Origin of the sequence: Paracoccus sp. (in: a-proteobacteria) (genome assembly GCF_039808215.1) — a bacterium.
Lineage (GTDB): Bacteria > Pseudomonadota > Alphaproteobacteria > Rhodobacterales > Rhodobacteraceae > Paracoccus.
Genome location: NZ_JBDHSP010000013.1, coordinates 1 through 56,614 on the forward strand (window position 1 = coordinate 1; position 56,614 = coordinate 56,614).

Annotated in this window: 52 protein-coding genes and 2 tRNA genes (1 of these 54 cut by a window edge); 22 read left to right on the forward strand and 32 right to left on the reverse strand. The window is 68.5% G+C overall.

Translation table 11 applies throughout. The features are described from left to right. Positions 1–236: 236 nt before the first annotated feature. The 11 genes from uvrC to WMK75_RS06770 form a co-directional block, all read right to left on the reverse strand. Complete coding sequence (gene uvrC, locus WMK75_RS06720; RefSeq protein ID WP_347266899.1) at positions 237–2,108, reverse strand: excinuclease ABC subunit UvrC; 1,872 nt, start codon at positions 2,106–2,108, stop codon at positions 237–239. Between the two features lie 301 nt (positions 2,109–2,409). Then, positions 2,410–3,180 carry an SDR family oxidoreductase gene (locus WMK75_RS06725; RefSeq protein ID WP_347266900.1) on the reverse strand — a complete coding sequence of 257 codons (771 nt, stop codon included), beginning with the start codon at positions 3,178–3,180 and terminating at the stop codon, positions 2,410–2,412. 103 nt (positions 3,181–3,283) lie between these two features. Continuing rightward, entirely contained in the window at positions 3,284–4,090 is an 807-nt protein-coding gene (locus tag WMK75_RS06730; protein WP_347266901.1) for a S49 family peptidase, read from the reverse strand. A 34-nt stretch (positions 4,091–4,124) separates the two neighbouring features. Continuing rightward, the gene (locus WMK75_RS06735) at positions 4,125–5,000 is read right to left on the reverse strand and encodes a ribokinase (protein ID WP_347266902.1); all 876 of its coding nucleotides are present in this window, start codon (positions 4,998–5,000) and stop codon (positions 4,125–4,127) included. A gap of 120 nt (positions 5,001–5,120) precedes the next feature. Continuing rightward, complete coding sequence (locus WMK75_RS06740; RefSeq protein ID WP_347266903.1) at positions 5,121–6,350, reverse strand: cytochrome c1; 1,230 nt, start codon at positions 6,348–6,350, stop codon at positions 5,121–5,123. A 12-nt stretch (positions 6,351–6,362) separates the two neighbouring features. Next, positions 6,363–7,685 (reverse strand): cytochrome b, encoded by a 1,323-nt coding sequence (gene petB / locus WMK75_RS06745; RefSeq protein ID WP_347266904.1) that lies wholly within the window; start codon positions 7,683–7,685, stop codon positions 6,363–6,365. 10 nt (positions 7,686–7,695) lie between these two features. After that, the gene (gene petA / locus WMK75_RS06750) at positions 7,696–8,268 is read right to left on the reverse strand and encodes a ubiquinol-cytochrome c reductase iron-sulfur subunit (protein ID WP_347266905.1); all 573 of its coding nucleotides are present in this window, start codon (positions 8,266–8,268) and stop codon (positions 7,696–7,698) included. A 290-nt stretch (positions 8,269–8,558) separates the two neighbouring features. Continuing rightward, on the reverse strand, positions 8,559–9,338 hold the full coding sequence (radC, locus tag WMK75_RS06755) for a DNA repair protein RadC (protein WP_347266906.1): 780 nt from the start codon (positions 9,336–9,338) through the stop codon (positions 8,559–8,561). Positions 9,339–9,384: 46 nt separating this feature from the next. Then, positions 9,385–10,542: a molecular chaperone DnaJ gene (dnaJ, locus tag WMK75_RS06760; protein WP_347266907.1), complete on the reverse strand. Its 1,158-nt coding sequence runs from the start codon at positions 10,540–10,542 to the stop codon at positions 9,385–9,387. 81 nt (positions 10,543–10,623) lie between these two features. Then, positions 10,624–12,543 carry a molecular chaperone DnaK gene (gene dnaK, locus WMK75_RS06765; protein ID WP_347266908.1) on the reverse strand — a complete coding sequence of 640 codons (1,920 nt, stop codon included), beginning with the start codon at positions 12,541–12,543 and terminating at the stop codon, positions 10,624–10,626. A gap of 198 nt (positions 12,544–12,741) precedes the next feature. Further along, complete coding sequence (locus WMK75_RS06770) at positions 12,742–13,563, reverse strand: ABC transporter (protein WP_347266909.1); 822 nt, start codon at positions 13,561–13,563, stop codon at positions 12,742–12,744. 130 nt (positions 13,564–13,693) lie between these two features. On the opposite strand from WMK75_RS06770, the gene cysQ reads away from it, so the two are divergent. The 9 genes from cysQ to WMK75_RS06815 all read left to right on the forward strand — a co-directional run bounded on the left by cysQ (position 13,694) and on the right by WMK75_RS06815 (position 23,903). Continuing rightward, positions 13,694–14,491: a 3'(2'),5'-bisphosphate nucleotidase CysQ gene (gene cysQ, locus WMK75_RS06775; protein ID WP_347266910.1), complete on the forward strand. Its 798-nt coding sequence runs from the start codon at positions 13,694–13,696 to the stop codon at positions 14,489–14,491. 3 nt (positions 14,492–14,494) lie between these two features. Then, positions 14,495–15,295: a manno-octulosonate cytidylyltransferase gene (locus WMK75_RS06780; RefSeq protein ID WP_347266911.1), complete on the forward strand. Its 801-nt coding sequence runs from the start codon at positions 14,495–14,497 to the stop codon at positions 15,293–15,295. Further along, complete coding sequence (locus WMK75_RS06785; protein ID WP_347266912.1) at positions 15,295–16,509, forward strand: glycosyltransferase; 1,215 nt, start codon at positions 15,295–15,297, stop codon at positions 16,507–16,509. The genes WMK75_RS06780 and WMK75_RS06785 overlap by 1 nt, the downstream gene beginning before the upstream one ends. Positions 16,510–16,656: 147 nt before the next feature. Then, the gene (locus WMK75_RS06790; protein WP_347266913.1) at positions 16,657–17,547 is read left to right on the forward strand and encodes a UTP--glucose-1-phosphate uridylyltransferase; all 891 of its coding nucleotides are present in this window, start codon (positions 16,657–16,659) and stop codon (positions 17,545–17,547) included. A 3-nt stretch (positions 17,548–17,550) separates the two neighbouring features. Next, positions 17,551–18,549 (forward strand): UDP-glucose 4-epimerase GalE, encoded by a 999-nt coding sequence (gene galE / locus WMK75_RS06795; RefSeq protein ID WP_347266914.1) that lies wholly within the window; start codon positions 17,551–17,553, stop codon positions 18,547–18,549. Next, entirely contained in the window at positions 18,539–19,792 is a 1,254-nt protein-coding gene (locus tag WMK75_RS06800; RefSeq protein ID WP_347266915.1) for a glycosyltransferase family 1 protein, read from the forward strand. The genes galE and WMK75_RS06800 overlap by 11 nt, the downstream gene beginning before the upstream one ends. 9 nt (positions 19,793–19,801) lie before the next feature. Continuing rightward, positions 19,802–20,827, forward strand: a complete 1,026-nt coding sequence (locus WMK75_RS06805) for a glycosyltransferase family 2 protein (RefSeq protein ID WP_347266916.1) — start codon at positions 19,802–19,804, stop codon at positions 20,825–20,827. Then, a complete protein-coding gene (locus WMK75_RS06810; RefSeq protein WP_347266917.1) occupies positions 20,824–22,512 on the forward strand; it encodes a beta-1,6-N-acetylglucosaminyltransferase in 1,689 nt (562 codons plus the stop codon). The genes WMK75_RS06805 and WMK75_RS06810 overlap by 4 nt, the downstream gene beginning before the upstream one ends. Next, entirely contained in the window at positions 22,509–23,903 is a 1,395-nt protein-coding gene (locus tag WMK75_RS06815) for a hypothetical protein (RefSeq protein WP_347266918.1), read from the forward strand. The genes WMK75_RS06810 and WMK75_RS06815 overlap by 4 nt, the downstream gene beginning before the upstream one ends. Here the strand turns inward: WMK75_RS06815 and WMK75_RS06820 are convergent. The 5 genes from WMK75_RS06820 to WMK75_RS06840 form a co-directional block, all read right to left on the reverse strand. After that, a complete protein-coding gene (locus WMK75_RS06820) occupies positions 23,900–24,838 on the reverse strand; it encodes a DMT family transporter (RefSeq protein WP_347266919.1) in 939 nt (312 codons plus the stop codon). The two genes, WMK75_RS06815 and WMK75_RS06820, sit on opposite strands and share 4 nt — an antisense overlap. Next, on the reverse strand, positions 24,835–25,866 hold the full coding sequence (gene queG, locus WMK75_RS06825; protein ID WP_347266963.1) for a tRNA epoxyqueuosine(34) reductase QueG: 1,032 nt from the start codon (positions 25,864–25,866) through the stop codon (positions 24,835–24,837). Before queG ends, WMK75_RS06820 begins: the two co-directional genes overlap by 4 nt. Positions 25,867–25,874: 8 nt before the next feature. Beyond that, entirely contained in the window at positions 25,875–26,564 is a 690-nt protein-coding gene (locus WMK75_RS06830; RefSeq protein WP_347266920.1) for a glutathione S-transferase family protein, read from the reverse strand. Positions 26,565–26,638: 74 nt separating this feature from the next. Further along, positions 26,639–27,385, reverse strand: a complete 747-nt coding sequence (mtgA, locus tag WMK75_RS06835; protein WP_347266921.1) for a monofunctional biosynthetic peptidoglycan transglycosylase — start codon at positions 27,383–27,385, stop codon at positions 26,639–26,641. Between the two features lie 65 nt (positions 27,386–27,450). Next, positions 27,451–28,002: a DUF1269 domain-containing protein gene (locus WMK75_RS06840; protein ID WP_347266922.1), complete on the reverse strand. Its 552-nt coding sequence runs from the start codon at positions 28,000–28,002 to the stop codon at positions 27,451–27,453. A gap of 189 nt (positions 28,003–28,191) precedes the next feature. On the opposite strand from WMK75_RS06840, the gene WMK75_RS06845 reads away from it, so the two are divergent. After that, positions 28,192–28,267, forward strand: a tRNA-Ile gene (locus WMK75_RS06845). Positions 28,268–28,358: 91 nt separating this feature from the next. Here WMK75_RS06845 and pheT read toward each other — a convergent pair. Both pheT and WMK75_RS06855 read right to left on the reverse strand, forming a co-directional pair. Then, a complete protein-coding gene (gene pheT, locus WMK75_RS06850; RefSeq protein ID WP_347266923.1) occupies positions 28,359–30,746 on the reverse strand; it encodes a phenylalanine--tRNA ligase subunit beta in 2,388 nt (795 codons plus the stop codon). 127 nt (positions 30,747–30,873) lie between these two features. Next, a tRNA-Lys gene (locus WMK75_RS06855) sits at positions 30,874–30,949 on the reverse strand. A 97-nt stretch (positions 30,950–31,046) separates the two neighbouring features. Between WMK75_RS06855 and dapF the strand changes: the two genes are divergently transcribed. From dapF to WMK75_RS06890, 7 genes are all read left to right on the forward strand, one after another. Beyond that, the gene (gene dapF / locus WMK75_RS06860) at positions 31,047–31,862 is read left to right on the forward strand and encodes a diaminopimelate epimerase (RefSeq protein WP_347266924.1); all 816 of its coding nucleotides are present in this window, start codon (positions 31,047–31,049) and stop codon (positions 31,860–31,862) included. After that, on the forward strand, positions 31,859–33,121 hold the full coding sequence (mtaB, locus tag WMK75_RS06865) for a tRNA (N(6)-L-threonylcarbamoyladenosine(37)-C(2))-methylthiotransferase MtaB (RefSeq protein ID WP_347266925.1): 1,263 nt from the start codon (positions 31,859–31,861) through the stop codon (positions 33,119–33,121). Before dapF ends, mtaB begins: the two co-directional genes overlap by 4 nt. Before the next feature lie 119 nt (positions 33,122–33,240). After that, positions 33,241–33,477 (forward strand): exodeoxyribonuclease VII small subunit, encoded by a 237-nt coding sequence (locus tag WMK75_RS06870; RefSeq protein WP_347266926.1) that lies wholly within the window; start codon positions 33,241–33,243, stop codon positions 33,475–33,477. Next, the gene (locus tag WMK75_RS06875) at positions 33,477–34,340 is read left to right on the forward strand and encodes a polyprenyl synthetase family protein (RefSeq protein WP_347266927.1); all 864 of its coding nucleotides are present in this window, start codon (positions 33,477–33,479) and stop codon (positions 34,338–34,340) included. Before WMK75_RS06870 ends, WMK75_RS06875 begins: the two co-directional genes overlap by 1 nt. A gap of 29 nt (positions 34,341–34,369) precedes the next feature. Further along, positions 34,370–36,298, forward strand: coding sequence for a 1-deoxy-D-xylulose-5-phosphate synthase (gene dxs, locus WMK75_RS06880; protein ID WP_347266928.1), 1,929 nt, complete (start codon positions 34,370–34,372; stop codon positions 36,296–36,298). A gap of 305 nt (positions 36,299–36,603) precedes the next feature. Beyond that, positions 36,604–37,218 carry a restriction endonuclease gene (locus tag WMK75_RS06885; RefSeq protein WP_347266929.1) on the forward strand — a complete coding sequence of 205 codons (615 nt, stop codon included), beginning with the start codon at positions 36,604–36,606 and terminating at the stop codon, positions 37,216–37,218. 27 nt (positions 37,219–37,245) lie between these two features. Then, complete coding sequence (locus tag WMK75_RS06890; RefSeq protein ID WP_347266930.1) at positions 37,246–37,866, forward strand: SH3 domain-containing protein; 621 nt, start codon at positions 37,246–37,248, stop codon at positions 37,864–37,866. Here WMK75_RS06890 and WMK75_RS06895 read toward each other — a convergent pair. Beyond that, positions 37,863–38,723 carry an SDR family oxidoreductase gene (locus WMK75_RS06895; protein WP_347266931.1) on the reverse strand — a complete coding sequence of 287 codons (861 nt, stop codon included), beginning with the start codon at positions 38,721–38,723 and terminating at the stop codon, positions 37,863–37,865. The two genes, WMK75_RS06890 and WMK75_RS06895, sit on opposite strands and share 4 nt — an antisense overlap. Next, a complete protein-coding gene (locus tag WMK75_RS06900; RefSeq protein WP_347266932.1) occupies positions 38,720–39,706 on the reverse strand; it encodes an LLM class flavin-dependent oxidoreductase in 987 nt (328 codons plus the stop codon). Before WMK75_RS06900 ends, WMK75_RS06895 begins: the two co-directional genes overlap by 4 nt. A 101-nt stretch (positions 39,707–39,807) precedes the next feature. On the opposite strand from WMK75_RS06900, the gene WMK75_RS06905 reads away from it, so the two are divergent. From WMK75_RS06905 to WMK75_RS06915, 3 genes are all read left to right on the forward strand, one after another. Then, positions 39,808–41,289 carry an AMP nucleosidase gene (locus WMK75_RS06905; protein WP_347266933.1) on the forward strand — a complete coding sequence of 494 codons (1,482 nt, stop codon included), beginning with the start codon at positions 39,808–39,810 and terminating at the stop codon, positions 41,287–41,289. Between the two features lie 150 nt (positions 41,290–41,439). Continuing rightward, a complete protein-coding gene (locus WMK75_RS06910; protein WP_347266934.1) occupies positions 41,440–41,739 on the forward strand; it encodes an HU family DNA-binding protein in 300 nt (99 codons plus the stop codon). A gap of 154 nt (positions 41,740–41,893) precedes the next feature. After that, entirely contained in the window at positions 41,894–42,805 is a 912-nt protein-coding gene (locus tag WMK75_RS06915) for a DMT family transporter (protein ID WP_347266935.1), read from the forward strand. A 64-nt stretch (positions 42,806–42,869) separates the two neighbouring features. On the opposite strand, the gene WMK75_RS06920 is transcribed toward WMK75_RS06915, so the two are convergent. From WMK75_RS06920 to WMK75_RS06970, 11 genes are all read right to left on the reverse strand, one after another. Beyond that, the gene (locus WMK75_RS06920; protein ID WP_347266936.1) at positions 42,870–43,595 is read right to left on the reverse strand and encodes an outer membrane beta-barrel protein; all 726 of its coding nucleotides are present in this window, start codon (positions 43,593–43,595) and stop codon (positions 42,870–42,872) included. Positions 43,596–43,801: 206 nt separating this feature from the next. Next, positions 43,802–46,240, reverse strand: coding sequence for a DNA topoisomerase (ATP-hydrolyzing) subunit B (gene gyrB / locus WMK75_RS06925; protein WP_347266937.1), 2,439 nt, complete (start codon positions 46,238–46,240; stop codon positions 43,802–43,804). A gap of 99 nt (positions 46,241–46,339) precedes the next feature. Next, a complete protein-coding gene (locus tag WMK75_RS06930) occupies positions 46,340–46,675 on the reverse strand; it encodes a DUF1491 family protein (protein WP_347266938.1) in 336 nt (111 codons plus the stop codon). Next, positions 46,668–47,579: a GTPase Era gene (gene era, locus WMK75_RS06935; protein WP_347266939.1), complete on the reverse strand. Its 912-nt coding sequence runs from the start codon at positions 47,577–47,579 to the stop codon at positions 46,668–46,670. The genes WMK75_RS06930 and era overlap by 8 nt, the downstream gene beginning before the upstream one ends. Then, complete coding sequence (gene rnc / locus WMK75_RS06940) at positions 47,576–48,277, reverse strand: ribonuclease III (protein ID WP_347266940.1); 702 nt, start codon at positions 48,275–48,277, stop codon at positions 47,576–47,578. The genes era and rnc overlap by 4 nt, the downstream gene beginning before the upstream one ends. 43 nt (positions 48,278–48,320) lie before the next feature. Continuing rightward, on the reverse strand, positions 48,321–49,112 hold the full coding sequence (lepB, locus tag WMK75_RS06945; protein WP_347266941.1) for a signal peptidase I: 792 nt from the start codon (positions 49,110–49,112) through the stop codon (positions 48,321–48,323). Between the two features lie 14 nt (positions 49,113–49,126). After that, entirely contained in the window at positions 49,127–49,582 is a 456-nt protein-coding gene (gene acpS / locus WMK75_RS06950) for a holo-ACP synthase (RefSeq protein ID WP_347266942.1), read from the reverse strand. Positions 49,583–49,628: 46 nt separating this feature from the next. Then, on the reverse strand, positions 49,629–50,363 hold the full coding sequence (locus tag WMK75_RS06955) for a pyridoxine 5'-phosphate synthase (RefSeq protein ID WP_347266943.1): 735 nt from the start codon (positions 50,361–50,363) through the stop codon (positions 49,629–49,631). A gap of 30 nt (positions 50,364–50,393) precedes the next feature. Further along, positions 50,394–51,215, reverse strand: coding sequence for a 4-(cytidine 5'-diphospho)-2-C-methyl-D-erythritol kinase (locus WMK75_RS06960; protein ID WP_347266944.1), 822 nt, complete (start codon positions 51,213–51,215; stop codon positions 50,394–50,396). A gap of 1 nt (position 51,216) precedes the next feature. Further along, a complete protein-coding gene (locus WMK75_RS06965) occupies positions 51,217–53,112 on the reverse strand; it encodes a tetratricopeptide repeat protein (RefSeq protein WP_347266945.1) in 1,896 nt (631 codons plus the stop codon). Positions 53,113–53,207: 95 nt separating this feature from the next. Beyond that, the gene (locus tag WMK75_RS06970) at positions 53,208–54,854 is read right to left on the reverse strand and encodes an electron transfer flavoprotein-ubiquinone oxidoreductase (protein ID WP_347266946.1); all 1,647 of its coding nucleotides are present in this window, start codon (positions 54,852–54,854) and stop codon (positions 53,208–53,210) included. A gap of 245 nt (positions 54,855–55,099) precedes the next feature. On the opposite strand from WMK75_RS06970, the gene greA reads away from it, so the two are divergent. Together greA and WMK75_RS06980 are read left to right on the forward strand one after the other, a co-directional pair. After that, positions 55,100–55,570, forward strand: coding sequence for a transcription elongation factor GreA (gene greA / locus WMK75_RS06975; RefSeq protein WP_347266947.1), 471 nt, complete (start codon positions 55,100–55,102; stop codon positions 55,568–55,570). 15 nt (positions 55,571–55,585) lie between these two features. Beyond that, positions 55,586–56,515: a hypothetical protein gene (locus WMK75_RS06980; RefSeq protein ID WP_347266948.1), complete on the forward strand. Its 930-nt coding sequence runs from the start codon at positions 55,586–55,588 to the stop codon at positions 56,513–56,515. Between the two features lie 4 nt (positions 56,516–56,519). Here the strand turns inward: WMK75_RS06980 and WMK75_RS06985 are convergent, their stop codons facing one another. Further along, a protein-coding gene (locus tag WMK75_RS06985; protein WP_347266949.1) for a GNAT family N-acetyltransferase crosses the window boundary here: on the reverse strand, positions 56,520–56,614 show its end. It continues 487 nt past the right edge of the window; 95 of the gene's 582 nt are visible here — the last part of the coding sequence; its start codon lies beyond the right edge, outside the window; its stop codon occupies positions 56,520–56,522.

Consider the following 56,614-nt stretch of genomic DNA (forward strand, 5'->3'; position numbering starts at 1 on the left):
TCAGGCCCTGATCCGCTCCCAGCATGGGGGTCAAAATTGGGCGCCGATCCGGGGTCAGTATTGCGTGCCGATTGACACCGCGGGGCATTATCTCAAGCCACTGATGCCGGCATTCTTGATCAGGATGTCCATGATCCGTCCCGCAAGCGGGATCAGCCAAGCGGATACGACCTGCCTTGTCAAACAGCCGGCTGCGCGAAACCGGTCCGCATGACCGCAAAGGGAACAAGATACCCTCACCCTTTCTGGAAATGATCCACGATCTTCTGGGCCAGGGCCTCGTTGATCCCCTCGACCGCGGTCAGATCGGCCAGACCCGCGCGTGAGACCGCCTTGGCGGAGCCGAAATGCGCCAGCAGCGCACGTTTACGGGCGGCGCCGACGCCGGGGATCTCGTCGAGCGGGTTGGCGAAGGCCGCCTTGGTGCGGCGCGCACGGTGGCTGCCGATGGCCCAGCGATGCGCCTCGTCGCGCAGGCGCTGGATGAAATACAGCACCGGGTCGTTCATGCGCAGGGCAAAGGGGCGGGCGCCGTGGCGGTGGAACTCCTCCTTGCCCTGGTCGCGGTCTTCGCCCTTGGCGACGCCGATCATCGCGATGTCCTCGACCCCCATTTCCGCCATGACCTCATGCACGGCCGAGACCTGGCCGGCGCCGCCGTCGATCAGCAGAAGGTCGGGCCAGGCTTCGGTCTGGCGGTCGGGGTCCTCTTTCAGCAGGCGCGCAAAGCGGCGGGTCAGCACCTCGCGCATCATGGCGAAATCGTCGCCGGGGGCGATCTCGGTGCCCTTGATGTTGAACTTGCGATACTGGCTCTTGATCCAGCCCTCGGAACCGGCGACGACCATGCCACCGACGGCACTGCTGCCCTGGATGTGGCTGTTGTCATAGACCTCGATGCGTTGCGGGGGTCCGGCCAGGTCAAAGGCCTCGGCCAGACCTTCCAGAAGGCGGATCTGGGCGGCGCTTTCCGACATGCGGCGCGCCAGGCTTTCGCGGGCGTTCCGCAGGGCGTTTTCCACCAGCTCGGCCTTTTCGCCACGTTGCGGCACGCCCAGCGTCACCTTGCGCCCCGCCTTGGCCGAGAGCGCCTCGGTCATCAGATCGGGGTCCTCGATGCCATGCGACAGCAGCAGCATGCGCGGCGGGATCTTGCCGTCGTAGAATTGCACCAGAAACGCCTGCATCACCTCATCGGCCGATTCGACGCCGTTGAGCTTCGGATAGAAATCGCGATTGCCCCAGCTTTGATTGGCGCGGATGAAAAAGACCTGCACGCAGGCGAGGCCGTTTTCCAGATGCAGCGCGATGACATCGGCCTCGGGGATGCGGCGCGGGTTGATCGCCTGCACCTGCTGCACGGCGGTCAGCGCCTTGATGCGGTCGCGCAGCGCCCCGGCGCGTTCATATTCCAGCGCCTCGCTGGCCGCAGCCATCTCGCGCGCCAGTTCGGCCTGGATGCGGCTGCTGCGCCCGCGCAGGAACTGCGCCGCCGCATCCACCGAAGCCGCGTAATCCTGCTGCGAGATATGGCCGACACAAGGCGCCGAGCAGCGCTTGATCTGATACAGCAGGCAAGGCCGGCTGCGCGAGGCAAAGAAGGAATCGCTGCAGTTGCGCAGCAGGAATACCTTCTGCAACTGACTGAGGGTGCGGTTCACCGCGCCGGCGCTGGCAAAGGGGCCGAAATAGTCGCCCTTGCGCGACTTGGCGCCGCGATGCTTCATGATCTGCGGGAACGGATGGTCGCGCGGGATCAGGATGTTCGGAAACGACTTGTCGTCGCGCAAGAGCACGTTGTAGCGCGGCTTCAGTTGCTTGATCAGGTTCTGTTCCAAGAGCAGCGCCTCGGTCTCGGTGCGCGTGGTCAGGAACATCATGCTGGCGGTTTCGCGGATCATCCGCGCGATCCGCGCCGAATGGCCGCTGCCGCGGGCATAGTTCGACACCCGCGCCCTGAGGTTGCGCGCCTTGCCGACGTAAAGCACCGCGCCCTGCTGATCGAGCATGCGATAGACCCCCGGCGAGCCGTCGAGCGTCTTCAGATAGTCCTGGATCAGCGCCTGGCCGGTCTTGGTGCGGGGATCGGGGGGTTGGGAATCGCTCATATGGCCAGCCAATTGATTCTTGCCGCCGGCTGCAAGTTCCCGGCCGGGAGTTCAAGCAGAATCCTGTCCACGGAATCTGTGGATAAATCTGTGAATCTCCTTGGGAGCATGCTGCGATCACCTAGGCTTTGCAGGGGATTCAATGAATTGCACAAAATTTGGGCAATAATGCAGATCATTGAATTACAACGATAATTTTTCCAGTCACGGCAATCCCCTGAATCCCTTGCCAGAATCGTGAAGCCCATGTGACACCCGGCGGAAAGGTGGACAAGTTGTCGCGTCTCGGGCGAGTTTCGGCCTATTCCACACCCTGCACATCGGGGGTGCGCCAGCCCAGATGCTGGCCGCCGTCCACGCAGATCAACTGCCCGGTGACCGAGGGCGCGGCCAGAAGATAGCCGATGGCGGCACAGATGTCCTCGGGTCCGGCCCCGCGTTGCAGGATGGTCGCGGCGCGCTGCTGCGCGAAATGCCGGTCGGTCTGGCGGCCGCCGCGCAGGGTCGGGCCGGGGCCGACGGCATTGATGCGGATATCCGGCGCCAGCGCCTGCGCCATGGTGCGCGTCAGCCACCAGAGCCCGGCCTTGGCCAGCGCATAGGTCATGAATTCGGGCGTGGGCTTCAGCACACGCTGGTCCAGCATGTTCACCACCAGCGCCTGCGCCAGCGGCTCGCCGTCGCACAGGGGCGCGCGCGGCGCCTGGCGGGCGAAGGCCTGGGTCAGCACGAAGGGCGCGCGCAGGTTCGAGCCCATGTGCCGGTCCCAGCTTTCGCGCGTGGCGCTGGCGATGTCGTCATGTTCAAAGATCGAGGCATTGTTGACCAGCACCGTCAGCGGCCCCAGCGCGGCCTGGGCGCGCGGCACCAGCGCCTCGGTCTGGTCAAGATCCAGCAGGTCGGCGCCCAGCGTCACCGCGCGCACACCCAGCGCCCGCGCCGCAAGGGCGGTGGCCTCGGCGGCCTCGGCCGAGGCGTGGTAATGGATCGCCAGGTCATGGCCGCGCCGCGCCAGGTCCAGCGCGATGGCGCGGCCCAGGCGGCGCGCGGCCCCGGTCACCAGCGCGGTCATCTCGGCCCGATCCCCAGGACGCGCGCCAGCAGCCGGCGCACCCCCGGCCCGGCGGCCAGCGCCAGGGCGATGATGATCAGCAGGCAGACGAGCACGATCTTGATCATGCGCCGGTCCCGAAGCGCGAGAAGGCGGCGCGTTCCTCGAGCGCATGCAGCAGATCATCGGCGGACAGGCCGAAGCGGCGCAGCAGCGGCACGCGCTGGCCATAGGTCAGGAAGCGCACCTTGCGGCCATGGATCTCGCGCATTTTCGGCACCAGATGCGCGATGCCGTCGGCCAGCCCCAGCTCCACCGCCTCGCGCCCGGTCCAGATCTCGCCGGTGAAAAGGTCGCGGTCGCTGGTCAGCAGATGGCCGCGACGGGTGCGGATCTGCTGCTTGAAGGCCTCGTGGATCGGCACCAGCAGGCGTTCCAGCCGTGCCACATCCTCGGGCGTCTCGGGGCGGAACGGGTCCAGCATGGATTTCGAGGCACCCGCCGTATGCACGCGCCGTTCGATGCCGTGGCGCTGGATCAGCTCGGTGAATCCAAAGCCCGCAGCGATGACCCCCACCGAGCCCATGACCGAGCTTTCGTCGGCCCAGATGTGATCGGCGCTTGCGGCCAGCCAGTAGCCGCCCGAGGCCGCGACATCCTCGACGAAGGCATGCACCGGCACGCGATGCTCTTCGGACAGGCGGCGGATGCGGGCGCCGATCAGGCTGGACTGCACCGGCGAGCCGCCGGGCGAGTTCACCACCAGCGCCACCGCGGCGGGCTTGCGGCGGCGGAAGGCGCGTTCCAGCAACGGTGCCAGCGCCGCGTCGGACAGGCCGGGGGTGCCGCGACTGGCGGCGCCGATGGTGCCCTGCAGGCGCAGGACGGCGACAAGGGGCGGGCGGTTCAGGAACGGGATCTGCATGTCCATCCAGATAGGCGTGCGGTGGCGCCGCGGCAAGCGCCTAGCCGTGGCGGTTCAGGAAGACGGCGACCTCGGCCCGGTCGGGCATGGCGTCGCCTGCGCCGGGGCGGGTGACCTGCAGCGCCGCGGCGGCGGCGGCGTGGCGCAGGGCCTGGGCGATGTCCTCGCCGCGCGCCAGCCCGGCGGCAAACCAGCCGGCAAAGCAGTCGCCGGCGCCGGTGGTGTCCAGCGCAGACACGCGAAAGGCGGGCTGGTGCCAGACCTGGCCGCGCGTCAGGTCACGGTATTCCGCCCCTTCGGCGCCGCGGGTGATCAGCAGCCCCTCGACCGGCAGATCCTCGCCGAAGGCGGCGAAGGTGTCGCGCGCCTCGATGGCGTTGACCGCCAGGATCGAGACATGCGCCAGCACCTCGCGCAGGGCGGCGATCTGGAACGGCGCGGCGGAATAGATCACGCGGGCCCCGGCGGCGCGGGCGCGGGCGGCGGCGGCGGCCTGCAGGCTGGTCTCGTTTTGCAGCAGCAGGATGTCCTGCGGCCCGATCGCCTGCAGCGCCGCCAGCAGGCTTTCGGCGGGCAGGGCATGATTGGCGCCACCATGCAGGACGATCGAATTCTCGCCCGTGGCATCGACCAGGATGATGGCATGGCCGGTGGCGCTGCCGGGCAGGCGGGCAATGGCATCGGTCAGCACCCCGGCGGCCCCAAGCCGCGCGATCACCCAGTCGTCGCCCGCGCCCATGGCGCCCAGATGGTGCACCTCGGCCCCGGCGCGGGCTGCGGCCACGGACTGGTTGGCGCCCTTGCCGCCAAGCCCCAGGGCAAGGTCGCGCGCATGCAGCGTCTCGCCGGCGCGCGGCAGGCTGTCCAGCCGATAGACATGGTCGATATTGATCGAGCCGAAGTTGAAGATCGCCATGCAGCCTCCGCCAGCTTCCCGCCCATCTGAGCGGCGATGCTGCCGCTTGTCCATATGCCAGCGGCCCGGAAACGCAAAACGCGCCCCGGAGGGCGCGTTTTCTGGCGTTTCCGCCCGGGTTCACTCGGGCTTGCGCGGATGCTTCACCGACCACCACAGCTTCTTGTTGGTCAGATACAGCAGCACCGTCAGCGCGATCAGGAAGATGACCGAGACAAAGCCGATCTGCTTGCGGTCCATCATCTTTGGCTCGGCGGTCCACATCAGGAAGGCGGCCACGTCCTGCGCCATCTGGTCGACGGTGGCCACGGTGCCATCCTCGTAGGTCACCTGGTCGTCGCTCAGCGGCGCGGCCATCTGGATCCAGTTCCCGGCAAAGGCGGCGTTGTGGTAAAGCGTGGTGCCCGCCTCCTCCTTGTCCTCGCCGTCATAGCCGGTCAGCACGGCATGGATGTATTCCGGGCCGCCGACGCCGTTGAACAGCTGCGAGATGCCGGTGCCGTAGGGGCCGTGGAAGGCGGCGCGCGCCTTGGCCATCAGCGACAGGTCCGGCCCCATGCCCTCGCCCAGGATGGTCGGGAAATGGTCGGTCGGGATGCGCGGGCGGTCCTCGCCGGTGTCGGCGTCGGTGATGTCGAGATTGGCAGCATAGGCGCGGACCTGGTCCTCGGGCAGCTGCGGGCCGCCCGGGTCGCCCAGGGTGCGCAGCGGCACATAGCGCAAGCCGTGGCAGGCCGAGCAGACCTCGGTATAGACCTGCAGGCCGCGCTGCAGCTGCAGCTGGTCGAAGGTGCCGAAGGGCCCCTCGAAGCTGAAGGCCACATCCTCGATGTGATGCTCGACGGCGGGCTCGGCTGCTGCCGGTGCGGCAGCGGCCTCCTCGGCGGCGGGTTCGGCCTCCGGTTCGGCAGCGGCCTCCTCGGCGGCGGGTTCGGCCTCCGGTTCGGCGGCGGCCTCCTCGGCGGCGGGTTCGGCCTCCGGTTCGGCGGCGGCCTCCTCGGCGGCGGGTTCGGCCTCCGGCTCGGCAGCGGCCTCCTCGGCGGCAGGCTCGGCCTCCGGCTCGGCAGCGGCTTCCGCGGCGGCGGGCGCCTCGGTTGCTGCCGGCTCGACTGCGGCTTTCTCGGCGGCCTCGGCCGGTGCCGCCTCGACGGCAGGGGCCTCGGGTTCGGTGGTCGCAGGCTCGGCGGTCGCGGCGGGTGCCTCGGCCGCAGGTGCGGGCGCTGCCGGCTGGGTCGAGGTCGCGGGCGCCGCGCTGCCAGGCGCGGTGCTTGCCTCCTGGGCCATTGCTCCGCCTGCCAGGGCGACGGTCAGGGCCGCAACAGCCGTGAGCGAAACGATTCTCAGGGTCATTGTTGCCTCTCCTTACTCGGCAGGATGGGTTTTGGGCCCGTAATGGGCATTGAAGTCATCCTCGATGGTCTGCGGCATCGGCTCGGGCTTTTCGATCACGCCCAGCAGCGGCAGGATGATGAGGAAATAGGTGAACCAGTAGGCCGAGCCGGCCAGCGCGATATAGGGATAGATGCCCTCGGCCGGCATGGCGCCCACCCACATCAGCACCACGAAGTCCAGCGCCAGGAACCAGAACCACCACTTGAACTGCGGCCGATACTGGCCCGAACGCACGCGCGAGGTGTCAAGCCACGGCACCAGCGCCATGACCAGGATGGCGCCGAACATCGCCAGCACGCCGAAGAACTTGGCGTCGACGATGCCGAAGGTCAGCCAGTTCACCGCGATCACCGCCCAGACATCGGCGGTAAAGGCGCGCAGGATGGCGTAGAAGGGCAGGAAATACCATTCCGGCACGATATGGGCCGGGGTCACCAGCGGGTTCGCCTCGGTGTAGTTGTCCGGGTGGCCCAGGTAGTTCGGCATGAAGCCGACCACGGCAAAGAAGATCACCAGGATCAGCGACAGCGCGAACAGGTCCTTGATCACGAAATAGGGCCAGAAGGGCAGGGTGTCCTTCTGCGCCTCTTCCTTGCTGGTGCGGCGCACCTCGACCCCGGTCGGGTTGTTGTTGCCGGTGGTGTGGAAGGCCCAGATATGCACCGCGACCAGCGCCGCGATCACGAAGGGCAGCAGGTAGTGCAGCGAGAAGAAGCGGTTCAGCGTCGGGTTGTCCACCGCCGGCCCGCCCAGGAGCCAGGTCTGGATCGATTCGCCGATGCCCGGGATGGCGCCGAACAGGCCGGTGATCACCGTGGCGCCCCAGAAGGACATCTGGCCCCAGGGCAGCACATAGCCCATGAAGGCGGTGCCCATCATGCACAGGTAGATCAGCATGCCGATGATCCAGGTCACCTCGCGCGGGGCCTTGTAGGAGCCGTAATAGAGGCCGCGGAAGATGTGGATATAGACGGCAAAGAAGAACAGCGAGGCGCCGTTGGCGTGCAGGTAACGCAACATGTGGCCGCCGTTCACGTTGCGCATGATGTGCTCGACCGAGGCGAAGGCCATGTCGACATGCGGCGTGTAATGCATGACCAGCACGACGCCGGTGGCGATCTGCAGCACCAGGCAGAAGGCCAGCACGATGCCCCAGATCCACCACCAGTTCAGGTTCTTGGGCGTGGGGATCATCAGCGTGTCATAGACCAGGCTGACGATGGGCAGGCGGCGGTGCAGCCAGCGCTCGAAATCCGTCTTGGGCTCGTAATGGTCGTGGGGGATACCAGCCATGAGTGCCTCCTCAGCCCAGCTTGATGGTCGAGTCGTCGACGAATGCCGCGACCGGGATTAGCAGGTTCTGCGGTGCCGGACCCTTGCGGATGCGGCCCGCGGTATCATAGTGCGACCCGTGGCAGGGGCAGAACCAGCCGCCGAAATCGCCCGCGCCGTCGCCGATCGGCACGCAGCCCAGATGCGTGCAGACGCCGATCATCACCAGCCATTCGCCGGCCTCGTCGAGGGTGCGGTTCTCGTCCGTGGCGGCCTCGCCGGGCTTGTTCGCGTTCTCGGCATTCTGGTCGATCAGATCGCCCAGCGGCACCTCGCGGCCCTTCTGGATCTCTTCCTCGGTGCGGCGGCGGATGAACACCGGCTTGCCCAGCCATTTCACCGTCAGCTGCGTGCCGGTCTCGACGCCGCTGACATCGACCTGGATCGAGGCGAGCGCCTGCACGTCGGCCGAAGGGTTCATTTGGTTGACAAGGGTCCAGGCTGCGGCCCCGGCCGCGACGGTGCCGGCACCGGCCGTCGCGAAATAGAGGAAGTCCCTCCGGGTGGCGCCGTGATCGCCTGCGTGTTCGTCTGCGTGGGACACGGGTCTGATCTCCATTTATGCCCCGGGAATCGGGGCGATACGACGGAACGGGCCGTGCAATGCACCACCCTCGCGTCCGCGGTTCTAGCGATCAATCCTGCGTCAGTCCAGCGGCGCCGTTGCGCGGGTGCGGTCCATGGTGCCGCATGTGTGATTTTGGTGCCTCCGGCCCTGTGTCCTCCGCGCGCCGGCCCGGGCATGCCGCGGCTTTCGACCCCGGCGCCTTCGTGGCCTCAGGGGCCCGGAGCAGTGCCGCAAACCGGTGCCGCGAGCGTAGGTCGGGGGCGCGTCTAAAGCAGTCCCTGGCTGCGAAAGCTCAGCTCGCGGGACTTGCCGATGATCAGGTGGTCATGCAGCACGATGCCCATCACCTCGGCCGCGGTCTGGATGCGGGCGGTCATGGCGATGTCCTCGGCCGAGGGGGTCGGGTCGCCGGAAGGGTGGTTGTGCACGAGGATCAGGGCGCTGGCGTTCAGCTCAAGCGCGCGGCGCATGATCTCGCGCGGATAGACCGGAACGTGGTCGACGGTGCCCTCGGCCTGGGCCTCGTCGGCGACCAGCACGTTCTTGCGGTCCAGATAGAGGGCGCGGAACTGCTCGATCTCGCGATGCGCCATGGCGGTGTGGCAATAATCCAGCAGCGCGTCCCAGCTGCCGAGCACCGGGCGATGGATGACGCGCGACCGCGCCAGCCGCTGCGCCGCGGCCTCGACGATCTTCAGCTCCTGCATGACCGCGGGGCCGACGCCCGCCACCTCGGCCAGCCGCCCCGGCGCGGCCGAGATCACCCGGTTGAAATCGCCGAAGCGCTCCAGCAGCCGGCGGGCCAGCGGCTTGACATCCTGGCGCGGAATGGCACGAAACAGCAGCAGTTCCAGCAACTCGTAATCCGGCATGGCGGCGGCGCCGCCCTGCATGAAGCGTTCGCGCAGCCGGGCGCGGTGATCGGCCAGATAGCTGGGCGGGCGACCCTCGGCCAGCGGGGCCAGCGGCGCCTCGTCCCCCGCCGGGGTGGCGGCGGGGGCGAAAAGCGGCAGCGGGGCTTCGTGAAAGGCGCGATTCGATTCCATGCCGCCAGAGTGACATGCCAGAGGTGAACGGCGGGTTAACGCCGGGTCAGCCCTTCATCTCGTCCCAGAAACCCTTGATCTTGTGAAAAAATCCCTGGGTTTGCGGGTTGTTGTCGGCCTGGATGTCCTCGAATTCGCGCAAAAGCTCCCTTTGCCGGGCGGTCAGGTTCACCGGCGTCTCGACGGTCAGCTCGATCAGCATGTCGCCGGCCTCGTCATGCTGACGCGGGCCGTGGCGCAGCGGCGGCATGCCCTTGCCGCGCAGGCGCAGCTGCTTGCCTGACTGCGTGCCGGCCGGCACACGCACGCGTGAGCGGCCGCCGTCGATGGTCGGCACCTCGATCTCGCCGCCAAGTGCTGCCGTGGCCATGCTGACCGGGACCTGGCAGGCCAGGGTCTTGCCGTCACGCAAAAAGATCGGGTGGTCCCTGATCTCGATGAAGATATACAGATCGCCCGCCGGGCCGCCGCGCATGCCGGCCTCGCCCTCGCCGGCCAGGCGGATGCGGGTTCCGGTCTCGACCCCGGCGGGGATATTGACCGACAGCGTGCGGTCCTTCTGGATGCGGCCGGCGCCGTGGCAGTCCTGGCAGGGATTCTTCACGATCTGGCCATTGCCGTTGCAGGTCGGGCAGCTGCGCTCGACGGTGAAGAAGCCCTGGGTGGCGCGCACCTTGCCCATGCCCGAGCAGGTCGGGCAGGTCACCGGCTCGACCGCGCCCTCGGCGCCGGTGCCGCTGCAGGCGGCGCAGGCCACCGATCCGGGCACGGTGATCGCCTTCTGCAGGCCAGAAAACGCCTCTTCCAGCGTCACGCGCAGGTTATAGCGCAGGTCCTGCCCGCGGCTGGCGCGCGAGCGGCCGCCGCCATTGCCGCGCCGGCCCATCATGTCGCCGAACAGATCCTCGAACACATCCGCGAAGGCCGAGCCGAAATCGCCATGCGGATGGCCGCCGCGGCCAAAGCCGCCACCGCCGTTTTCAAAGGCGGCATGGCCGAAACGGTCATAGGCGGCCTTCTTCTGGTCGTCCTTGAGGCAGTCATAGGCCTCGTTCACTTCCTTGAACGCGGCTTCCGAGACCTTGCAATCCTTGTTGCGGTCCGGGTGCAACTGCCGGGCCTTGCTGCGGTAGGCCTTCTTGATCTCGTCGGCCGAGGCGCCGCGGCCGACGCCAAGCACCTCGTAAAAGTCACGTTTCGCCATGTCGATCGCGTCCGGGGTCCTGCAAGAATTGACCGGCCCGCGCGAATTTGCGGCGGGCCGGCCGGTTGGCTCACATCGCGCTTACTTGCGCTTGTCTTCGCCGAGATCCTCGAAATCGGCATCGACGATCTCGTCATCCACGTCACGCGGCCCGGCCTCGTGGCGCTCGGCATCTCCGGCGCCAGCCTCGGCCTGGCTGGCCTTGTAGATGGCCTCACCCAGCTTCATCGAGGCATCCATCAGGTTCTGGATGCCGCCCTTGATCTTGCCGGCATCCTCGGATTTCAGCGCCTCTTCCAGGGCGCCGACCGCCAGTTCGATCGCCTCGACGGTCGAGCCGTCCACCTTGTCGCCGTGTTCCTCCAGCGACTTCTTGGTGCTGTGGATCAGGCTTTCGGCCTGGTTTCTCGCCTCGACCAGTTCCTTGCGCGCCTTGTCGGCCTCGGCATTGGCCTCGGCGTCCTTGACCATCTTCTCGATCTCGTCATCCGACAGCCCGCCCGAGGCCTGGATGGTGATCTTCTGTTCCTTGCCGGTGCCCTTGTCCTTGGCGGAAACCGACACGATGCCGTTGGCGTCAATGTCGAAAGTGACCTCGATCTGCGGCATGCCGCGCGGCGCCGGCGGGATGTTTTCCAGGTTGAACTGGCCCAGCAGCTTGTTGTCGGCGGCCATCTCGCGTTCGCCCTGGAAGACCCGGATGGTCACCGCGTTCTGGTTGTCCTCGGCGGTCGAGAAGATCTGCGACTTCTTGGTGGGGATGGTGGTATTGCGGTCGATCAGGCGGGTAAAGACGCCGCCCAGGGTCTCGATACCCAGCGACAGCGGCGTCACGTCGAGCAGCACCACGTCCTTCACATCGCCCTGCAGCACGCCGGCCTGGATGGCGGCGCCCAGCGCCACGACCTCGTCGGGGTTCACGCCCTTGTGCGGTTCCTTGCCGAAAAAGCCGGTCACTTCCTCGATCACGCGCGGCATGCGGGTCATGCCGCCGACCAGCACGATCTCGTCGATGTCGCCCTTGGACATGCCGGCGTCCTTCAGCGCGTCGGCGACCGGCTTCATCGTGCGCTTGATCAGATCGCCCACCAGGCTTTCCAGCTTGGCGCGGGTCAGCTTCATCACCATGTGCAGCGGCGTGCCGCTGTTCTTGTCCATGCTGATGAAGGGCTGGTTGATCTCGGTCTGCGAGGCCGAGCTGAGTTCGATCTTGGCCTTTTCCGCGGCTTCCTTCAGGCGCTGCAGCGCCATCTTGTCCTTGGTCAGGTCGACGCCATGCTCTTTCTTGAACTCGTCGGCCAGATAGCTGACGATGCGCATGTCGAAATCCTCGCCGCCGAGGAAGGTGTCGCCATTCGTCGACTTCACCTCGAACAGCCCGTCGTCGATCTCGAGGATGGTGATGTCGAAGGTGCCGCCGCCAAGGTCATAGACGGCAATGGTCTTGCTGTCCTTCTTGTCCAGACCATAGGCCAGTGCCGCCGCGGTGGGTTCGTTGATGATGCGCAGCACTTCCAGGCCGGCGATCTTGCCGGCGTCCTTGGTCGCCTGACGCTGGGCGTCGTTGAAATAGGCCGGGACGGTGATGACCGCCTGGGTGACCTGCTCGCCCAGATAGGATTCGGCGGTTTCCTTCATCTTCTGCAGGATGAAGGCCGAGATCTGGCTGGGCGAATAATTGTCGCCGCGCACCTCGACCCAGGCATCGCCATTGCCGCCGTCGACGATGTGATAGGGGACCAGCTTCTTGTCCTTTTCCACCTCGGCGTCGGTGGTGCGCCGGCCGATCAGGCGCTTGACGGCAAAGACCGTGTTCGTGGGGTTGGTCACCGCCTGGCGCTTGGCGGGCTGGCCGACCAGGCGTTCGCTGTCGGTGAAGGCAACGATCGAGGGCGTCGTGCGCGCGCCTTCCGAATTCTCGATCACCTTGGGTTGGCTGCCGTCCATGATGGCGACGCAGCTGTTGGTGGTTCCGAGGTCGATGCCGATGACTTTGGACATGCAGTAACCTTTCTTGCGGCGATGTGCGGGTTTCCGGGTCCTGAAAAGGCACCCGGTCCCGATCCCTGGGTTGAGCGGAGGGTGGTTGTCCCGGGCCCTCCGGCGTTCATGGGGCTATATAGGAAGGGGTTTGGCGGGCTGCAAGCTGGCCCGCGGGCGGAAAATCGGTGCGGGCGGGGCCTTGGCGCCCTGCGCGGTTCAGCGCCCGGCCTGCCAGCTCAGCGAGGCGGATCTGCGGGTGACGAACTCGGCCATCAGCCCGACCATCAGCAGGACCAGCGTGGCATAAAGCGGATATTCCAGCGACGAGTTGCGCGGCGAATAGTTGATGAAGGCAAAGCCGCGCGTCTGGTCGATGATGTGAAACAGCGGATTCCAGGAAAACATGTGCAGCATCATCGTGGGCATCAGGTTGGCGACGAACATCTTGCCGGAAAACACCATGTTCAGCCGCTGATAGACCTGGGTCAGAACCTGCGCCCCCGAGGGCCACCAGGGCCGCAGCGCCAGGAAGATCAGGCCGATGCAGGCGCCCGAGAACCAGGCCAGCAGCAGCATGGCATAGCATGCCAGCGGCCGGTCGATATTCAGCGGCGTGACGAGATAATTGTAGGCGGTCAGCACCACGAGGCTTGAGAAGGTGTGGCGATAGAGCGAGGCCAGCGCCGCCGCGGAGATCATCACCGCGGTGTTCATCGGCCCGTGCTTGAGCATCTGGTTGCTGGGGCTGCCCGCGCCCGCCACGGCGCCGATGGTCTGGGAATGCGCCATGAACATGAAGATGCCGGACATGATGTAGACCAGATAATCGCCGCGGATCGGCGCCCGCCGCACCCCCATGATAGCAAAGATCAGGTAGAAACCCGCGATCATGGCGATGGCCTGCAGCACGGTCATGATCAGCCCGACGATGGCGTTGCGATGGCCCTTGCGCAGGTTGTTCACGGTGACATGATAGATCAATGCCAGCGTGGTGAACGCGGCCTCGACCATGTTGCGGTTGCGGCGCTGAGTGAACATGCCCGGCGGTGTCTTTCCTTGCGACAAGCGGGCGCGCTTGCCCTGTGCCTTTCGCCGCATCATAAGGAATGCGACCGCTGCATTCAATCGGCGCCGGACCCGGGGGCGGGCCGCACGGAAAGGAAAACCCATGCAATTCGATCGATTGATCGTCGAGATGCGCCGCCTTGCGCTTGCCGCCGGCGAGGAGATCATGCGCATCCATGACGCCGAGGATTTCGAGGTGCGCGCCAAGTCCGACGCCTCGCCGGTGACCGAGGCCGACGAGGCCGCCGATGCGCTGATCTCGGCCGGGCTGCGCGCGGCATTCCCCGACACCCCGCTGGTGACCGAGGAGCAGGCGGCGACGCACGGGCAAAGCCTTTCCACCTTCCTGATCGTCGATCCGCTGGACGGCACCAAGGAATTCGTGCAGCGGCGCGGCGATTTTACCGTCAACATCGCCTATGTCGAGCAAGGCACCCCGCGGCTTGGCGTCGTCTATGCCCCGGCCCGCGGCCGGCTGTTCTATACGCTCGCCGAGGGCGGCGCCGTCGAAGAGCGTGCCCCCTTCGGCCCGGCCCCGGGCGCGGTGGTGCCGATCGGGGTCAATTCGACGCCCGACAACCGCGGGTTGATGGTGGTGGCCTCGAAATCGCATCGCGATGCGGCGACCGATGACTATATCAACCGCTACGGCGTGCGCGACATGACCTCGGCAGGCAGCTCGCTGAAGTTCTGCCTGGTGGCCACGGGCGAGGCCGATCTCTATCCGCGCCTGGGCCGCACCATGGAATGGGACACGGCGGCGGGCGATGCGGTGCTGCGCGCCGCCGGGGGCGAGGTGGTGCGCTTTGACGACCACACGCCGCTGGCCTATGGCAAGCCCGGCTTCGAGAACCCGTTCTTCATCGCCTTCGCCCCCGGCGTTCGGCTGGTCAGGGACTGAGCCATGCCGGTCGTCATCGTCATCCCCGCCCGCCATGCCTCGACGCGCTATCCGGGCAAGCCGCTGGTCGAGCTGCGCGGCGCCACCGGCGCCGGGCAGTCGCTGATCCGCCGCAGTTGGGAGGCGGCGCGCGCCGTCGCCGGCATCGACCGGGTGATCGTCGCCACCGACGACGCCCGCATCCGCGACCATGCCGAAGGCTTCGGCGCCGAGGTGGCGATGACCTCGCCCGAGGCGCGCAACGGCACCGAACGCTGCGCCGAGGCGGTGGCCAATCTGGGCCTGACGCATGAGATCGTGGTGAACCTGCAGGGCGACGCGCCGCTGACGCCTTCGTGGTTCGTCGAGGACCTGGTGGCGGGGCTTGACGCCGATCCGGGGGCCGATGTGGCGACGCCGGTGCTGCGCTGTTCGGGCGCCATGCGCTCGGAACTGATCGCCGATCGCGTCGCCGGGCGGGTGGGCGGCACCACCGCGGTCTTTGGCCATGACCGGCGGGCGCTGTATTTCTCGAAAGAGGTGATCCCCTATACGGGCGCCGATTTCGCGCCCGGCGATCCGACGCCGGTGTTTCACCATGTCGGCGTCTATGCCTATCGCCCGGCGGCGCTGGCGGAATATCCGGCCTGGGGCGAGGGTCGGCTGGAACTGCTCGAGGGGCTCGAACAGCTGCGCTTCCTCGAACGCGGGCGGCGCATCCTCTGCGTCGAGGTGGAAGCGCGCGGCCGCGAGTTCTGGGAACTGAACAACCCCTCGGACGTGCCCAAGCTCGAGGCGATGCTGCGGCGCATGGGCATCGCCTGATGCCGCAGCCGCCCGGCAGGGTGCCGCGGACCAGCATCATCGTCGTCTCGCGCCACCGGCCGCAGCATCTGGCACGCTGCCTGTGGGCGCTTTCGCGCCAGGACCACCCCTGCCTTGAAATCGTGCTGGTCGCCGATCCGGCGGCGCTGGACACCTGCCCTGAATTGCCGCTGAAGCGGCGCGCCTTCGATCAGGCCAATATCGCGGCGGCGCGCAACGAGGGGCTGGCCCTGGCCGCCGGCGAGGCCGTGCTGTTCATCGACGACGACGCCATCGCCGCGCCCGGCTGGGCCAGGGCGCTGGCCGAACCGCTGGCCGATCCGCGGGTGATCGCCGCGACCGGCTTCACCCGCGGTCCCGACGGGCTGAACTGGCAGGTCCGGGCCGAGCGGATGACGCCTTCGGGCCGCACTCTGCCTCTGGCCATCGACCGGGCCACGCTGCTTGCCTCCGAGAACGGCAATCCGGTCAGCACGCTGGGCACGAATTGCGGCTTTTGCCGCGCGGCACTGCTGGAGATCGGCGGCTTCGATGCAGCCTTTGCCTATTATCTGGACGAAAGCGACGTGAACATGCGTCTGGCGGCGCGCTTTCCGCTGGCGCTGACCGCGGTGGTGCCGCAGGCCGAGGTGATCCACGGCATGGCCCCCGGTGCCGGGCGCGACAGTGGCGGCGTGCCGCGCGATCTGGCGGCCATCGGCCGTTCTGCGGCGATCTTTGCCGCGCGCCATGGCGGCGATCCGCATGGCCTGCGCGAGGACCAGCGCAAGCGGCTCTTGCGGCACATGCTGGCCGGGCGGCTGGATCCGCTGGCGGTGGCGCCGATCCTTGCGACGCTGGAACGCGGTCTGGCCGAAGGCGGGTGCGCGGTCCCGCCGCAGCCGCCGGCCTGGGACCGGCCCGGGCCGCCGGACTTTCGCCCCATGCCCGCGGCGGCGGCGGCGGTGCCGCTGTTTCTGGCCGGCTGGCACTGGCGGGCGCGCGAACTGCGCCGGCAGGCGGCGCAGGCGGTGGCCGAGGGCCGCAACGTCACGCTTTTGCTGCTGAGCCCGGGCTTTTGGCGCCACCGGCTGCACCTGACCCCCGGCGGCTGGTGGGAGCAATGCGGCGGGCTGTGGGGCGCGGCGCAAGCCGATGATCCGGCGGCGATTTTCCTGTCCCCGACCACCCGCATCGCCCGCGAGCGGCGAAACCTGTCCCTTCGCGGCAACTGAATCGGCAGAAAATCGCCTCGATTTGCCGAAAATCGCATTGCCTTAATGTTTCAGGGAACATAGGCGCCGGCCTTGCGCTTGTTGCGCAGGTGCCGGCAAAGTCGGATAAACGGCCAAGGCCGGCGCAGAGATCAGGAGACGAATTTCATGAGTCGCAAAGTCACCAAAGCCATTTTCCCGGTTGCCGGCCTCGGCACCCGCTTCCTGCCCGCCACCAAGAGCATCCCCAAGGAGATCATGACCCTGGTGGACCGCCCGCTGATCCAGTACGCCATCGACGAGGCGCGGGCGGCCGGGATCAAGGAGTTCATCTTTGTCACCTCGCGCGGCAAGGGCGCGCTCGAGGACTATTTCGACCACGCGCATGAGCTGGAATCGAACCTCAGGAAGGCCGGCAAGACCGAGCTGCTCGACATCCTGCGCAACACCAACATGGAATCGGGCGCCATCGCCTATATCCGCCAGCACAAGGCGCTGGGCCTTGGCCATGCGGTCTGGTGCGCGCGCCGCCTGGTCGGCAACGAGCCCTTTGCCGTGATCCTGACCGATGACGTGATCATGGGCGAGCCGCCCTGCCTGCAGCAGATGATCGAGGCCTATCAGGACACCGGCGGCAGCATGGTCGCCACCATGGAGGTGCCGCTGGACAAGACCAGGGCCTATGGCGTGCTTGACGTGGCCGAGGACATGGGCGCCATCGTGCGCGCCCGCGGCATGGTGGAAAAGCCCAAGGAAAACCCGCCCTCGAACCTGGCGGTGATCGGGCGCTATATCCTGGCGCCCTCGGTGATGAACAATCTCAACAAGCTCAAGCAGGGTTCGGGCGGCGAGATCCAGCTGACCGACGCCATCGCCGACGAGATCGAGGCCGGGCGCGATGTCTTCGGCCTGCGCTTCCGCGGCCAGCGCTTCGACTGCGGCTCGAAGGCGGGCTTCCTGCAGGCGACCGTGGCCTTCGGCCTGGCGCGCGAGGATCTGAAGGACGAGTTCTCGGCCTATCTCTCGGAACTGGCCGCAATGCGCAAGGCGGCGGAATAACCCGTGGCAGAGCGGGTCCTGGTCACCGGGGGTGCGGGCTATATCGGCTCGCATGCCTGCAAGGTCTTGCGCGCGGCGGGCTTTGTGCCCGTCACCTATGACAATCTCTGCACCGGCTGGCGCGAGGCGGTGAAATTCGGCCCCTTCGAACAGGGCGACCTGCTGGACCGGGCGCGGCTTGATCAGGTCCTGGCCCGGCACCGGCCGGTGGCGGTGATGCATTTCGCCGCCCTGAGCCAGGTCGGCGAGGCCATGCGCGAGCCGGGGAAATACTGGCGCGGCAATGTCTGCGCCTCGCTCAACCTGATCGAGGCCACATTGGCCGCCGGGGTGCGAAACTTCGTGTTTTCCTCGACCTGCGCCACCTACGGCGACCATGACGGCGTGGTGCTGGACGAGGCGACCCCGCAGCAGCCGCTGAACGCCTATGGTGCCTCCAAGCGCGCCATCGAGGACATGCTGAAGGATTTCGGCGCCTCGGACGGGCTCAGCTCGGTCATCTTCCGCTATTTCAACGTCGCCGGCGCCGATCCCGAGGCCGAGGTCGGCGAGTTCCACCAGCCCGAGACGCATCTGGTGCCGCTGATCCTGGATGCCATCGACGGCCGGCGCCCGGCCCTGACCATCCACGGCAGCGACTATCCGACGCCGGACGGCACCTGCATCCGCGACTATGTCCATGTCATGGACCTGGTCGATGCGCATGTGCTCGGGCTGCGGCACCTGCTGGACGGCAAGGTGGCGCCCGGCGCGCAGGAGATATTTTGCCTCGGCACCGGCAACGGCTTTTCCGTGCGCGCGGTGATCGAGCATTCGCGCCATGTCACCAATCGCGCCGTGCCGCTGAACGAAGGGCCGCGCCGGGCGGGCGATGCCGTCAAGCTGGTCTCGGGCAGCGAGAAGGCCGCGGCGGTGCTGGGCTGGCAGCCGCAGCGCTCGACCCTGCCGCAGATGATCGGCGATGCCTGGCGCTGGCACCAGACCGGCGGATATGCGGGCTGAGCCGGAGATCCTGCTGGATGTGTCGCGGCTGGTGTCGCGGCTGGGCGGCGGGCCGGCCACCGGCATCGACCGGGTCGAGGCGGAATGGCTGGCGCATCTGCAGGGCCGGCCGCATCTGCTGCTGTGCCGGGTGCGGCGCGGGCAATTGCTGCTGCCGCCCGAGGCCGGGGCCGCCATTCTGCGCTGGCTGGCCGGGCGGCTGGAGGACCTGCCGCCGCCCGAACTGCTGGACCGCCTGCGCGGCCGGCGCAGCCTGCCGGCGCGCGCCGAGACCTTGTTGCGGCGCATGGCGCTGCTGGCCTGCGGCCGCGACGGCGCCGGCATCGGGTCCGAGGCGGCGCGGCGGCTGGGCGGCGGCGCCTATCTGAACGTGGGCCACGCCAATCTGGCGCCACGCCTGCTGCAAAACCTGCGCCCGCTGCGGCTTGCGGTGCTGATCCATGACACCATCCCGCTGGACCACCCGGAATTCACCCGCGCCGGGCAGTCGCAGAAATTCCGCGACCGGCTGCATGCGGCCCTGGCGCGGGCGGACCTGATCCTTGCGGTCTCGCAGGCGACACAGGCCGATCTGCTGCGCTGGCGCGAGCGGCTGGGCCTGGGCGCGCGCGCCCCGATCCTGGTGGCGCCGATCGGCACCCGGCTGGCGGCGCCGCAACCGGGCGACCTGCCGGCGGGGCTGGACATCAATCGCCCGTTCTTCGTCACCCTGGGCACGATCGAGCCGCGCAAGAACCATGCGCTGCTGCTGGAAGTCTGGCGCGTCCTGGCCGCCGATCTCGAGCCGCCGCAGCTGTTTGTCATCGGTCGCCGCGGCTGGGACAATCACGCGGTGCTGGCGCGGCTGGACGCGCTGCCGGCGGAGGGGCCGGTGCGGGAACTCTCGGGGCTTGGCGACGGCGCGGTGGCGGCGCTGCTGCTGCGCAGCCACGGGCTGCTGATGCCCAGCCGCGCCGAGGGTTTCGGCCTGCCGCTGACCGAGGCTGCCGGCCGCGGCATCCCGGTGCTGACCTGCCCGCTGCCCTCGGCGCGCGAGATCCTTGGCGATCATGCAAATTACCTGCCGCCCGACGCGCCGGCGGCCTGGATCGCCCGCATCCGCCAGCTTGCCGCCGCGGTGCCGCTGCGCCTGCCGCCGCTGCCGGTGCAGGGGTGGGATTCGCATTTCGCGCGAGTAGAATCGGCGCTGAATAACGCATTGCGCGAAGCGGACCCGGCCGCCATGTCAGACCACAGCAATTGAGCCAGTCCCGTGCCGCGTCTCTTTGCCTCATTCCGCCGCAAGCTTGGCCTTCGTACCCGCCGGCAGTCGCTGCTTTTGCGTGCGATCCGCAGCCGCCGCCAGCTGCAGCCGGTGGCCGACCGCACCCGCGACATCGGCCGCGGCGACATCTTGCTGTTCATGACCCTGCGCAACGAGGCGCCGCGCCTGCCCTGGTTTCTGGACTACTACAGGCGCCTGGGCATCGGGCATTTCCTGGTGGTGGACAACGGCTCGCAGGATGGCGGGCGCGAATATCTTGCGGCGCAGAAAGATGTCTCGCTGTGGCTGACCCATGCCGGCTACCGGCAGGCGCGCTTCGGCATGGACTGGCTGAACGGGCTGCTGCGCCGCCATGGCAGCGGCCATTGGTGCCTGACCGTCGATCCCGACGAATTCCTTGTCTATCCGCATCACGACACCCGGCCGCTGCAGGCGCTGACCGACTGGCTTGAGGCCAGCAGCCTGCGCTCGCTCTCGGCGATGCTGCTCGACATGTATCCCAAGGGCGCGCTGACGGCGCAGCCCTGCCGTCCCGGCGAGGATCCGTTCCGCATCGCGCGCTGGTTCGACCCGGCCAATTACGCCATCCGCAAGAACGGCGAATATGGCAATCTGTGGATCCAGGGCGGCCCGCGCCAGCGCGCCTTCTTTGCCGAGACGCCGGAACAGGGCCCGGCACTGAACAAGATCCCGCTGGTGCGCTGGCAACGCTGGTATGTCTATGTCAGCTCGACGCATATGCTGCTGCCGCGCTCGCTGAACCTCGTCTATGACGAGACCGGCGGCGAAAAGGCCGCGGGCTGCCTGCTGCATGCAAAATTCCTGTCCACATTTGCCGCCAAGGCGGCCGAGGAATTGCAGCGCGGCCAGCATTACGCCGACAGCCAGGAATACCGCGCCTATCACGCGGGCCTGCAGCAGGAGACGGATTTCTGGTGCGAACATTCCTGCGAGCTGCGCGACTGGCGCCAGCTTGAGGAACTGGGGCTGATCGCCCGGGGCAGCTGGGCATGACGGGCGCGGTCAGGCTGGGGGTGATCATGCTGTGCCACGACGAGCCGCAGATCGCCACGCGCATGGCGCGGGTCTGGGCCGAGGGCGCGGAGGCGGTGGCGATCCATGTCGATGTCCGGGTCGAAGCCGCCACCCTGGCCCGGATGGGCCGCGACCTGGGCGAGCGGCCGGATGTGCTGTTCAGCCCGCGCCACGCCTGCGAATGGGGCCGCTTCAGCCTGGTGCGCGCCACGCAAGAGGCCGCAGAGCTGCTTTTGCGGCGCTGTCCCGAGCTGACCCATGTCATCCTGGTTTCGGGCGCCTGCCTGCCGTTGCGGCCGGTATCCGATCTTTGCGCCTATCTGGCGCGGCATCCGCGGCGCGACTTCATCGAAAGCGTCACCGCCGCCGATGTCGGCTGGACGGTGGGCGGGCTGAACGAGGAACGCTTTACCCTGCGCTTTCCCTTCTCGTTCCGGCGCCAGCGCAAGCTGTTCGACCGCTATGTGGATCTGCAGCGCCGGCTGCGGCTGCAGCGCCGCATCCCGCAGGGGCTGGTGCCGCATCTGGGTTCGCAATGGTGGTGCCTGACGCGGGCCACGCTCGCCGCCATCCTGACCGATCCGCGCCGGCCTGAATTCGACCGCTATTTCAGCCATGTCTGGATCCCCGACGAAAGTTATTTCCAGACCCTGGCGCGGCGGCATTCGCAGGGCATCGAAAGCCGGTCGCTGACGCTGGCGCGGTTCGACGACCAGGGCAAGCCGCATGTCTTTTACGACGACCACCTCGAGATGCTGCGGCAGTCGCGCTGCTTTGTCGCGCGCAAGATCTGGCGCGGCGCGTCCGGGCTTTACCGGCATTTCCCCCTGACCAGGCCGGATGACCCCCCGGACGCCGAGCCGCGCCCCGAACGGCTGCTGCATCACGCCGACCGCGCCGTGCACCGGCGCCGCTTTGGCCGGCCGGGGTTCTTCACCCAAAGCTGCTTTCCGGCGAAGGACCGCGAGAACGGCAAGACCGCGGCGCCCTATGCGGTGCTGCAGGGCTTTGCCGAACTTTTCCCCGATTTCGAGCCCTGGCTGGCGGGGCGCGTCGACGCCGATGTGCATGGCCATCTGTTTGACCTGCAGCGCGTCGAATTCGCCGGCCGCGGCCGGGTCGGGCCCGGCGGCCTCTCGGACAGCGCGGCGTTGCGCGATCTGGACCCGCGCGGCTTTCTGGCCAGCCTGGTGCGCATCACCCCGCGCCTGCAGGTCTGGCAGCACAGCCCGCGCGACCGTCAGGACCTGGAATGGTTCGCCGCCACCGATGCCAATGCGCGCATCTTTGTCGTCACCGGCGCCTGGGCGGTGCCGCTGCTGCATTCCGGCATGCCCTTCGACGACATCCGCCGCATGGCCGCGCATCTGCAATGGGTCGAGCTGCGCCAGATCGAGGTGCTGAAATCGGTCTGGCTGCGGGCGCGCGCCCAGATCTGGGACCTGGCGGATTTCTGCGCCCGTCCGGCTGGTGTGCTGGGCGCGGTGCTGCGCGGGCTGGGTGGCGACGCGCAGGCGGCCTCGGACCTGCCGGCGATGCGCCCGGTCGGCGACATGGGGCGCTTTTTGCAGGAGCTGCGCAATGCCGGGCTGCGCCCGCAACTGATGGGGGATTTCCCCGCAACCGAACCGGCCGCGACCGCAGCGCAAGGACGAATGCCATGAACCAGCCCTTTCGCAGCTTTGTCATCTTTGCCGAGATGCGCACCGGCTCGAACCTGCTCGAGGCGACGCTGAACTCGGTCAAGCGCGTCACCTGTTTTGGCGAGGCCTTCAACCCCTACATGATGGGCTGGCCGGACAAGGACGCGATCCGCGGCGTCACCCGGGCCGAGCGCGACGCCGAGCCGCTCCGGCTGCTGGCGGCGATCCGTGACAAGCCCGGGCATCTGTCGGGGTTTCGCTATTTCCACGACCACGACCCGCGGGTGCTGGACGCGATCCTGGACGACCGCGGCTGCGCCAAGATCGTGTTGACGCGCAACCCGGTCGAGAGCCATGTCTCGACCGCGCTGGCGCGCGCCACCAACCAGTGGAAGCTGAACGCCTCGGAAACCCCGATCCCGGCCCGCGTGCATTTCGACGCCGCCGAGTTCCGCGAGGTCAGCGCCGCCATCGGTGCCTTCCGGCAAAAGCTGCACCACCGGCTGCAGGGCTCGGGGCAGTCGGCCTTCTGGCTGGATTATGAGGATCTGCGCGACGCCGCGGTGATGACCGGGCTGCTGCACTGGCTGGGGCGCGAGGACATCCGGGATCTGCAGCCCGCCGGCGACCAGGTGCCGCAAAACCCCGGCGAACTGGCACAGAAGGTGACCAATTTCGACGAGATGCAGACGGAACTGGCGCGGCTCGACCCGTTCATGCTGCGCCGGATCCCGAATTTCGAGCCCCGCCGCGGCCCCGCCGTGCCCGGCTTTCTGGCCGGCGCGGCCGGACGCGGGCTGGTGTTCATGCCGGTCCGTGGCGGGCCAGGCGCCGGGGTGCGCGGCTGGCTTGCCGCCATGGGCGCGGTCACGGGCGATTTCACCCAAAACAGCCTGCGCCAGTGGAAACGCGACCACGCCGGCCACCGCAGCTTTACCGTGCTGCGCCATCCGCTGTTGCGGGCCTGGACCGCCTTCGAGGCGCTGCTGCGCGGATCGAAGGCCGAGCTGCGCGCGCTGCTGCGCGAGGCCCACCGCCTGCCGCTGCCGCCGGATGCGGAACTGGCCGGGCTGGACGATCAGCGCCAGGCCGAGCTTTTCGAGGCCTTCCTTGGCTTTCTGCAGCGCAACCTGAACGGCCAGACCGGACTGCCGACGCAGCCCGGCTGGGCCAGCCAGTCCGAGGTCCTGGCGGGTTTCGCGCGCGTCTGCGCCCCCGACATGGTGCTGCGCGAGGCCGATCTGGCCCGCGATCTGGGCTGGCTGGCCGCCAGCGCCGGTATCGAGGCGCCGGCCGCGGCGCCCACGCCTGTCTGTTGGCCCGGGTTTCTGGACGACCAGGCGCTGCGTGCGGCAGCGCGGCGGGCCTATCTGCGCGATTATGTCTCTTTCGGCTTTGCCGGCCGGCCCTAGCCCTGCGGCGTCATCGCCTTGCGCTGGCGGCTGCGTTCGATCCCCAGCTGCCGCTCGCGCCAGATGATCAGCATGCCGGCGGCGATGACCAGCGCCGCGCCGACCAGCATGGTTGCGGTCGGCGCCTCGTCGAAGGCGAACCAGCCGATCGCCAGCGCCAGCAGCATCGAGACATATTCGAAAGGCGCCACCAGCGAGGCATCGGCATGGCGATAGGCAGTGGTCAGCAGGATCTGCGCAAATCCGCCCAGAAGCCCGATGCTGACCAGCAGCGCCAGGTTGCGCGCATCCGGCAGCACCCAGCCGAAGGGCAGGGTCAAGAGCCCCAGCACCGTCGAGGTGACGGAAAACCAGAACACGATGGCCGCGGTCTGTTCCTGCTGCACCAGCTGGCGCACGAAGATCTGCGCCAGCGCCGCGCAGGCCGCCCCGGCCAGGGTGACCACGGCGCCAAGGCTTTCGCGCAGCCCGGCATCCGCGCCGACGCTGAGCCGCGGCGCCAGCACCACGGTTACGCCCAGCAGCCCCAGCACGACCATGGAGAGCCGGAACAGCCGCACCTCTTCATGCAGGAACATGGCGGCAAAGATCACCGTCAGCAGCGGCGCGGCATAGCCCAGCGCGGTGACCTCGGGAAAGGGCAGCAGCGCCAGCCCCCAGAACCCCAGCGCCATGGCGGCGCTGCCCAGGATGCCGCGATAGAAATGCCCCATCGGGTTCAGTGTCCTCAGCCCCACGCCCAGTTCGCGCCGCCAGGCCAGCCAGAAAAGGATCACCGGAATCGCGAACAGCGAGCGGAAGAACACCTGCTGCCCCGGCGGCACCGCCTGCCCGCCCTCGGCCGTGGCCTTGACCAGCGCCGCCATGACCGTGAACACCAGCACGCTGAGGCATTTCAGCGCGATGCCGCGCAGCGGCCCCTGCGGCGCGCTCATGCCAGCCGCCCGCAGGCCCATTGCGCGGCATCGGCCACCGCCGGGTCGGGATCCGCGCACAGCGCCTCGGCCAGCGGCCGCAATTCGGCGCGGCCGGAATTGCCGATGGCGTAAAGCACGTTGCGCACCATGCGGTCGCGGCCGATGCGCTTGATCGGGCTGCCGGAAAAGCGCGCGCGAAAGCCGGCGTCGTCGAGCTGCGCCAGTTCCGCCAGCGCCGGCAGGCCATGCGGGCCGCGATAGCGCATCTCGGTCGCGGCGCGGGCGAACTTGTTCCACGGGCAGACCGCAAGGCAGTCGTCGCAGCCATAGATGCGGTTGCCCAGCATGGGGCGCAGTTCGGGATCGACCGGGCCCCTGTGCTCGATGGTCAGATAGGCGATGCAGCGCCGCGCATCCAGCTGGAAGGGCGCCGGGAAGGCCCCGGTCGGACAGGCGTCCAGACAGGCCCGGCACGAGCCGCAGCGTTCCTGTTCCGGCGCGTCCTTCGGCAGGTCCAGGGTGGTAAAGATCGCGCCCAGAAAGAACCAGCAGCCCAGATCGCGCGACAGCACCACCGTATGCTTGCCCTGCCAGCCCAGGCCCGCCGCCTGCGCCAGCGGCTTTTCCATCACCGGCGCGGTATCGACGAACACCTTGATCTCGCAGCCGGTCTGCGCCACCAGCCAGCCGCCCAGCCGCTTGAGCCGCTTCTTGACGACATCGTGATAGTCCTTGCCATGCGCATAGGCGCTGACCGCGCCGCGATCGGGCTGGGCCAGGGCCGCAAGCGGGTCGTGTTCGGGGGTAAAGAGCTCGGCCAGCATGATGACCGAACGCGCCTCGGGCCAGAGCGTGCCGGGCGAGGCGCGCCAATGTGTCCGCTCGGCCATCCAGTGCATCTGGCCGTGGCGGCCGGCGTCCAGCCATTCCGCCAGCTGCGCGGGCAGTTGCGGATTGGCGTCCGGCGCGCAGATGCCCATGGCCGAAAAGCCCTCGGCGATCGCCCGTTCCTGCAGACTTGCGCGAATCTCGTCGGGGTCAGAAATCAAGGGGGTCAGAAATCAAGCAGCGCATAATGCGGCGCCGGATGCACCCCCGGCAGATGGTCGGCCAGCAGGCTGCGGAAGGCCGGGCGCGACTTGATCTTGGCATACCATTCCTGGACCTCGCTCGAATGCGTCCAGTCCACGTCCGAGATGTAGTCGAGGCAGGACAGATGCGCCGCGGCGGTGAAATCCGCCAGCGTCATCACGTCGCCCGCCAGCCAGCGGCGCTGTTCCAGCAGCGCCCTCATGTAGTCGAGGTGATAGCGGATTGCGGAAAGCCCGGCCTTGACGGTGCGCGAATCCGGGTGGCCCAGGCGCATGACCTTCTTCCAGACCCGCTCGTTCATCACCGGGCGCGTGACCTCGGCATTGAACTTGTCGTCGAACCAGGCGCACAGCCGGCGCACCTCGAAACGGTCGATCGCCTGGCGCGGCATCAGCGGCGGCTGCGGCTGCACCTCGTCCAGATATTCGCAGATCGCCTGGCTTTCCGCCAGCAGCCGGCCGTCCATGCGCAGCACCGGCAACTTGCCCGCCGGGTTGCGGCGCAGGATCTCGGAGCCCGGCTCCCAGAAGCGGTCCTCGACCAGCTCGACCTCGATGCGTTTTTCCGCCAGCGCCAGCCGCACCTTGCGGCAGAAGGGCGACAGCGGGACATGGTAGAGGCGGATGGTCGAATTCGAGGCAGGATTGTTCATGCGGGAAAAACCGGTTCTGGCGCAGTCAGCAGTTGATACGCCGCGGCCGTCCGGGTTTCAACCGCCATGGCGGTTCAGCGCGCCAGCACCAGGCAGGAATCGCGGCCGTCGGCGCGGATGGTCTCGGCACCGCTGACGATGGCGCGGGTCCGCGCCGAGCCGGTCTGCGGATTGCGCGTCTTGGGCGAAGGCAGGATCGAGGCCAGCGCCGCCGCCTGGCGCAGGCTCAGCTTGTCGGGGGTGGTGTCGAAGTAATATTGCGCCGCCGCATGCACGCCAAAGACGCCGCGGCCGAATTCGGCCAGGTTCAGATAGACCTCGATGATGCGCCGCTTGGACCACAGCGCCTCGATCATCGGCGTGTAGACGGTCTCGATCAGCTTGCGCGGCCAGCCGCCGCCCTGCCACAGGAACACGTTCTTGGCGGTCTGCTGGCTGATGGTCGAGGCGCCGCGCGAGGACCCCGAGGCGATGACCTTGCGAATCTCGGACATGTCGAAACCCCAGTGGCTGCAGAAATTCGCGTCCTCGGCCGCGACCACGGCGCGCACCACATGCGGCGAGATTCCGTCCAGATCGACCCATTGCCGGTCCTTGCCGGGATACTGGCGCTGGCCCTCGATGATGGTCCAGCTGGTCGGCGGGTTGATGAAGGAAAACAGGAACACCAGCACGAACATCAAGGCCAGCAGCCGCAGCCCGATCCAGCGCGTCCAGCCCCAGAGCCACAGCCCGGCGCGCGCCGGCAGCCGCCGGTGCGTGCCGGGCGGCGGCTCAGGTACCTCGATCGGCGCCTCGGGGTCGGGGATGCGGCGGGGCATGGTCGCGTCCTGTCACGACCATGCCGGCTGCGTCAAGCGCCTGCGCGGCAAGGCGCGCATGCCGTTCAGGCCTGGGGTGCGGCGGTCGCGGCATCCGCCTCGGGCATGCCAAGGGCGCTGCCCAGCTTGCCACCGGCAAAGGCGTCGCGCAGCCGCGCCTCGTCGGCGTCCGAAAGCGAGGTCTGCAGCACGCGGCCCTTGATCCCCGAGCCCTCGATGCGCGCCAGCACCTTGTCGGCCGAGACCTGGCGGATCAGGATGCACACCGCCGAGCCGCCCGGCGGAATGGAATTGCCCAGATCGCGCATGAAATTGTCGTTGATGCCGATGTCCGAGAAACGGCCGGCCAGCGCCCCCGAGGCCGCGCCCACCGCGGCACCCAGCAGCGGATTGAGAAAGATCAGCCCGACCAGTGTGCCCCAGAAACCGCCGCTGACCGCGCCGGCGGCGGTCAGGTTCACTGCCTGGTGCAGCTTGATGCCATCGGCCGTGGGACGGGTGACGACCACCGCATCATCCATCTGGATCAGATATTCCTTCTGCATCTTGACCAGTTCGGTGCGCAGCTCGAAGCCGGTGGCCTCGTCGTCGAAGGCGATGACAAGCAGGTTGGACATGAGAACTCCTCTCGTTTTGCGAAGCGATGCCCCGCGCCCTGGCCATATCGGGCCGCAGGGCAGGGGGATCGCGGGCCAAGATGTAGTCGATGGCCCGGCGCCGCGCAACATCGTGCCGGCGCGCGGGCCGCATGCGCCTTGCGCGGCCTTGACCTCGGGGCCGGGCTGCCGCAAAGCTGTCGGCCGGCCGGGCCCGTAGCTCAATGGTCAGAGCAGGGCGCTCATAACGCCTTGGTTGGGGGTTCAAGTCCCTCCGGGCCTACCAGCCGTCCCCATGCGCGCCCCGGCCCATGCGCGCCCCGGCCCCTGTCGGCAGGATGGCGGCGGCCGCGGTCAACCGCGACCGCCTGCGGCTGTCAGGCGCGCAGCGTGCCGCCGGTGGCCTTGGCGACCTTGTCGACGATGCGGGCGCTGACCGCCTCGATCTCGGCATCGGTCAGGGTCTTGTCGCGCGGCTGCAACCGCGCGGTGATGGCGATCGACTTGCGCCCGCCCTCGAGCCCGGTGAACTGGTCAAAGACCGTCACCCGCTCGATCAGCGCCTTGTCGGCGCCCATGGCGGCATTGACCAGCGCCATGGCCTCGACCTGCTGATCGACGACAAAGGCGAAATCGCGCTCGACCGCCTGCAGGTCCGACAGCAGCAGCGCCGGGCGCGAGGGCGTGCGGACCTTGGGCAGGGGCACGGCGGCGATGCGGATGGTCAGCGCCACGGCCGTGCCCTTGATGCCGAAATGACGCAGCACACGCGGGTGGATCTCGCCAAAACTGGCCAGGGCGTTCGGCCCCAGGGCGATATTGCCCGCCCGGCCCGGATGCCACCAGCCGGCCAGCTTGCGGTTGATCTGGGTCCGGGCCGGGGCGCCGATCACCTGCAGGATCGCCTCGGCATCGGCGCGGGCGTCATAGATGTCCACCTTGCGGCGCGAGGCGAAGGGATCGCGCGGCGCAATGTTTCCCACGAGGATCGCGCTCAGGTGCAGGTCCTGCTCGCCCGGCTCGCCGCCGGAAAACACCGGGCCGCATTCGAACAGCGCCAGATCCATGAAGCCGCGCGCCTGGTTGCGCGCCGCCGCCGCCAGCAGCCCGGACAGCAGGTCGGGGCGCATATGCGTCATCTCGCTGCTGATCGGGTTCTCGACCCGCACGGCATCCGAGCCGCCGCCGAACAGCGCCGCCGCCGCCGCATCGATGAAGCTGTAGGTGACGCATTCGTTGTAGCCAAGGCTTGCCGCCATGCGCCGCGCCGCCTTCTCGCGCTGCTGCAGGGGGGTCAGCACCGGCTGCGGCACCCCGGGCTGCGGGCGCGGCAGCGGCTGGCCCTGCAGCCGGGTCAGCGATTCGATGCGGGCGATCTCCTCGACCAGATCGGCGCTGCCCTGCACGTCTGGGCGCCAGCTGGGCACGAAGGCCCGATCGCCCTCGAGCCGGAAGCCGAGCGCCTCGAGCGTGGCGCGCTGCCGCGCCTCGGGGATCTCCATGCCGACGAGGCTGGCGATGCGCGCGGGCTCCAGTTGGTAGCTGCGCGTGCTGTCGGGGACGGCGCCGGCGGTGACCAGTTCCGACGGCTCGCCGCCGCACAGGTCAAGGATCATCCGCACGGCCATGTCCAGCCCGGTCAGGGTGAAGGCCGGGTCGGCGCCGCGCTCGAAGCGGTAGCGGGCATCCGAATGGATCTTCAGCGCCCGCCCGGCCGCGGCGATGGCGATCGGGTCCCAATAGGCGCTTTCCAGAAACACGTTCACCGTGTCGTCCGAGGACCCGGAATGTTCGCCGCCCATGATTCCGGCGATGCTTTCGGGGCCGTTCTCGTCGGCAATGATCATGGTGCCGGCGGGGAAGGCATAGGTCCTGCCGTCCAGCGCCAGCAGCTCCTCGCCAGGCGTCGAGGCGCGCACCACCAGATCGCCCTTGACCTTGTCGGCGTCAAAGACGTGCAGCGGCCGGTTCAGGTCATGGGTGAACAGGTTGGTGATGTCGACCAGGGCATTGATCGGGCGCAGGCCGATGGCGGTCAGGCGCTTTTGCAGCCAGTCGGGAGAGGGGCCGTTGCGCAGGCCGCGGATCAGCCGGCCGGCAAAGAACGGCGCCTTGCCGGCCATCTCGGGGGTGATCGTCACCTTGATGGGCGAGGCGAAGCCGCCGGCGATCTCGGCGGTCTTCAGCGGCCGCAGCAGGCCCAGGCCGCGCGCCGCCAGGTCGCGGGCGATGCCATGCACCCCCAGCGCATCCGGGCGGTTGGGGGTGATCTTGATTTCGATCACCGGGTCCACGGTCTCGGGGCGCTCGCTGGCCAGCCAGTCGACAAAGCGCTGGCCGATCTCGCCCGAGGGCAGCTCGATGATGCCGTCGTGTTCGTCCGACAGTTCCAGCTCGCGTTCCGAGGCCATCATGCCGTGGCTTTCCACGCCGCGAATCCTGCCCACGCCCAGGGTCACGTCGATGCCGGGGACATAGTCGCCGGGCTTGGCCAGCACCACGGTGATGCCGGCGCGGGCGTTGGGGGCGCCGCAGACGATCTGCTTCTCGCCCTCGTCGGTCAGCACCTTGCAGACACGCAGCCGGTCGGCGTCGGGATGGGGCACCGCCTCGAGCACGCGGGCAAGGGTGAAGGGCGCCAGCCGTGTCGTCGGGTCGCGCACCTCCTCGACCTCGAGGCCGAGATCGGTCAGCGCCTCGGTGATCTCGGTGAGCGTGGCGGTGGTGTCGAGATGCTCCTTGAGCCAGGAGAGGGTGAATTTCATGCGGGCCGCTCCGTCAGTTTGCCGCTGCTCTAACCCATGGCGCGGCGGAATGGTAGGGTCGGGACAGGGGGTGCGGCGCGGGAATGCAAAAGGCCCGGACGTTCCCGCCCGGGCCTTTGGAACTGAGTGGTGAGCCCGACAGGATTCGAACCTGTGACCCACTGATTAAAAGTCAGTTGCTCTACCGACTGAGCTACGGGCCCATCTCACGGGGGGCTAACTAGGATCAGCCGCCAACAGGGTCAAGCGGAAAAATCGCCGCCTCTGGCAGAATCTTTCCGGCAGGCGTATGTGGGCGGGATGGAACATTCGCAAGACCCCGGCCTGCCGTTCATGAAGATGCACGGGCTTGGCAATGATTTCGTGGTTCTCGACCGGCGCGGCAGCGGCGAGCTGCCCGCGCCCGCCACCGTCGCCGCCATGGCCGACCGCCATCGCGGCATCGGTTTCGACCAGCTTGCCGTCATCCTGCCCGGCGAGAATGCCGATGCGCGGCTGGTGTTTTTCAACGCCGACGGCTCGTTCTCGGCCGCCTGTGGCAATGCCACGCGCTGTGTCGCGCGGCATCTGATGGACGCGGGCGGCGCCACCAGCCTGCGGCTGGCCACCGACCATGCCGTGCTGCTGGCCGAGGATGCCGGCGCCGGGCTGACGCGCGTCAACATGGGCGCGCCGGTGCTGGACTGGGCGGCGATCCCGCTGGCCGCGGATGTGGACCTGCTGCATCTGCCGATCGCCGGCGATCCGGTCGCCACCGGCATGGGCAATCCGCACATGACCTTCTTTGTCCCCGACGCGGCGGCGGTCGCGCTTGAGCGCCTGGGCCCCGAGTTCGAGCACCACCCGCTTTACCCGCAGCGCAGCAATGTGGAATTCGTGCAGGTGCTCAGCGACTCCGAGATCGTCCTGCGCATCTGGGAACGCGGCACCGGCCCGACGCTGGCCTCGGGGTCGTGTTCCTGCGCCGCGGTGGTGGCGGCGGCGCGGCGCGGGCTGACCGGGCGGCGCGTGCGCGTCAACGTCCCCGGCGGCGTGCTGGAGATCGACTGGCGCGCGGACGGGGTCTGGATGACCGGCCCGACCGCCCATGTCTTCGACGGGGTCTGGCGCGGATGAGCGGGGCGATTCCTCCGGTGTTTTCCACCCTCGGCTGCCGGCTGAACGCCTATGAGACCGAGGCCATGCGCGAGATGGCCGCGGCCGCCGGGCTGCAGGGCGCGGTGGTGGTCAATACCTGCGCCGTCACCGCCGAGGCGGTGCGCAAGGCCAGGCAGGAGATCCGGCGCCTGGCGCGCGAAAACCCCGGCGCCCCGGTCATCGTCACCGGCTGCGCCGCCCAGACCGAACCCGAGACATTCGCCGCCATGGCCGAAGTGACCCGGGTGATCGGCAACCACGAAAAGATGCTGCCCGAGACCTGGGCCGGCTTGCAGGCCCGCGACCTGATCGGCGAGACGGAAAAGGTGCAGGTCGACGACATCATGTCGGTGCGCGAGACCGCCGGCCACCTGATCGACGGTTTCGGCCGCCATCGCGCCTATGTGCAGGTGCAGAACGGCTGCGACCACCGCTGCACCTTCTGCATCATCCCCTACGGCCGCGGCAATTCGCGTTCCGTCCCGGCCGGCGTGGTGGTCGAACAGATCAAGCGCCTGCGCGACCGCGGTTTCAACGAGGTGGTGCTGACCGGGGTCGATCTGACCTCATGGGGGGCGGATCTGCCGGGCGGCCCGCGGCTGGGCGATCTGGTCATGCGCATCCTGCGCTTGGTGCCCGACCTGCCGCGCCTGCGCATCAGCAGCATCGATTCGATCGAGGCGGACGAGAACCTGATGCTGGCCATCGCCAGCGAGCCGCGGCTGATGCCACATCTGCACCTGTCGCTGCAGGCTGGCGACGACATGATCCTGAAGCGCATGAAGCGCCGCCACCTGCGCGACGACGCCATCCGTTTCTGCGAGGAGGCGCGCCGGCTGCGCCCCGGCATCGTCTTTGGCGCCGACATCATCGCAGGTTTTCCGACCGAGACCGAGGCGATGTTTGAAAACAGCCTGAAACTGGTCGTGGATTGCGGCCTGACCTTCCTGCATGTGTTCCCCTATTCCGCGAGGAAGGGCACGCCCGCGGCGCGCATGCCGCGCCTGCCGGGGCCGGTGATCCGCGACCGCGCCGCCCGGCTGCGCGCGGCAGGCGAGGCGGCGCTCTTGCGCCATCTGGCGGGCGAGGTCGGCCAGGCCCGCATGGTGCTGACCGAAGGGCCGCGCCTTGGCCGCACCGAGCATTTCACCGAGGTGGCCTTCGCCCGCGACATGCCCGAGGGCGCGCTGGTCGAGACGGCCATTTCCGGCCATGACGGCCAGCGCCTGACCGCCTGAAACCCTGCGGCGCCGGTTCGCGCACTGCCGGTGGCATCGGCGCGCGAAGGCGGTTATGATCCGCCCGCTTCGGGCCGCCTGCCGTGCCCGGGGCCGAACCGCTGCAAGGAGACGCCTGCGTGACCGAGATCGAGAACATGTCCTTCGAGGAGGCGATGAAAGAGCTTGAGGCCACGGTCGGCAAGCTTGAGCATGGCGAGGCCACGCTCGAGGAATCGATCAAGCTTTACGAGCGTGGCGCGGCGCTGCGCGCGCATTGCGACAAGGTGCTGCGCGCCGCCGAGGAGCGGGTGGAAAAGATCACCCTGGCCGCGAACGGCCAGCCGGCCGGCGTCCAGCCGGTCGAGGGCCTGTGATGCAGACCCGTCTTGTGGATGTGCGGGCGCAGGTGCAGATCGCGCTCGAACAGGCCATGGCCGGCCTGCCCGAGGGCGACCTGGCCGACGCCATGCGCTATGCCTGCATCGGCGGCAAGCGCATCCGTGCCTTCCTGGTGATGGAATCGGCGCGGCTCTGCGGGCTGACGGATCGCGAATCGCTGCCCGTCGCCACCGCGGTCGAGGCGCTGCATGCCTATAGCCTGGTCCATGACGACCTGCCGGCGATGGATGACGACGATCTGCGCCGCGGCCTGCCCACCGTGCATGTGCAATGGTCCGAGGCCACGGCGATCCTGGCCGGGGACGCGCTGCAAAGCCTGGCCTTCGGTCTGCTGACCGATCCGAAGGTCGGCGCACCCGACGCCAGGCTGGCGCTGATCCGCGGGTTTTCCGACGCCATCGGCGCGCGCGGCATGGTCTGGGGCCAGGCGCTGGACATTGCCGCCGAAACCGCGGTCGAGCCGCTGGACATCGTCGCCGTCAAGCGCATGCAATCGGCCAAGACCGGGGCGCTGATCCAGTTCTCGGCCACCGCCGGGGCGATCATGGCCAATGAGGACGCGGCGGCGCTGGCGGAATACGCCCGCAACCTTGGCCTGGCCTTCCAGATCCAGGACGACATCCTCGACGTGATCGGCAACGAGGAGGAAATCGGCAAGCGCACGCACAAGGACGATGCCGCCAACAAGGCCACCTTCGTGTCGCTGCTGGGCCTTGAGGGCGCGCAGGACAAGGCCCGCAAGCTGGCGCGCAGCGCCGAGGCGGCGCTGGAGCCCTATGGCGAGGCCGCGGAAAACTTGCGCGAACTGGCGCGTTTCGTTATCGAGCGCGACGCCTGACCAGCCCGCCCGCAGAGAAGGGGCCAGCCATGACCCAAGACCATCCCGACCGCCCCGCGACGCCCTTGCTGGACCGCGTGCACCTGCCCGCCGATCTCAAGGCGCTGTCGGACCGCGAGTTGCGCCAGCTGGCCGACGAGCTGCGCGCCGAGACGATCAGCGCGGTTTCCGTCACCGGCGGCCATCTGGGCGCGGGCCTGGGCGTGGTGGAACTGACCGTGGCGCTGCATGCGGTCTTTGACGCGCCGCGCGACAAGATCATCTGGGACGTGGGCCACCAGTGCTATCCGCACAAGATCCTGACCGGGCGGCGCGACCGCATCCGCACCCTGCGCACGGCAGGGGGGCTTTCGGGTTTCACCAAGCGCTCGGAAAGCCCCTATGATCCGTTCGGGGCCGGGCATTCCAGCACCTCGATCAGCGCGGCGCTGGGCTTTGCCATGGCGCGCGAACTGGGCGGCGATCCGGGCGATGCCATCGCGGTGATCGGCGACGGCGCCATGTCGGCCGGCATGGCCTTCGAGGCGATGAACAACGCGGGCCATCTGGGCAAGCGGCTGTTCGTGGTGCTGAACGACAATGAAATGTCCATCGCGCCGCCGGTGGGGGCGCTTTCCAGCTATCTGACCCGGCTTTACGCCGAGGCGCCGTTCCAGGACCTGCGGGCGGTGGCCAAGGGCGCCGTGGGTTTCCTGCCGCATCCGCTGCAGGAAGGCGCGCGCCGCGCCAAGGAAATGCTGAAAGGCATGACCGTCGGCGGCACATTGTTCGAGGAACTGGGCTTTACCTATGTCGGCCCGGTCGACGGCCATGACCTTGGCCAGCTTCTGCCGCTTCTGCGCATGCTGAAATCCCGCGCCGACGGGCCGGTGCTGATCCATGCGGTGACGAAAAAGGGCAAGGGCTACGCCCCAGCCGAGCGCGCCGCCGACAGGGGCCACGCCACGGCGAAATTCGACGTGGCCACCGGCACCCAGGCCAAGGCGAAATCGAACGCGCCCAGCTATACCAGCGTCTTTGCCCGGGCGCTGGTCGATCAGGGCAGCCGCGACGACCGGATCGTGGCGGTGACAGCGGCGATGCCGGACGGCACCGGGCTGAACCTGTTCGCCGAGCGCTTTCCGCGCCGCTGCTTCGACGTGGGCATCGCCGAGCAGCATGCGGTGACCTTTTCCGCGGGTCTGGCGGCCGGCGGCCTGCGGCCCTTCTGCGCGCTTTATTCGACCTTCCTGCAGCGCGGCTACGATCAGGTCGTGCATGACGTGGCGATCCAGCGGCTGCCGGTGCGCTTTGCCATCGACCGCGCCGGTCTGGTCGGCGCGGACGGGGCCACCCATGCCGGCGCCTATGACATCGCCTTTCTGGCGAACCTGCCCGGCATGGTGGTCATGGCCGCGGCAGATGAGGCCGAGCTGGTCCATATGGTCGCCACCGCCGCCGCCCATGACGCAGGCCCGATCGCCTTTCGCTATCCGCGCGGCGAGGGCATGGGCGTCGAGATGCCCGAGCGCGGCGTCCCACTGGAAATCGGCAAGGGTCGTGTCATGGCCGAGGGCAAGCGCGTCGCGATCCTCAGCTTCGGCACCCGCCTGGGTGAGGTCATGCGCGCCCGCGAATCGCTGATGGCACGCGGCATTGCCCCCACGGTGGTCGATGCCCGCTTTGCCAAGCCGCTGGACCGCGAGCTGATCCTGCGCCTTGCCCGCACGCATCAGGCGCTGATCACCATCGAGGAAGGCGCGGTCGGCGGCTTTGGCAGCCTGGTCGCGCAGCTTCTGGCCGATGCGGGCGTGTTCGACGGCGGCCTGCGTTTCCGCCAGATGGTGCTGCCCGACACATTCATCGACCACGCCAGCCCCGAGGCCATGTATCGCGAGGCCCGCATGTCCGCCCCCGACATCGAAAGCAAGGTGCTGGAGGTGCTGGGCGTGGCGCAGATCGGCGAGCGGCGGGCATGAGCGAAATTCCGTCCAGCAGCGATCTGTTGCCCGTTGTCTTGCAGCAAATGGCAAAGAGTGCACGCAACCCACGCGAGTGTCTTCCTGCGATACAAAAGCATTTTAGCTTATCTGACGAGGCTATGTCTGTCGAAATTGCCAGCGGAGGCCGCACGAAAGTCTTTGACCGCGCGGATTGGGCAGGGCTCTGGCTTCAGCAAGCTGGGCTCACAGAAAAAGTTGGGCGTGGACACAATGTTGTTACACCGGCAGGGCACGAACTGTTGGCTTCTGGCACATTGATAGACAGAAAATATGTCCAAGGATTGCCCCTCTATGTCGCGTGGCGGGAGGCCCGAAAGGACAAGCGGGCTTTTGCGCCGTCCACTCAGCCCATAGATGTCGCCGAAGAGGACCAGACCCCTTCCGACCTGATCGACTTTGCGTATCGCCAGCTTGACGTCGCCCTTGCCGAGGACCTGTTGGACCAGGTCCTGACGCTTTCCCCGACCCGGTTCGAGCGGCTGATCGTCGATCTGCTTGTCGCCATGGGCTATGGCGACGGCCGCGCCGAGATGGGGCAGGCGCTTGGCCGCTCGGGCGATGGCGGCATCGACGGCGTGGTGAACGAGGACAAGCTGGGTCTCGATGCCGTCTATATCCAGGCCAAGCGTTACGCGCCCGAGAATGTCGTGGGCCGCCCGGCCTTGCAGGCCTTCATCGGCTCGATGACCGGCGAAAGCGCCAGCAAGGGCGTCTTCGTCACCACCTCGGCCTTCTCCAGGGAGGCGCGCGACTATGTGCGCCGCGTGCAGCAGCGCGTGGTGCTGATCGACGGGGCGCGGTTGGCGCGGCTGATGATCGATCACGGCGTCGGCGTCCGGATCGACAAAAGCTATGTCTTGCGCTCGATTGACGCTAACTTCTTTGACATGGGCTGAATCCCGGGCGCCAAGGACGCTGCACCGATGCTTCGCATTCTTTTGACCGGCCTTCTGATGTCGGCGCCGCTGGCGGCGGCGGCGCAGGACTACATGCCGGCGCTGTTCGATGTCACCGTGGTCGAGACCTGGGACCGGCTGAACGTGCGCGAGGCGCCGGACGGGGCGGCGAAGATCGTCGGCACCCTGCCCTCGACCGCGAAGGGGGTCGAGTTGCTGGCGCGCGATGCCAGCGGCAAATGGGGCAAGGTGAACGTGGGCGAGACCACCGGCTGGGTGGCGCTGCGCTTTCTCAAGCCGCAGGCGGTGGTCTGGCTGCCTGCGGCGCTGCCGCTGTCGCTGAAATGCAGCGGCACCGAGCCCTTCTGGTCCATCCGCACCGTCGAGAAGGGGCTGGTGCTGGCCGAGCCCGGGCAGCCCGACCGCCCGCTGAGCCTGCGCAAGGTCATGGACCGCGGCATCGCCGGCGAGCCGACGCGCGGCCTGATCGCCGGCGACGACAAGGGCCGGCTGACCGCCTTCATGCGCCCCGGGCAATGTTCGGACGGCATGTCGGACCACAGTTTCGCGCTGGCGGTCAGCGTCATCCTCGAAGGCAAGGACATGCCCTCGCGCATGCTGACCGGCTGCTGCTCGATCGCGCCCTAGATCGCGATGCCCTCGGCGCGCGCCAGCGCCGCCAGGCCCGAGCGGTAATCGGGATAGCGCAGCCGCAGCCCCAGTTCGCGCTTGGCGCGCGCGTTCGAGACGCGCTTGCTTTCGCCGTAGAAGGACCGCGCCATCGGCGTCATTTCGGCGCTGGCGAAATCCTCGGCCGGGGGCAGGGGCAGGCCCAGCAGTTCCGCCGCATGGCCGATCACCGCCTCGGGAGGGGCAGGGTCGTCGTCGCACAGGTTGTAGATGGCGCCCGGGCGCGGCGCATGGATCGAGGCCAGCAGCGCCTGGGCGATGTCCTCGGCATGGATGCGCGAGAAGATCTGCCCCGGCTTGACGATGCGCCGCGCGGTGCCGGCGCGCAGCTTGGCAAAGGGCCCGCGGCCCGGGCCATAGATACCGGCGAGGCGGAAGATGTGCAGCGGCAGATCGTGTTCGCCGGCCAGTGCCTGCCAGGCCCGTTCCGCCGCGACGCGCTCATGCCCGCGCCGGGTCGTCGGGGCGCAGGGCGTGTCCTCGTCGACCCAGCCGCCGTCGCGGTCGCCATAGACGCCGGTGGTCGAGAGATAGCCAAGCCAGCGCGGGCGGGCGCGGGCGATGTCGCCGGCCAGCGCGGCCAGCACCGGATCGGCCCCCCGATGCGGCCCGATCGAGACTAGGATCACCTCGGCGGCGGCGATGGCGGCGCGCAACTCACCCTCGGGTCCGGGCCAGAGCAGCGGCGCGGCCCCGGCGGCGGCGACCCGGCCGCTGTCGGCGCGGGTGGTGCCGGTGACCTGCCAGCCCTCGGCGCGCAGCAAGGGCGTCAGGAAGCCGGCGCTGTAGCCGTGGCCCAGGATCAAGGCCCTCATGGCCGCCCCCGCAGGATCTCGGCGGCGATGGCAAAGGACCGCTGCCGTGCCGCCTGGTCGAAGATATTGCCGACAAGGATCAACTCCTCGGGGCGGTGGCGCGCGATCAGCGCCTGAAGCTGCGCCGCGACCTGATCGGGCATACCGACGGCGCTGATGGCCATCGCCTGCTCGACCGCTGACCGGACCGGCTGGGGGATGGCGGCATCGGGATCGTCCAGCGGCGCCGGCAGCAGGCCCGGCATGCCCAGCCGCAGCCGGGCGAAGGCCAGTTTCTGACTGCTGTGCAGGCGCCGCGCCTCTGCCTCGGTCCCGGCGGCCACGACATTCACCGCCAGCATGAAGCGCGGCCTCGCCCCGAAGGGCGTCGGCTGGAAGCGCGCCCGATAAAGATCGCGCGCCGCATCCAGATCGCCGGGGGCGAAATGGCTGGCGAAGGCATAGGGCAGGCCCAGCGCCGCGGCAAGGCTGGCGCCGTAAAGAGACGAGCCGAGGATCCAGACCGGCACGTTCGTGCCTTGGCCCGGGCAGGCGGTGATCGCGGCGCCGGGGCGTGGCGGGCCGAGATAATGCAGCAGCTCGACCACGTCATCGGGAAATTCCTCGTCGCGCTGGCGCGAGCGGCGCATGGCGCGCATCACCGCGCCGTCGCCGCCTGGCGCGCGACCAAGGCCGAGGTCGATGCGCGGCCCGTGGATCGTCGCCAGGGTGCCGAACTGTTCCGCGATGACCAGCGGCGCATGGTTGGGCAGCATGACGCCGCCGGCGCCGACGCGGATGCTGGCGGTCTGCGCCGCGACATGGCCGATCAACACCGCGGTCGCGGCGCTGGCGATGCCGGGCATGTTGTGATGCTCGGCCAGCCAGAAGCGGTGATAGCCCCAGCCTTCCGCGGCGCGGGCCAGGGCCACGGCATTGGCGATCGCCTGCCGCGCGTCCTGGCCCTCGGCCACCGCGGCAAGGTCGAGGATGGAAAACTGCATCTCGCTCTCCTGGTTCGCCTTGACAGATAGGGGCTCTGGCCACGGCTTGCCAGCCCCCGGCGCCACTGGCACAGTCCCGCCAGAGCGACCCGGAGACCCGCATGACCCGAGACGATGGCCTGCCCCTGGAAACCCCTGAGCCGGTGGCGCGCAGCCATTTCGACGATCCCGCCGCCGCGGTCGAGCGGCTGATCGCGCTTTACCAGCGCTCGGCGCAGTTCCTGCTGCAGCGTTTCGTGGCGACTCTGCGCGGCGGGCCGCCGCGCGCGCGCTATCGCGCCTTCTATCCCGAGATCCGCCTGGTCACCGCCAGCCATACCAAGACCGACTCGCGGCTGTCCTTCGGCCATGTCACCGTGCCGGGCAGCTATGCCGCCACGGTGACCCGGCCGGACCTGTTCAAGGGCTACCTGACCGAGCAGATCGCGCTGCTCTTGCGCAACCACGGCGTGCCGGTGGCGATCGGCGACAGCGCGACGCCGATGCCGGTGCATTTCGCCGTGGCGACGCAGGGCAGTTTCAACGTGCCGCAGGAAGGCGTGCTGGGCTATTCGCTGCGCGATGTCTTTGACGTGCCGGACCTGAACACGATGAACGACGACATCGTGAACAGCATCGCCATCGTCAATGCCGATGGCAGCCTGCCGCTGGCGCCCTTCACCGCGCAGCGGGTGGATTATTCCCTGGCGCGGCTGGCGCATTACACCGCCACCCTGCCCGAGCATTTCCAGAACTTCGTCATGTTCACCAACTATCAGTTCTACGTGGACGAGTTCGAGGCCTTCGCCCGGCGCGCCCTGGCCGATCCCGGCTCGGGCTACAGCGAATTCGTCGCGCCCGGCAATCACGTCCTGCAGCGCCCCGAGGATGTCATTGCCACCGGCGCCAAGATGCCGCAGATGCCGGCCTATCACCTCAAGCGCCCGGATGGCGACGGCATCACCCTGGTCAATATCGGCGTCGGCCCCTCGAACGCCAAGACCGCCACCGATCATATCGCCGTCTTGCGCCCGCATGCCTGGCTGATGGTCGGCCATTGCGCCGGGCTGCGCAACAGCCAGTCGCTGGGCGATTTCGTCCTCGCCCATGCCTATCTGCGCGAGGATCACGTGCTGGACGACGATCTGCCGGTCTGGGTGCCGATCCCGGCCCTGGCCGAGGTGCAGGTCGCGCTGCAGGAGGCGGTGGCCGAGGTCACGCAGCTGGACGGCTATGAGCTGAAGGCGATCATGCGCACCGGCACCGTGGCCACGATCGACAACCGCAACTGGGAATTGCGCGACCAGTCCGGCCCGGTGCAGCGCCTGTCGCAGTCGCGCGCCGTGGCGCTGGACATGGAAAGCGCCACCATCGCCGCCAACGGGTTCCGCTTTCGCGTGCCCTATGGCACGCTGCTGTGCGTGTCCGACAAGCCCCTGCACGGAGAGCTGAAACTGCCCGGCATGGCCACGGATTTCTACCGCACGCAGGTGGCCAACCACCTGCTGATCGGCATCCGCGCCATGGAAAAGCTGCGCGCCACGCCGCTGGAACGCATCCACTCGCGCAAACTGCGCTCGTTCAACGAGACCGCCTTCCTGTGACTGGTGCGCTTTGGCGTCGGTTTCGCGGCGTTATGGATAAAAGCCGAGGAAATGGCTTGAAATGCGCGCAAAAAGCTTGTGTAGCGGCAACCATGCCGCCAAGGTGGCGACCGGAATTTTCCCGAACCGGGAACAACGAGGAGACAGACTATGGCCCAGGCCGCTTCGAAACCGATGACCAAGACCCAGCTCGTCGCCACGCTGGCCGACGAGATGGGAAGCGACAAGAAAACCGCTGCGGCGGCTCTGGACGCGCTCTCGGCCGTCGTGTCGCGCACGGTCGCCGATGGTGGCGCGCTGACCCTGCCGGGCATCGGCAAGGTCGCCTGCCGCACCCGCCCCGAGCGTCAGGTCCGCAATCCGCAAACCCAGGAGATGATGACCAAGCCCGCCGACAAGGTGGTGAAGGTCACCGTCGCCAAGGCGCTGAAGGACAGCGTGAACGCCTGATCCGGAGCCGTTCCGGCATCCGGGGCCGCGCCTGACCGGCGCGGCCCCTTGCATTTTCGGGCACCACTCGGGCCTTGCGCCCGTCCGCGCATCTGCTAGCCCATGGGCGCTGGAGGCGGGGCGCTGGAGGCGGGGCGCGCGGGGAGGGGGCGTGATGGATTTCAGGGCCATTCTGATGGGGGTCAGCTTTGCGCTGATCTGGGCCTCGGCCTTCACCGCCACGCGCATCGCGGTGCTGGCGGCGCCGCCCTTCAGCGCACTGGTGATCCGCTTTGCCATCTCGGCGGTGCTGGCGGTGGCGCTGGCGCGGGCGCTGGGCCAAAGCTGGCGCCTCAGCCGCGCCGAGTGGCGCACGGTCATCGTTTTCGGCATCTGCCAGAACGCGCTTTATCTGGGGCTTGCCTGGATGGCGATGCAATATGTCGAGGCCTCGGTCTCGGCGATCATCGCCTCGGCCATGCCGCTGATCGTGGCCTTTCTCGGCTGGACGCTTTATCGCGAAAGGCTGCGCCCGATGGCCGTGGCCGGGCTGGTGCTGGGCGTCCTGGGCGTGGCGCTGATCATGGGGGTGCGCCTGCGGCAGGGGCTGGACCTTTACGGCGTGTTCCTGTGCGTGTGCAGTGTCATTGCCCTGACCTTCGCCACGCTGGCGGCGCGCGGCGCCGGCGGCAGCCGAAACATGATGATGATCGTCGGGCTGCAGATGGCGGTGGGTGCCGTGGCGCTGCTGCCGCCGGCGCTGCTGCTGGAATGGGGCGCCCCGGTCGACTGGAGCGCGGCGCTGATCGTCGCCATGCTCTATTCCATCGCGGTGCCGGGGATCGCCGCCACCTGGATCTGGTTCCTGCTTGTGGTTCGCGTCGGCGCGGTGCGCGCGGCGACCTTCCATTTCCTGTCGCCGATCTTTGGCGTCGCCATCGCCGCGGCGCTGCTTGGCGAAAGCTTTGGTCTGTCGGATGTGGTCGGCGCGCTGGTCGTGGCGGCGGGAATCCTGATGGTGCAGATGGCGCGCATCCCGCCGGCAACCGGGGCGCTCGGGGTGCAAGCCATGACCGGGCGCCGCTGATCGCGCCCGGCAATGGCAAAGGGGGCCGCCCGAAGGCGACCCCCTTGTCGTTCGTGGAGCCGGATCAGAAGCGGAAATTCAGGCCGACCTTGACATTGTTGTAGACCGGGGTCGCCTCGGTCGAGAACATGTCGGTGGACAGGGTTTCCTTGCCGAAATTGGCATATTCGTATTCGCCGGTCACCGACATGCGGTCGCTCAGGCGCTTTTCCACGCCGAGCCCGACGACATAGCCATCCTTCTTGAAGTCGAGGTTGTTGCCGGCCACCTCATAGTCGACGTCGGCGCGGGCCCAACCGGCGATGCCATAGACCAGCATGTCGGGCTGGACCAGGTAACCGGCCTTGAGGCGCAGGGCGAGGACGTTCTTGATCCGGGTTTCCGCCTCCATCGGCACCACGCCGATGGTGCCATTGGTCTCGCCCTTGATGTTGGTCATCTCGAAGCCGAGTTCCGGCCCGAAAACCCAGCGGTCGCGCTGCAGGGTATAGCCGGCGCGGATGCCGGCGTTCACGCCATCGCCGCCCAGATCGCCGATGTCGCCCCTATAGACGTTGGGCGTGGCGGTGATGTCGGTGATGCCGACGACATCGTCGCCGCCAAAGCCATAGCCGAGGGTCGCGCCGATATAGCCGCCCTGCCAGTTCATCACCGGCGCCTCGATGATCGGTGCGACCACGGGCTCGACGACAGGTGCGGCAAAGCCGCCGGCATTCGCCATCACCGCGCTGCCAAGGATCAGGGCGGCGGTCGAGGTCAGGATGGCGGTCTGGTTGCGCAATGCGTTCATCGTTACGGTTCTCCTGTTCGCGGGGACGCGGAATCGGGCGGTCCCGCGGCGTCCGGGTTGAACATCAACTAGTCCTGCGGCGGGCCTCACGCAAGGTGACGGATAAAATTCGCCGCTCCTCGCGATAATGCGCGGCTAATCGGCAACAATCAACCGCACGGTGCGGCAGGCCCGCGGATCCGCCGGGAATTGCCGGGCCGCCGGCCTCAGATGTCCAGATTCTCGACGCTCAGGGCGTTTTGCTGGATGAAATCGCGCCGCGGCTCGACGACATCACCCATCAGCTTGGTAAAGATGTCGTCGGCCTCGCCGAGATCCTCGATGCGGACCTGCAGCATGGTGCGCGCCGCCGGATCCAGCGTGGTTTCCCACAGCTGTTCCGGGTTCATCTCGCCCAGACCCTTGTAGCGCTGCAGCGACAGGCCCTTTTCCCCCTCGAGGAAGATCGCCTTCAAGAGGTCCAGCGGGCCGTGGATGGCGATGTCGCGATCCTTGCGGATCAGATGTGCGCCCCGGCCATAGATCTCCTGCAGGCTGTCGGTCATGGCCGCCAGGCGGCGGCTTTCGGCGCTGCGCAGCATCGGCCCGTCCAGGGTGCGGCTTTCCTCGACCCCGCGCAACAGCCGGGTCAGGCGGATGCCGGCGTCCTGGGTCGGGCGCCCGGACCAGCCGCGCTCATATTCCTCGGCGATCAGGTCAAGGCGCGCGGCCACGGCCGTGGCCACGCCTTGCGCGTCGCTGTCCATGCGACCCTGCACCAGCGCCCCGGCGATCGCCGCCTGTTCGGTGATATGCGGGGGATAATGCGTCGGATAGGCGCGCAGGATGCGGCGCGCCAGCCGCGCCTCATCGACGACGCGGGCCAGATCGGCGCCGCTGATCTGCTCGCCAGTGCCCAGCCGCAGGCTGGCGCCGTCGGTGCCCTGCCCGATCAGGTAATCCTCCAGCGCCGCCTCGTCCTTCAGATAGACCTCCGAGCGGCCGCGGCTGACCTTGTAGAGCGGCGGCTGCGCGATATAGAGATGCCCCGCCTCGATCAGCTCGGGCATCTGCCGGAAGAAGAAGGTCAGCAGCAGCGTGCGGATATGGGCGCCGTCCACGTCGGCATCGGTCATGATGACGATCTTGTGATAGCGCAGCTTGCCCAGATTGAACTCGTCGCGGCCGATGCCGGTGCCCAGCGCGGTGATCAGCGTGCCGACCTGATCGCTGGAAAGCATGCGGTCGAAGCGCGCGCGCTCGACGTTCAGGATCTTGCCGCGCAGGGGCAGCACCGCCTGGTTCTGGCGCGAGCGGCCCTGCTTGGCCGAGCCCCCGGCCGAGTCGCCCTCGACGATGAACAGCTCCGACAGCGCCGGGTCCTTTTCCTGGCAGTCCGCCAGCTTGCCGGGCAGCGAGGCCACGTCCATCGCGGTCTTGCGCCGCGTCAGCTCGCGCGCCTTGCGCGCCGCCTCGCGCGCCAGCGCCGCCTCGACGATCTTGCCGACGATCGACTTCGCCTCGGCGGGGTTTTCCTCGAACCATTCGGCAAGCTTTTCGCCCACCAGCCCCTCGACCGCCGGGCGCACCTCGGACGACACCAGCTTGTCCTTGGTCTGGCTGGAGAATTTCGGGTCCGGCACCTTGACCGACAGCACGCAGGTCAGCCCCTCGCGGGCGTCGTCGCCGGTGAAATCGACCTTTTCCCGCCGCGCCTGGCCGTTCGACTGCGCATAGCTGTTGATCACCCGGGTCAGCGCGCCGCGAAATCCCGCCAGATGCGTGCCGCCGTCGCGCTGAGGGATGTTGTTGGTAAAGGGCAGCACGGTCTCATGGTAGCTGTCGTTCCACCACATCGCCACCTCGACGCCGATGCCGCCGCGCTCGCCCTGGATGAAGATCGGCTCGGGCATGACCGGGGTCTTGGAACGGTCGATGAACTTGACGAATTCCCGCACCCCGCCCTGATAGAACAGTTCCGTGCGCAGCGCCTCGGCCGGGCGCTCGTCCTCGAGGATGATGCGCACGCCCGAATTGAGGAAGGCCAGTTCGCGCAGGCGGTTTTCCAGCACCTTGTAGATGAAGTCGCGGTTCGAGAACGTGCCCTCGCCGCCATCCTCGCGCGATGAGGCCAGAAAGCGCACCTCGGTGCCCTTCTCGCCCGGGGCGGCATCGCCCAGCACGCGCAGGTGTTCGACCGTGTCGCCATGTTCGAAGCGGACGAAATGTTCCTTGCCGTCGCGCCAGATGCGCAGTTCCAGCCAGTCCGACAGTGCGTTGACCACCGAGACGCCGACGCCATGCAGCCCGCCCGAGACCTTGTAGGCATTGCTGTCGAACTTGCCGCCGGCATGCAGCTGCGTCATGATCACCTCGGCGGCCGAGACGCCCTCGCTCGGGTGCATGCCGACCGGGATGCCGCGGCCGTTGTCGCGCACCGAGACGCTGCTATCGGCATGGATGCGCACGCGCACGAAATCGGCATGTCCCGCCAGCGCCTCGTCGATGCCGTTGTCCACCACCTCATAGACCATGTGATGCAGGCCCGAGCCGTCGTCTGTGTCGCCGATATACATGCCGGGACGCTTGCGCACCGCCTCCAGGCCCTTGAGAACCTTGATGGAATCGGCGCTGTAGTCGGAAGGCTGCGGGGCGGCTTCGGTCATTGTCTTGTTATCCTGCCTTGGGCCTGCATCTTATAGGGTGGGCAGCGACGAATGTCACGGGAAAGCCACGGATTTTCCGGCCCGCGGGGCGTCGCCGGCCTAGCCGAGACCCTCGGCATCCAGCAGCGTGCGCCCGTCGCGGCTTTCGATCTCGATCACCCACAGGTCGGGGTCGCGGGCGCAGTCGCGGGCGATGGAGGCGTCGATCGTGGCCTCGTCGTCGCTGTCCTGGCACAGCCACAGCCGCAGGTCGCGGTCCAGGTCCCATTCCCGGGCCCACAGGCTGGCGCGCCCGTCCATCGTAGCGCATTTCACCAGCACCGCGCCGGCCGTGTCGTCGCCGTGGCGGGTGATATAGGCCGGGATGTCGGCCAGTGCCAGCCGGCGCAGATAGGCCGCGACCCAGATCCCCGCCGCCAGCCGCGGCTCAGGCATCGCCGTCGCGGAAGTCGAGCCCCATCTCGTTATAGCGCTCGGCCTCGTCGAGCCAGTTCTCGCGCACCTTGACCTGCAGGAACAGATGCACCGGCCGGCCCATGAACTCGGCCAGTTCCGCGCGTGCGGCCTGGCCCACGGCCTTGATCGTCTCGCCGCCCTTGCCCAGGACGATGCCCTTGTGGCCGGGGCGCGCGACATAGACGATCTGATCGACCCGCGCCGAGCCGTCCTGCTTCTCCTCCCAGCGTTCGGTTTCCACCGTCAGTTGATAGGGGATCTCCTCGTGCAGGCGCAGCGTCAGCTTTTCGCGGGTGATCTCGGCGGCGATCATGCGCATGGGCAGGTCGGCCACCTGGTCCTCGGGGTAAAGCCAGGGCCCCTCGGGCACTTGCTCCGCCAGCCAGGCCAGCAGGTCGTCGCAGCCATGGCCCTTTTCGGCCGAGATCATGAAGGTGGCGGCAAAGTCGAAGGCGGCGTTCAGCTTTTGCGACAGCGCCAGCAGCGCCTCGGCCTTTACCCGGTCGATCTTGTTGATCACCAGCGCCACCGGCGTGGTGCCGGCATTTTCACGCAGCTGGTCGATGATCGCCTGCGCGCCGTCGGTCAGCCCGCGATGCGCCTCGATCAGCAAGAGGATCACGTCGGCATCCGCGGCGCCGCCCCATGCGGCCTTGACCATCGAGCGGTCCAGCCGCCGGCGCGGGCGAAAGATGCCGGGCGTGTCGACAAAGACGATCTGGCTGTCCCCGGCCATGGCGATGCCGCGGATGCGGGCGCGCGTGGTCTGCACCTTGTGCGTCACGATCGAGACCTTGGCCCCGACCATGCGGTTCAGCAGCGTGGATTTTCCGGCATTCGGCTCGCCGATCAGGGCAACAAAGCCCGCGCGTGTGTCGCTCATGTGGTTCCTTCGATCTGGCCTTCGATCTGGCCAAGCAGGGCGGCGGCGGCCGCCTGTTCGATGCTGCGTTTCGTGCCCGTGCCGCTGGCCCCGGCCTTGCGGCCATCGTCCAGCTCGACGGTGATCTCGAACTCCGGCGCGTGGTCGGGGCCGCGGCGCGCGGTCTGGTGATAGCGCGGCGGGCTCATGCCCTGGGCCTGCGCCCATTCCTGCAACGCGGTCTTGGCGTCGCGGGCGTCGGCATCGACATTGGCCAGCCGCCCGGCCCAGAGCGCCAGCACGATGCGGCGCGCCGCCTCGAAGCCGGCGTCCAGATAGATGGCGGCGATCACCGCCTCCATGGCGTCGGCCAGAAGCGCCTCCTTGCGGCGCCCGCCCGACATCATTTCCGAGCGGCCGAGCTTGAGCACCTCGCCCAGGCCGATGTCGCGGGCGACGCCGGCGCAGGTCTCGCCCTTGACCAGCGCGTTGTAGCGCGGCGCCAGTTGGCCCTCGGTGGCGCTGCGGTCGGCGCTGAACAGCGCCTCGGCCATGGTCAGGCCCAGCACGCGGTCGCCCAGAAACTCCAGGCGCTGGTTGTCGGGCCGCGTGCTCGAGGCGATCGAGCCATGCGTCAGCGCCCGCACCAGCAGTTCCGGGCGCGCGAATTCGTGCCCCAGCCGTTTCGAGAAGGCCTGGATCTCGGCGGATAGTTTCATGTGCCAATTCTGCCACGAGCCGGGGCGCCGCGGCAATTCTTCCCTAGTTGACCGCCTTGAAGAACCGGTCCGCGCGCCAGGTCCAGAAATACAGCAGCGACCGGCCGGCCGAGGAAAAGATGATGCGGTCGGCGCGGCCGATCAGGAATTCCGCCGGCACCATGCCGACGCCGCCGATCGAGGCCGGCCAGCGCGAATCGCCGGAATTGTCGCGGTTGTCGCCGAGGAAGAAGAAATGCCCCTCGGGCACGGTGAATTCGGCGGTATTGTCGCCCGGGCCGCCGTCGAAGATGTTCAGCACATCGTGGCGCAGGCCGTTGGGCAGGGTCTCGGTCAGGCGCTGCTTTTCGCACAGGCCGCCCGCCGGCACGGGTTCGTTGGCGCATTTCGGCAGGCTTTGCTGCGGGCCCTGTGGCGCGAAGGGTTCGGAAAAGGTGCCGGCGGCTTCCTGCGGCACCGGCTCGCCGTTCAGCCACAGCTGGCCGTCCTTCATCTGCACCCGGTCGCCCGGCAGGCCGATCACGCGCTTGATGAAATCGTCGCCCCGCGTCGGGTGGCGAAACACCACGACATCGCCGCGTTCGGGATCCGAGCCGAGGATGCGCCCGGGGATCGGGCACAGGCCGAAGGGGCAGGACACGGCGGAATAGCCGTAGGCCATCTTGTTCACGAACAGAAAATCGCCGATCAGCAGCGTGTCCTTCATGCTGCCCGAGGGGATCCAGAACGGCTGGAAGAACAGGGTGCGGAAGACGCCCGCGATCAGCAGGGCCCAGAAGATGGTCTTGACGGTTTCCCAGATGCCCCCATCCTTGCGGGCGTCGTGCTTGGCCATTGATGCCGGTCCCTTCATGCGGAAGTCGCGCGTTCATGGGGGGCTTGGAGCGGCAAAGTCAAGCCGTGGCCGTTCTCGGCCAGCGCCTCGATCACCACGAAGGCCTGCGCCCAGGGGTGGTCGTCGGTCAGCGTGACATGGACGCGCGCGCGATGTCCGGGCGGGGTCATCGCCGCCAGCCGCGCCGCCGCCCAGCCGGTCAGTTCCATCACCGGCTGGCCGCCGGGCAGGTTCTGAACCGCCATGTCGCGCCAGGCGATGCCCATGGCCAGGCCGGTGCCAAGCGCCTTGGAACAGGCCTCCTTGGCGGCCCAGCGCTTGGCCAGCGTCGCAGCCTCATGCCGGCGCCGCGCCGCCAGCGCCAGTTCGCGTTCGGTGAACACGCGCTTGCGAAAGCGGTCGCCATGGCGCGCGAGCACGCCGGCGATGCGGTCGATGTTGCACAGGTCGGTGCCGATGCCGAGAATCATCTGCCTGATGGTCCTGCCGGATATGAGTATTTGGGGAACAGAGAAGTCAGCCCCGCGCCGCGTCCATGCGGCGGCGCATCTCGCGGATGGCGCCATCGAGGCCGAGAAAGATCGCTTCCCCGATCAGGAAATGGCCGATGTTCAACTCCACGATCTGCGGGATGGCGGCGATCGGGGCGACATTGCCGAAGGTGAGGCCGTGACCGGCGTGGACCTCGAGCCCGAGGCCGGCGGCCAGCGCTGCGCCCTGGCGCAGGGCCGCAAGCTCGGCGTCGCGTTCGGCTTTGCGGCCTTCGGTGTCGAGGTCGCAATAGGCGCCGGTGTGCAGTTCGACCACCGCGGCGCCGATGCGGGCGGCGGCCTCGATCTGGGCGGGCTCATGGCCGATGAACAGCGACACCCGGCAGCCGGCCTCGCGCAGGGGGGCGATGAAATCGGCGAGGAAGGCGGTGTGCCCCGCCACGTCGAGCCCGCCTTCGGTGGTGCGTTCCTCGCGTTTTTCGGGGACAATGCAGACGGCATGCGGGCGATGTTTCAGCGCGATGGCCTGCATTTCCGCGGTCGCGGCCATCTCGAAGTTCAGGGGCAGGCGCAGGTTTGCCGCCAGCCGGTCGATGTCGGCGTCGGTAATGTGGCGGCGGTCCTCGCGCAGATGCGCGGTGATGCCGTCGGCGCCGGCGGTCTCGGCCAGTTCGGCGGCGCGCAGCGGGTCGGGCCAGGGTGTGCCGCGGGCATTGCGGACGGTGGCGACGTGGTCGATGTTGACGCCAAGGCGCAGCATGGTGTTTCTCCCGATAGTGTCTGCGGCAGGTTAGGGTTTTGTCGGCGCAAGTCCAGAGGTCGCCAGCCACCAGCCGGGCCGGGCGCGGGCGATGCGGGCGCGCGCCGCCTCGGCGGCTGCGGCGCTGGCAAACAGGCCAAAGCAGGTCGCACCCGAGCCAGACATGCGCGCCAGCGCCGCGCCCGCGTCGCGCAGCGCCGCAAGGCATTCGGCGATCTCGGGCAGCAGCCGCATCGCCGGGGTCTGAAGGTCATTGCGGCAGGTGTGCAGGAAGGCGATCAGCGCGGCGCGGTCGGGAAAGGGCGGCAGCGGCTCGGGCATGGGCGGGTTCTGGCGCTGCGCGAGCGCCGCGAACACCGCGGGCGTGGCCAGCGCGCGGCGGGGGTTGACCAGCAGCAGGTCAAGGGCCGGCAGCGCTGGCAGCGGCGCGAGGATTTCGCCCAGGCCACGCATGCGCGCCGGCCGGCCGGCCATGCAGACCGGCAGATCGGCGCCAAGCGCCTCGCTGCCCCGCGCCGGCGCCCCCAGCGCGCGCAGCACCGCCGCCGCATCGGCCGAGCCGCCGCCGATGCCCGAGGCCACCGGCAGGTTCTTTTCCAGGGTGATCGCCGCCTCGCGCCCGGCCAGCCGCGCCGCACGCAGGCACAGATTGTCCGGCCCCGGGTCCAGGTCGCCGGCAAAGGGGCCGGTCACCGCCAGCGACAGCGGCCCCTCGGCCAGCGTCACCACATCGCCCAGTTCCAGGAACACCACCAGCGAATCAAGCAGGTGATAGCCGTCGGCGCGTTGGCCGGTGACATGCAGCGTCAGGTTCAGCTTCGCGGGGGCGGGCTCGCGCCGGGGCAGGGCCATGTCAGTCCTGGGGCGGCTGGCTTTCGGGCGCCGGCGGGCGCGCCTCGGGCAGCTTGCCGCCATTCTGCTTTTCCTCGGCCAGCACCGCGTCGAGGCCGCGTTCCAGCTTGGCGCGGATGCGCTTGGCCTCGGCCTCGGTCTCGGGTTCCAGCGACAGCGCCCGGCGCCACTGGATCTCGGCCTCGCGCTGGCGGCCGACCATCCAGTAGATGTCGCCCATGTGGTCGTTGACCAGCGCATCGCCCGCCATGGCAGCGACGGCGCGTTCCATCGGCGCCACCGCCTCGTCGTAATGGCCGAGGCGGAAATAGACCCAGGCCAGGGAATCGAGGATATAGCCGTCGTCGGGGCGCAGCCTGACCGCGCGCTTGATCAGCTCGAGCGCCTCGTCCAGCTTTTCGCTGCGGTCGACCAGGCTGTAGCCGAGATAGTTCAGCACCTGCGCCGAATCCGGGCGGATCTTCAGCGCGGCGCGGAAATCGGCCTCGGCGCGGGGAAAATTGCCCGAGCGTTCCAGCGCAATGCCGCGGGCGTAAAGCGGAAACCAGCGCGCCTCGCCGTGTTTCGGGTCGATCAGGCTCAGCGCCTTGTCATAGGCCGGCACCGCTTGGGCGAACTTGTCCTGCTGGCGCAGAAGATCGCCCAGCGCGACCCAGCCGGGCGCCAGTTCCGGATGCGCCGCGGTCAGCGCCAGCGCCGCCTTTTCGGCATCGTCCAGCCGGTCGGCCCGCGCCAGCGCGTCGATGCGCGCCAGTTCCGCGACCGGGCGCATCTCGCCCTGCTTGCGCAGGGTCTCGAATTCGGTCTCGGCCAGGTCGAACTGGCCAAAGCCCTGCAGCATCTGCGCCGCCAGCAGCCGCGCCTCGCCCATGTCGGGGGCCAGATATTCCGCCAGCCGGGCGTGGATCAGCGCCAGCGGGTCGGGATCCTCCTCGCCGGCCATCACCGAGGCGAAGGTCAGATAGACCTGGGCGATGCCGTCCGCCGGGCCACGGATGGCGTCGAAGGCCAGGGTCTCCCCCTTGGCCATGCGGTCGCGCATCGCCAGCAGCTGCGGTTCCTCGGCAAAGCCGGGTGTGGCCTCGAGCATGGCGATGGCGTCGCGGTTGCGCTCGAGCTGCGACAGGACCTGTGCCCGGGCGATGATGCCAAGGATATGGCTGCCGGTCTCGGGATCGGCCAGCAGCAGTTCGGCGCCCTCGAAATCGCCGACCTTGGCCCGGGCCAGCGCCAGGTGATAGTTCACCATCGGCGCCGCGCCCTGCACCTCAAGCAGCTTGCGAAAGGATTCCAGCGATTCCGTGGCCTTGCCCGCACCCAGCAGCGCCCAGGCCCGGATCAGCCCGTCGACCAGCACGGCGCCCACCGGGGTCTCGGTCGGCTGGGTGCCGGGGGTTGCGTCGATGGCGGCGACCAGATCGGCCCAGCGGCCGGCGCGCGCCAGTTCGCTGCGCTGCACCAGCCGCGCCAGTTCCGTGGCGCGGCCCTGGTCGCTCATGGTCAGCGCCAGCGCCACCGCGCGCTCCATCTCGCCGGCCGAGATCAGCGAGACCAGGGCGCTGTCCTGCAGATAGGGGTCGGTGTCATCCTGGGCCAGCGCCTGCAGATAATAGCTGGCGGCGGCGCCAAAATCGTTCTGGATCGCTGCCATGCGCGCCGCCAGATAGGGCCCGGCCAGCCCATGCAGATCGAAGGTGGCGGCCGGAACGGCTGGCGTGGCCGGCGTCGCGGGCCGGTGCGCGGGCCGCTCGCTGTCCTGGGGCGCGGGCGTTTCGGACTGCGCCAGTTGCGGCCAGTCCGCGACGGGGACGGGGCCGGGGACGGGGCCAGGCGGCAGCGCCAGCGCCGGCGCTGCGGTCAGCGCGATCAGCGCCAGCGGGATCAGTCTTGTGGTCACGGCTTGGCCCGCTCCTTGGCAGATGGCCCGGCGAACCTAGCGGCCGTCGCGGCATTGGGCAACGCCGCGCCAGGCCGGGGGGGCCGGTCCGGCAATCACATGTTCGGGTAGTTCGGCCCGTCGCCGCCCTGCGGCGTGGTCCAGTCGATGTTCTGGCTGGGGTCCTTGATGTCGCAGGTCTTGCAATGCACGCAGTTCTGGAAATTGATCTGGAAACGCGGCCCGTCCTCGCCCGGCAGCACCTCATAGACCCCGGCCGGGCAATAGCGCTGCGCCGGCTCGTCATATTCGGGCAGGTTCACCCGGATCGGCAGCGAGGGATCCTTCAGCTTCAGGTGGCAGGGCTGGCTTTCCTCATGGTTGGTGAAGGAAAAGCTGACATTGGTCAGGCGGTCGAAGGACAGCTTCCCGTCCGGGCGCGGATAGTCGATCGGCTTGAAGTCACGCGCCTTGCCGGTGGCCTGGGCATCCGTCTTGCCGTGTTTCCAGGTGCCCAGCGGGTTCCAGCCGGTCAGGTTCGCCACCCACATGTCAAGGCCGCCGAGCATCAGCGAGGCGCTCAGCCCCAGTTTCGACCACAAGGGCTTGACGTTGCGCACCGGCTTCAGATCGGCGGCGATGTCGCCGCTGCGCAGCTCGGCCTCATAATCGGTCAACTCGTCGCCCGCGCGGCCGGCGGCGATCGCGGCGGCCGCGGCCTCGGCGGCGGCGATCCCGGACAGCATGGCATTGTGGTTGCCCTTGATGCGCGGCACATTGACCAGCCCGGCCGAGCAGCCCAGAAGCACCGCCCCCGGCACCGTCAGTTTCGGGATCGACTGCCAGCCGCCCTCGCTGATCGCCCGCGCGCCGTAAGCCACGCGCTTGCCGCCCTGCAGCAGTTCCGCGACCATCGGGTGATGCTTGAAGCGCTGGAACTCCATATAGGGGTAAAGATGCGGATTGGCGTAGTTCAGGTGCACGACAAAGCCCACCAGCACCTGATTGCCCTCGAGATGATAGATGAAGCTGCCGCCGCCGGCATTCTTGCCCAGCGGCCAGCCCATGGTGTGGGTCACCGTGCCGGGGCGGGCCTTCTCGGGGTCGATCTCCCAGATCTCCTTCATGCCGAGGCCGAATTTCTGCGGCTCGTGCCCGGCGGAAAGATCGTATTGCGCGATCAGCTGCTTGGCGAGGCTGCCGCGCACACCCTCGGCGATGAAGACATATTTGCCGCGCAGTTCCATCCCCGGCTCGTAATTCGGGCCGGGGGTGCCGTCGGCATTCAGCCCCATCTCGCCGGCGACGACGCCGGCGACGCGGCTGCCATCCATGACCAGTTGCGAACAGGCCATGCCGGGAAAGATCTCGACCTCCAGCGCCTCGGCCTCGCTGGCCAGCCAGCGGCAGACATTGCCCATGCTGACGATATATTTGCCGTGGTTCGACATCAGCGGCGGCATCGGCCAGTTCGGCACCCGGATGCCGCCCGCCTCGCCCAGCAGGTAGAAATTGTCACGGGTGACCGCGGTGGTGACCGGAGCGCCCCGCTCCTGCCAGTCGGGGATCAGCCGGTCCAGCCCCGAGGTGTCCAGCACCGCGCCCGACAGGATATGGGCGCCGATCTCGCTGCCCTTTTCCAGCACCACCACCGAAAGTTCCGGGTTGACCTGCTTCAGCCGGATCGCCGCCGACAGGCCGGCCGGGCCGCCGCCCACGATGACAACGTCATAGTCCATGGACTCGCGGATCACTTCAGTCATGGCTCGGCCCTCCATTCCCTGGCTCTGGCAACTGCGCCCTCGCACTAGCCTGTAATAATCCTGCCGGCAATCGCAACGCGGGGGCGCGGGGGCGGGGCGCCCGCAGGCGGGGCTTGAAACGCCGGGCGGAACCGGCTTTGATGCCTTCCGAGTTTCTGCGGGCGCCCCCGGCCGATGGTCGGGGGCGTTCCCGCACCTTGTTTCGCGTTGACTGGCGTCGCAGGCTTGCGACCGGAAGGACTGGAATGGAAAAGATACCGATGACCCGCGCGGGCTATGACCTGCTGGACGAGGAGCTGCGCCAGCTGCGCGCGGTCGAGCGCCCGGCGGTGATCCGCGCCATCGCCGAGGCGCGCGAGCATGGCGACCTGTCGGAAAACGCCGAATACCACGCCGCCCGGGAAAAGCAGAGCTTCGTCGAGGGCCGCATCAAGGAGCTCGAGATGATCATCTCGCGCGCCGAGGTGATCGACACCTCGAAACTGGCCGGCTCGGTCAAGTTCGGCGCCACCGTCACCCTGATCGACGAGGATACCGAGGAGGAGCGCACCTATCAGATCGTCGGCGAGGCCGAGGCGGATCTGGAACGCGGGCTGTTGAACCTGCGCTCGCCGCTGGCGCGGGCGCTGATCGGCAAGGATGAGGGCGACAGCGTCGAGGTGGTGACCCCTGGCGGTGGAAAATCCTATGAGATCATCGCGATCCGCTATGTCTGAGGAAAGGGGCCGGGGATGAACACGCTGGAGGTCCTGCGCCGGATGGCGGCCGAACAGGCGCGCGGCCGGGCGCTGGTGATCGGGGCCGGCGTCAGCCTGGCCTGGCTGGCGCTGGTGGCGCTCTTTGCCTGGCTGGCGCCCGAGCCCGAGCCCGGCGCCGCGCAATCCGGCGCGGGCTGGGTCATGTGGCTGGTGGGCGTGCTCTTGCCGCTGGCGCTGGTCTGGCTGGCGGTCTGGTCGGCGCGCAGCCTGTCGCTGCTGCGCGACGAGGCGCTGAGCCTGCGCGCGGAACTGGCGCGCATGCAGGCCGCGGCCAGCCCGGGCGATGCGCTGCCTGCGATCGAACCCGGCACGCCGCGCGATACCCTGCCGCCGCGCCGACGCGCCCCGCCGCCGCCGCGCGCCAGCACGCCGCGCCAACCGGCGGCCGAGGCGGCCGAGGTGGCGGAACTGACCGCGCCCGAACTGTTCCATGCCCTGAACTTTCCCGACGGTCCCGATGACCGCGAGGCGATTCGCTGCCTGCGCCTGGCGCTGGCCGATCCGCGCCTGGCCGGGCTGATCCGCGCCGCGCAGGATGTGGTGACGCTGCTGGCCGGGCAGGGTGTCTACATGGACGAGCTGCATCTGCCGCAGGCCGACCCGGCGCTGTGGCAGCACCTTGCCCGGGGCGCGCGCGGCGAGGCCCTGACCGGGCTTGCCGCGATCCAGGACCCGGTGGCGCTGGCCAGTGCCGGGGCGATGATGCGCAGCGACGAGGTGTTTCGCGACGTGGCCCAGCATTTCCTGCGCCAGTTCGATCGGCTGCTGGGCGAACGGGCGCAGGCCGGCGATGCGCAGTTGCTGGCGATGCTGGCCGAATCGCGCTCGGGCCGGGCCTTCCTTTTGCTGGCGCAGGTCAGCGGCATGCTGGGCCGGGCCGAGCCCGCGGCCGAGGCCGGCTGAGCGCCTACAGCGCCAGCCGCAGCACCACCGCCGGGGCGGACCAGGGCCAGCCCAGGCGCTGGCGCGCCACCGGCCGAAAGCCCATCGCCTGCCAGGCCG

Coding starts and splice junctions, on each gene's coding strand:
- uvrC (WP_347266899.1), bottom strand. CDS start 2,108: ATGAGCGATTCCCAACCCCCCGATCCCCGCACCAAGACCGGCCAGGCG.
- WMK75_RS06725 (WP_347266900.1), bottom strand. CDS start 3,180: ATGACCGCGCTGGTGACCGGGGCCGCGCGCCGCCTGGGCCGCGCCATC.
- WMK75_RS06730 (WP_347266901.1), bottom strand. CDS start 4,090: ATGGACATGCAGATCCCGTTCCTGAACCGCCCGCCCCTTGTCGCCGTC.
- WMK75_RS06735 (WP_347266902.1), bottom strand. CDS start 5,000: ATGGCGATCTTCAACTTCGGCTCGATCAATATCGACCATGTCTATCGG.
- WMK75_RS06740 (WP_347266903.1), bottom strand. CDS start 6,350: ATGACCCTGAGAATCGTTTCGCTCACGGCTGTTGCGGCCCTGACCGTC.
- petB (WP_347266904.1), bottom strand. CDS start 7,685: ATGGCTGGTATCCCCCACGACCATTACGAGCCCAAGACGGATTTCGAG.
- radC (WP_347266906.1), bottom strand. CDS start 9,338: ATGGAATCGAATCGCGCCTTTCACGAAGCCCCGCTGCCGCTTTTCGCC.
- dnaJ (WP_347266907.1), bottom strand. CDS start 10,542: ATGGCGAAACGTGACTTTTACGAGGTGCTTGGCGTCGGCCGCGGCGCC.
- dnaK (WP_347266908.1), bottom strand. CDS start 12,543: ATGTCCAAAGTCATCGGCATCGACCTCGGAACCACCAACAGCTGCGTC.
- WMK75_RS06770 (WP_347266909.1), bottom strand. CDS start 13,563: ATGTTCACTCAGCGCCGCAACCGCAACATGGTCGAGGCCGCGTTCACC.
- cysQ (WP_347266910.1), top strand. CDS start 13,694: ATGCAATTCGATCGATTGATCGTCGAGATGCGCCGCCTTGCGCTTGCC.
- WMK75_RS06780 (WP_347266911.1), top strand. CDS start 14,495: ATGCCGGTCGTCATCGTCATCCCCGCCCGCCATGCCTCGACGCGCTAT.
- WMK75_RS06785 (WP_347266912.1), top strand. CDS start 15,295: ATGCCGCAGCCGCCCGGCAGGGTGCCGCGGACCAGCATCATCGTCGTC.
- WMK75_RS06790 (WP_347266913.1), top strand. CDS start 16,657: ATGAGTCGCAAAGTCACCAAAGCCATTTTCCCGGTTGCCGGCCTCGGC.
- WMK75_RS06800 (WP_347266915.1), top strand. CDS start 18,539: ATGCGGGCTGAGCCGGAGATCCTGCTGGATGTGTCGCGGCTGGTGTCG.
- WMK75_RS06810 (WP_347266917.1), top strand. CDS start 20,824: ATGACGGGCGCGGTCAGGCTGGGGGTGATCATGCTGTGCCACGACGAG.
- WMK75_RS06815 (WP_347266918.1), top strand. CDS start 22,509: ATGAACCAGCCCTTTCGCAGCTTTGTCATCTTTGCCGAGATGCGCACC.
- WMK75_RS06820 (WP_347266919.1), bottom strand. CDS start 24,838: ATGAGCGCGCCGCAGGGGCCGCTGCGCGGCATCGCGCTGAAATGCCTC.
- WMK75_RS06830 (WP_347266920.1), bottom strand. CDS start 26,564: ATGAACAATCCTGCCTCGAATTCGACCATCCGCCTCTACCATGTCCCG.
- mtgA (WP_347266921.1), bottom strand. CDS start 27,385: ATGCCCCGCCGCATCCCCGACCCCGAGGCGCCGATCGAGGTACCTGAG.
- WMK75_RS06840 (WP_347266922.1), bottom strand. CDS start 28,002: ATGTCCAACCTGCTTGTCATCGCCTTCGACGACGAGGCCACCGGCTTC.
- pheT (WP_347266923.1), bottom strand. CDS start 30,746: ATGAAATTCACCCTCTCCTGGCTCAAGGAGCATCTCGACACCACCGCC.
- dapF (WP_347266924.1), top strand. CDS start 31,047: ATGGAACATTCGCAAGACCCCGGCCTGCCGTTCATGAAGATGCACGGG.
- mtaB (WP_347266925.1), top strand. CDS start 31,859: ATGAGCGGGGCGATTCCTCCGGTGTTTTCCACCCTCGGCTGCCGGCTG.
- WMK75_RS06875 (WP_347266927.1), top strand. CDS start 33,477: ATGCAGACCCGTCTTGTGGATGTGCGGGCGCAGGTGCAGATCGCGCTC.
- dxs (WP_347266928.1), top strand. CDS start 34,370: ATGACCCAAGACCATCCCGACCGCCCCGCGACGCCCTTGCTGGACCGC.
- WMK75_RS06890 (WP_347266930.1), top strand. CDS start 37,246: ATGCTTCGCATTCTTTTGACCGGCCTTCTGATGTCGGCGCCGCTGGCG.
- WMK75_RS06895 (WP_347266931.1), bottom strand. CDS start 38,723: ATGAGGGCCTTGATCCTGGGCCACGGCTACAGCGCCGGCTTCCTGACG.
- WMK75_RS06900 (WP_347266932.1), bottom strand. CDS start 39,706: ATGCAGTTTTCCATCCTCGACCTTGCCGCGGTGGCCGAGGGCCAGGAC.
- WMK75_RS06905 (WP_347266933.1), top strand. CDS start 39,808: ATGACCCGAGACGATGGCCTGCCCCTGGAAACCCCTGAGCCGGTGGCG.
- WMK75_RS06910 (WP_347266934.1), top strand. CDS start 41,440: ATGGCCCAGGCCGCTTCGAAACCGATGACCAAGACCCAGCTCGTCGCC.
- WMK75_RS06915 (WP_347266935.1), top strand. CDS start 41,894: ATGGATTTCAGGGCCATTCTGATGGGGGTCAGCTTTGCGCTGATCTGG.
- WMK75_RS06920 (WP_347266936.1), bottom strand. CDS start 43,595: ATGAACGCATTGCGCAACCAGACCGCCATCCTGACCTCGACCGCCGCC.
- gyrB (WP_347266937.1), bottom strand. CDS start 46,240: ATGACCGAAGCCGCCCCGCAGCCTTCCGACTACAGCGCCGATTCCATC.
- WMK75_RS06930 (WP_347266938.1), bottom strand. CDS start 46,675: ATGCCTGAGCCGCGGCTGGCGGCGGGGATCTGGGTCGCGGCCTATCTG.
- era (WP_347266939.1), bottom strand. CDS start 47,579: ATGAGCGACACACGCGCGGGCTTTGTTGCCCTGATCGGCGAGCCGAAT.
- rnc (WP_347266940.1), bottom strand. CDS start 48,277: ATGAAACTATCCGCCGAGATCCAGGCCTTCTCGAAACGGCTGGGGCAC.
- lepB (WP_347266941.1), bottom strand. CDS start 49,112: ATGGCCAAGCACGACGCCCGCAAGGATGGGGGCATCTGGGAAACCGTC.
- acpS (WP_347266942.1), bottom strand. CDS start 49,582: ATGATTCTCGGCATCGGCACCGACCTGTGCAACATCGACCGCATCGCC.
- WMK75_RS06955 (WP_347266943.1), bottom strand. CDS start 50,363: ATGCTGCGCCTTGGCGTCAACATCGACCACGTCGCCACCGTCCGCAAT.
- WMK75_RS06960 (WP_347266944.1), bottom strand. CDS start 51,215: ATGGCCCTGCCCCGGCGCGAGCCCGCCCCCGCGAAGCTGAACCTGACG.
- WMK75_RS06970 (WP_347266946.1), bottom strand. CDS start 54,854: ATGACTGAAGTGATCCGCGAGTCCATGGACTATGACGTTGTCATCGTG.
- greA (WP_347266947.1), top strand. CDS start 55,100: ATGGAAAAGATACCGATGACCCGCGCGGGCTATGACCTGCTGGACGAG.
- WMK75_RS06980 (WP_347266948.1), top strand. CDS start 55,586: ATGAACACGCTGGAGGTCCTGCGCCGGATGGCGGCCGAACAGGCGCGC.